This is a genomic window from Arthrobacter zhaoguopingii (assembly GCF_009828605.1).
Classification (GTDB): domain Bacteria; phylum Actinomycetota; class Actinomycetes; order Actinomycetales; family Micrococcaceae; genus Arthrobacter_D; species Arthrobacter_D zhaoguopingii.
In genome coordinates this window covers 1-56467 of sequence record NZ_WIAE01000007.1, presented here as the reverse complement: position 1 = coordinate 56467, position 56467 = coordinate 1, and the positions used below count along the sequence as shown (strand labels likewise).

General features: G+C 69.0%; 57 protein-coding genes and 1 riboswitch (1 of these 58 cut by a window edge). Of the genes, 34 read left to right on the top strand and 23 right to left on the bottom strand.

What is annotated here, in order from left to right; all coding sequences use genetic code 11:
- The 3 genes from GVV77_RS11060 to GVV77_RS11050 form a co-directional block, all read right to left on the bottom strand.
- Positions 1-705 carry the 5' portion of an HNH endonuclease gene (locus tag GVV77_RS11060; RefSeq protein ID WP_159618312.1) on the bottom strand. Its footprint begins 699 nt before the window's first position, so 705 of the gene's 1404 nt are visible here — the first part of the coding sequence; the start codon lies at positions 703-705; its stop codon lies off the left edge, out of view.
- Positions 706-771: 66 nt separating this feature from the next.
- Positions 772-1629, bottom strand: a complete 858-nt coding sequence (locus GVV77_RS11055) for an SMP-30/gluconolactonase/LRE family protein (RefSeq protein WP_159618310.1) — start codon at positions 1627-1629, stop codon at positions 772-774.
- Between the two features lie 15 nt (positions 1630-1644).
- On the bottom strand, positions 1645-2133 hold the full coding sequence (locus tag GVV77_RS11050; RefSeq protein WP_159618308.1) for a DUF3515 domain-containing protein: 489 nt from the start codon (positions 2131-2133) through the stop codon (positions 1645-1647).
- Positions 2134-2280: 147 nt separating this feature from the next.
- On the opposite strand from GVV77_RS11050, the gene GVV77_RS11045 reads away from it, so the two are divergent.
- The 6 genes from GVV77_RS11045 (at position 2281) to rsmD (ending at position 8938) form a co-directional block, all read left to right on the top strand.
- Positions 2281-2937, top strand: coding sequence for a hypothetical protein (locus GVV77_RS11045; protein WP_159618306.1), 657 nt, complete (start codon positions 2281-2283; stop codon positions 2935-2937).
- 105 nt (positions 2938-3042) lie between these two features.
- A complete protein-coding gene (locus GVV77_RS11040; RefSeq protein ID WP_159618304.1) occupies positions 3043-4080 on the top strand; it encodes an LCP family protein in 1038 nt (345 codons plus the stop codon).
- A 125-nt stretch (positions 4081-4205) separates the two neighbouring features.
- Positions 4206-5177 (top strand): thiamine-phosphate kinase, encoded by a 972-nt coding sequence (locus GVV77_RS11035; protein ID WP_343033051.1) that lies wholly within the window; start codon positions 4206-4208, stop codon positions 5175-5177.
- 22 nt (positions 5178-5199) lie between these two features.
- Positions 5200-6162 (top strand): DAK2 domain-containing protein, encoded by a 963-nt coding sequence (locus tag GVV77_RS11030; RefSeq protein WP_159618586.1) that lies wholly within the window; start codon positions 5200-5202, stop codon positions 6160-6162.
- Entirely contained in the window at positions 6152-8362 is a 2211-nt protein-coding gene (locus GVV77_RS11025) for an ATP-dependent DNA helicase RecG (RefSeq protein WP_246199766.1), read from the top strand. Before GVV77_RS11030 ends, GVV77_RS11025 begins: the two co-directional genes overlap by 11 nt.
- 9 nt (positions 8363-8371) lie before the next feature.
- Positions 8372-8938: a 16S rRNA (guanine(966)-N(2))-methyltransferase RsmD gene (gene rsmD / locus GVV77_RS11020; protein WP_159618302.1), complete on the top strand. Its 567-nt coding sequence runs from the start codon at positions 8372-8374 to the stop codon at positions 8936-8938.
- 69 nt (positions 8939-9007) lie between these two features.
- On the opposite strand, the gene GVV77_RS11015 is transcribed toward rsmD, so the two are convergent.
- The 5 genes from GVV77_RS11015 to GVV77_RS10995 form a co-directional block, all read right to left on the bottom strand.
- The gene (locus GVV77_RS11015) at positions 9008-9775 is read right to left on the bottom strand and encodes a YcnI family copper-binding membrane protein (RefSeq protein ID WP_159618300.1); all 768 of its coding nucleotides are present in this window, start codon (positions 9773-9775) and stop codon (positions 9008-9010) included.
- A 76-nt stretch (positions 9776-9851) separates the two neighbouring features.
- Positions 9852-10466 (bottom strand): hypothetical protein, encoded by a 615-nt coding sequence (locus GVV77_RS11010; RefSeq protein ID WP_159618299.1) that lies wholly within the window; start codon positions 10464-10466, stop codon positions 9852-9854.
- Positions 10467-11009: 543 nt separating this feature from the next.
- Positions 11010-11273, bottom strand: coding sequence for a hypothetical protein (locus GVV77_RS11005; RefSeq protein WP_159618297.1), 264 nt, complete (start codon positions 11271-11273; stop codon positions 11010-11012).
- 257 nt (positions 11274-11530) lie between these two features.
- Positions 11531-12325, bottom strand: a complete 795-nt coding sequence (locus GVV77_RS11000) for a spermidine synthase (protein ID WP_246199765.1) — start codon at positions 12323-12325, stop codon at positions 11531-11533.
- Positions 12322-13560 carry an aminotransferase class I/II-fold pyridoxal phosphate-dependent enzyme gene (locus tag GVV77_RS10995; protein ID WP_159618295.1) on the bottom strand — a complete coding sequence of 413 codons (1239 nt, stop codon included), beginning with the start codon at positions 13558-13560 and terminating at the stop codon, positions 12322-12324. The genes GVV77_RS11000 and GVV77_RS10995 overlap by 4 nt, the downstream gene beginning before the upstream one ends.
- 70 nt (positions 13561-13630) lie before the next feature.
- Here GVV77_RS10995 and coaD point away from each other — a divergent pair, with 70 nt between their 5' ends.
- Positions 13631-14110, top strand: coding sequence for a pantetheine-phosphate adenylyltransferase (gene coaD / locus GVV77_RS10990; RefSeq protein ID WP_159618293.1), 480 nt, complete (start codon positions 13631-13633; stop codon positions 14108-14110).
- Positions 14111-14167: 57 nt separating this feature from the next.
- Here coaD and GVV77_RS10985 read toward each other — a convergent pair whose 3' ends face one another.
- Genes GVV77_RS10985 through GVV77_RS10970 form a run of 4 tightly spaced genes read right to left on the bottom strand, consistent with a single transcriptional unit; the run spans position 14168 to position 17269 of the window.
- Entirely contained in the window at positions 14168-15205 is a 1038-nt protein-coding gene (locus GVV77_RS10985; RefSeq protein ID WP_159618291.1) for a sulfate/molybdate ABC transporter ATP-binding protein, read from the bottom strand.
- Complete coding sequence (locus GVV77_RS10980) at positions 15205-16002, bottom strand: ABC transporter permease (protein WP_159618578.1); 798 nt, start codon at positions 16000-16002, stop codon at positions 15205-15207. The genes GVV77_RS10985 and GVV77_RS10980 overlap by 1 nt, the downstream gene beginning before the upstream one ends.
- Before the next feature lie 41 nt (positions 16003-16043).
- Positions 16044-16865 carry a molybdate ABC transporter substrate-binding protein gene (modA, locus tag GVV77_RS10975; protein WP_246199764.1) on the bottom strand — a complete coding sequence of 274 codons (822 nt, stop codon included), beginning with the start codon at positions 16863-16865 and terminating at the stop codon, positions 16044-16046.
- Positions 16862-17269: a TOBE domain-containing protein gene (locus tag GVV77_RS10970; protein ID WP_159618287.1), complete on the bottom strand. Its 408-nt coding sequence runs from the start codon at positions 17267-17269 to the stop codon at positions 16862-16864. The genes modA and GVV77_RS10970 overlap by 4 nt, the downstream gene beginning before the upstream one ends.
- A gap of 202 nt (positions 17270-17471) precedes the next feature.
- Here GVV77_RS10970 and GVV77_RS10965 point away from each other — a divergent pair, with 202 nt between their 5' ends.
- From GVV77_RS10965 to GVV77_RS10945, 5 genes are all read left to right on the top strand, one after another.
- A complete protein-coding gene (locus tag GVV77_RS10965; RefSeq protein WP_159618285.1) occupies positions 17472-18038 on the top strand; it encodes a YceD family protein in 567 nt (188 codons plus the stop codon).
- A 2-nt stretch (positions 18039-18040) separates the two neighbouring features.
- Positions 18041-18244, top strand: a complete 204-nt coding sequence (rpmF, locus tag GVV77_RS10960) for a 50S ribosomal protein L32 (RefSeq protein WP_120165325.1) — start codon at positions 18041-18043, stop codon at positions 18242-18244.
- A gap of 6 nt (positions 18245-18250) precedes the next feature.
- Positions 18251-18946: a ribonuclease III gene (gene rnc, locus GVV77_RS10955; RefSeq protein WP_159618283.1), complete on the top strand. Its 696-nt coding sequence runs from the start codon at positions 18251-18253 to the stop codon at positions 18944-18946.
- 6 nt (positions 18947-18952) lie between these two features.
- Positions 18953-19924: a bifunctional DNA-formamidopyrimidine glycosylase/DNA-(apurinic or apyrimidinic site) lyase gene (gene mutM, locus GVV77_RS10950; RefSeq protein ID WP_159618281.1), complete on the top strand. Its 972-nt coding sequence runs from the start codon at positions 18953-18955 to the stop codon at positions 19922-19924.
- Positions 19925-20049: 125 nt separating this feature from the next.
- A riboswitch (cyclic di-AMP (ydaO/yuaA leader) is annotated at positions 20050-20223 on the top strand.
- Positions 20224-20226: 3 nt separating this feature from the next.
- Positions 20227-21099, top strand: coding sequence for a C40 family peptidase (locus GVV77_RS10945; RefSeq protein WP_159618279.1), 873 nt, complete (start codon positions 20227-20229; stop codon positions 21097-21099).
- Positions 21100-21239: 140 nt separating this feature from the next.
- Here the strand turns inward: GVV77_RS10945 and GVV77_RS10940 are convergent, their stop codons facing one another.
- From GVV77_RS10940 to GVV77_RS10930, 3 genes are read right to left on the bottom strand one after another with little or no spacing between them, the layout of a single operon-like run.
- Complete coding sequence (locus tag GVV77_RS10940) at positions 21240-22223, bottom strand: NAD-dependent epimerase/dehydratase family protein (protein WP_159618277.1); 984 nt, start codon at positions 22221-22223, stop codon at positions 21240-21242.
- On the bottom strand, positions 22220-24874 hold the full coding sequence (locus GVV77_RS10935; protein ID WP_159618275.1) for an alpha/beta fold hydrolase: 2655 nt from the start codon (positions 24872-24874) through the stop codon (positions 22220-22222). The genes GVV77_RS10940 and GVV77_RS10935 overlap by 4 nt, the downstream gene beginning before the upstream one ends.
- Positions 24868-25893 (bottom strand): 3-oxoacyl-ACP synthase III, encoded by a 1026-nt coding sequence (locus GVV77_RS10930; RefSeq protein WP_159618273.1) that lies wholly within the window; start codon positions 25891-25893, stop codon positions 24868-24870. Before GVV77_RS10930 ends, GVV77_RS10935 begins: the two co-directional genes overlap by 7 nt.
- A 225-nt stretch (positions 25894-26118) precedes the next feature.
- On the opposite strand from GVV77_RS10930, the gene GVV77_RS10925 reads away from it, so the two are divergent.
- Positions 26119-29778 carry an AAA family ATPase gene (locus GVV77_RS10925; protein ID WP_159618271.1) on the top strand — a complete coding sequence of 1220 codons (3660 nt, stop codon included), beginning with the start codon at positions 26119-26121 and terminating at the stop codon, positions 29776-29778.
- Positions 29779-29782: 4 nt separating this feature from the next.
- On the opposite strand, the gene GVV77_RS10920 is transcribed toward GVV77_RS10925, so the two are convergent.
- The gene (locus tag GVV77_RS10920) at positions 29783-31069 is read right to left on the bottom strand and encodes an MFS transporter (RefSeq protein WP_159618269.1); all 1287 of its coding nucleotides are present in this window, start codon (positions 31067-31069) and stop codon (positions 29783-29785) included.
- A 66-nt stretch (positions 31070-31135) separates the two neighbouring features.
- Here GVV77_RS10920 and ftsY point away from each other — a divergent pair, with 66 nt between their 5' ends.
- The 3 genes from ftsY (at position 31136) to GVV77_RS10905 (ending at position 34194) form a co-directional block, all read left to right on the top strand.
- Positions 31136-32332, top strand: coding sequence for a signal recognition particle-docking protein FtsY (ftsY, locus tag GVV77_RS10915; RefSeq protein WP_159618267.1), 1197 nt, complete (start codon positions 31136-31138; stop codon positions 32330-32332).
- A gap of 219 nt (positions 32333-32551) precedes the next feature.
- Positions 32552-33859, top strand: a complete 1308-nt coding sequence (locus GVV77_RS10910; RefSeq protein WP_159618265.1) for an ammonium transporter — start codon at positions 32552-32554, stop codon at positions 33857-33859.
- Entirely contained in the window at positions 33856-34194 is a 339-nt protein-coding gene (locus GVV77_RS10905) for a P-II family nitrogen regulator (RefSeq protein ID WP_159618263.1), read from the top strand. The genes GVV77_RS10910 and GVV77_RS10905 overlap by 4 nt, the downstream gene beginning before the upstream one ends.
- 139 nt (positions 34195-34333) lie before the next feature.
- Here the strand turns inward: GVV77_RS10905 and GVV77_RS10900 are convergent, their stop codons facing one another.
- Positions 34334-35839, bottom strand: coding sequence for a glucose-6-phosphate dehydrogenase (locus tag GVV77_RS10900; RefSeq protein ID WP_159618261.1), 1506 nt, complete (start codon positions 35837-35839; stop codon positions 34334-34336).
- Positions 35840-35937: 98 nt separating this feature from the next.
- On the opposite strand from GVV77_RS10900, the gene ffh reads away from it, so the two are divergent.
- From ffh to GVV77_RS10840, 12 genes are all read left to right on the top strand, one after another.
- Positions 35938-37518, top strand: coding sequence for a signal recognition particle protein (gene ffh, locus GVV77_RS10895; RefSeq protein WP_159618259.1), 1581 nt, complete (start codon positions 35938-35940; stop codon positions 37516-37518).
- 84 nt (positions 37519-37602) lie between these two features.
- Positions 37603-38298 (top strand): alpha/beta fold hydrolase, encoded by a 696-nt coding sequence (locus GVV77_RS10890; RefSeq protein ID WP_159618257.1) that lies wholly within the window; start codon positions 37603-37605, stop codon positions 38296-38298.
- A gap of 72 nt (positions 38299-38370) precedes the next feature.
- A complete protein-coding gene (locus GVV77_RS10885) occupies positions 38371-39300 on the top strand; it encodes a VOC family protein (RefSeq protein WP_159618255.1) in 930 nt (309 codons plus the stop codon).
- A 130-nt stretch (positions 39301-39430) separates the two neighbouring features.
- The gene (rpsP, locus tag GVV77_RS10880; RefSeq protein WP_159618253.1) at positions 39431-39832 is read left to right on the top strand and encodes a 30S ribosomal protein S16; all 402 of its coding nucleotides are present in this window, start codon (positions 39431-39433) and stop codon (positions 39830-39832) included.
- Position 39833: 1 nt separating this feature from the next.
- Complete coding sequence (locus GVV77_RS10875; RefSeq protein WP_120165341.1) at positions 39834-40079, top strand: RNA-binding protein; 246 nt, start codon at positions 39834-39836, stop codon at positions 40077-40079.
- 118 nt (positions 40080-40197) lie between these two features.
- Positions 40198-40806, top strand: a complete 609-nt coding sequence (gene rimM, locus GVV77_RS10870) for a ribosome maturation factor RimM (protein WP_159618251.1) — start codon at positions 40198-40200, stop codon at positions 40804-40806.
- Complete coding sequence (trmD, locus tag GVV77_RS10865; RefSeq protein ID WP_159618249.1) at positions 40806-41603, top strand: tRNA (guanosine(37)-N1)-methyltransferase TrmD; 798 nt, start codon at positions 40806-40808, stop codon at positions 41601-41603. The genes rimM and trmD overlap by 1 nt, the downstream gene beginning before the upstream one ends.
- A 206-nt stretch (positions 41604-41809) precedes the next feature.
- Positions 41810-42169 (top strand): 50S ribosomal protein L19, encoded by a 360-nt coding sequence (gene rplS / locus GVV77_RS10860; protein ID WP_120165344.1) that lies wholly within the window; start codon positions 41810-41812, stop codon positions 42167-42169.
- A 10-nt stretch (positions 42170-42179) separates the two neighbouring features.
- On the top strand, positions 42180-42851 hold the full coding sequence (gene lepB, locus GVV77_RS10855) for a signal peptidase I (protein ID WP_425483357.1): 672 nt from the start codon (positions 42180-42182) through the stop codon (positions 42849-42851).
- Between the two features lie 91 nt (positions 42852-42942).
- The gene (gene lepB, locus GVV77_RS10850; RefSeq protein ID WP_159618245.1) at positions 42943-43806 is read left to right on the top strand and encodes a signal peptidase I; all 864 of its coding nucleotides are present in this window, start codon (positions 42943-42945) and stop codon (positions 43804-43806) included.
- Entirely contained in the window at positions 43806-44531 is a 726-nt protein-coding gene (locus tag GVV77_RS10845) for a ribonuclease HII (protein ID WP_159618243.1), read from the top strand. Before lepB (GVV77_RS10850) ends, GVV77_RS10845 begins: the two co-directional genes overlap by 1 nt.
- A gap of 7 nt (positions 44532-44538) precedes the next feature.
- The gene (locus GVV77_RS10840; RefSeq protein ID WP_120165348.1) at positions 44539-44865 is read left to right on the top strand and encodes a DUF2469 domain-containing protein; all 327 of its coding nucleotides are present in this window, start codon (positions 44539-44541) and stop codon (positions 44863-44865) included.
- Between the two features lie 76 nt (positions 44866-44941).
- Here GVV77_RS10840 and GVV77_RS10835 read toward each other — a convergent pair whose 3' ends face one another.
- The gene (locus GVV77_RS10835) at positions 44942-45154 is read right to left on the bottom strand and encodes a hypothetical protein (RefSeq protein ID WP_159618241.1); all 213 of its coding nucleotides are present in this window, start codon (positions 45152-45154) and stop codon (positions 44942-44944) included.
- 221 nt (positions 45155-45375) lie between these two features.
- Here GVV77_RS10835 and GVV77_RS10830 point away from each other — a divergent pair, with 221 nt between their 5' ends.
- From GVV77_RS10830 to GVV77_RS10805, 6 genes are all read left to right on the top strand, one after another.
- Positions 45376-45732: a YraN family protein gene (locus GVV77_RS10830; RefSeq protein WP_159618576.1), complete on the top strand. Its 357-nt coding sequence runs from the start codon at positions 45376-45378 to the stop codon at positions 45730-45732.
- Positions 45733-47271 carry a YifB family Mg chelatase-like AAA ATPase gene (locus GVV77_RS10825; RefSeq protein WP_159618239.1) on the top strand — a complete coding sequence of 513 codons (1539 nt, stop codon included), beginning with the start codon at positions 45733-45735 and terminating at the stop codon, positions 47269-47271.
- Entirely contained in the window at positions 47268-48458 is a 1191-nt protein-coding gene (dprA, locus tag GVV77_RS10820) for a DNA-processing protein DprA (protein WP_159618237.1), read from the top strand. The genes GVV77_RS10825 and dprA overlap by 4 nt, the downstream gene beginning before the upstream one ends.
- Positions 48459-48768: 310 nt before the next feature.
- Positions 48769-49440, top strand: coding sequence for a methylated-DNA--[protein]-cysteine S-methyltransferase (locus tag GVV77_RS10815; protein WP_201293216.1), 672 nt, complete (start codon positions 48769-48771; stop codon positions 49438-49440).
- Between the two features lie 38 nt (positions 49441-49478).
- Positions 49479-50432: a tyrosine recombinase XerC gene (locus tag GVV77_RS10810; RefSeq protein ID WP_159618574.1), complete on the top strand. Its 954-nt coding sequence runs from the start codon at positions 49479-49481 to the stop codon at positions 50430-50432.
- 228 nt (positions 50433-50660) lie between these two features.
- Positions 50661-51164, top strand: coding sequence for a DUF3145 domain-containing protein (locus tag GVV77_RS10805; protein WP_159618233.1), 504 nt, complete (start codon positions 50661-50663; stop codon positions 51162-51164).
- 152 nt (positions 51165-51316) lie between these two features.
- Here GVV77_RS10805 and fabF read toward each other — a convergent pair whose 3' ends face one another.
- The 5 genes from fabF to GVV77_RS10780 all read right to left on the bottom strand — a co-directional run bounded on the left by fabF (position 51317) and on the right by GVV77_RS10780 (position 56371).
- On the bottom strand, positions 51317-52552 hold the full coding sequence (gene fabF / locus GVV77_RS10800; protein ID WP_159618231.1) for a beta-ketoacyl-ACP synthase II: 1236 nt from the start codon (positions 52550-52552) through the stop codon (positions 51317-51319).
- A gap of 120 nt (positions 52553-52672) precedes the next feature.
- Positions 52673-52918: an acyl carrier protein gene (locus GVV77_RS10795; protein WP_120165357.1), complete on the bottom strand. Its 246-nt coding sequence runs from the start codon at positions 52916-52918 to the stop codon at positions 52673-52675.
- A gap of 79 nt (positions 52919-52997) precedes the next feature.
- Complete coding sequence (locus GVV77_RS10790; protein WP_159618229.1) at positions 52998-54065, bottom strand: beta-ketoacyl-ACP synthase III; 1068 nt, start codon at positions 54063-54065, stop codon at positions 52998-53000.
- Entirely contained in the window at positions 54062-55024 is a 963-nt protein-coding gene (locus GVV77_RS10785; RefSeq protein WP_159618227.1) for an ACP S-malonyltransferase, read from the bottom strand. Before GVV77_RS10785 ends, GVV77_RS10790 begins: the two co-directional genes overlap by 4 nt.
- 93 nt (positions 55025-55117) lie before the next feature.
- Positions 55118-56371 carry a PucR family transcriptional regulator gene (locus tag GVV77_RS10780; protein ID WP_159618225.1) on the bottom strand — a complete coding sequence of 418 codons (1254 nt, stop codon included), beginning with the start codon at positions 56369-56371 and terminating at the stop codon, positions 55118-55120.
- Between the last annotated feature and the right edge of the window lie 96 nt (positions 56372-56467).

Below are 56467 nucleotides of genomic sequence, written 5' to 3'. Positions count from 1 at the left end.
GGAGAGCCGGGTCAGGCGCCCGTCGATGGCCACTGCCTTTTCCGCCGGTAGGTACACGTTCAGCCAGGCCATCCCGTCGTCGTCGGGGTGGAACTCCACCCGGCGGTGCGTCTGCGCCGACTGGGTCCGCTTGCTGATGGCCTCCGGATGAATTTCCGCACGCAGCCGGCGGGCCCGATACGCCAGCCGCGCGGCCGTCGTGTCCTGCGCGACCGGAACGAGCTTCTGCTCGAAGTAGGGCAGGGCGAAGTCCGGGATCCCGGCGCACTCATCGACCAAGGTGAGCGCGTGCCGCCAGGAGATGGCCCCGGTTTCCAGGGCCTCGAGGGTTGCAGGGAGATGTCCGGTGAGCACGAAGGCGTGCTGGATCAGGGACCCGGCGGTGCGCTCGGGGATCCGCAGGGCGCAGGCGACCTCCGAGGCGGCCAGGGTATCGGCCAGGGAGCCGACCTGCATGCCGCGTTCCTGGAGGTGTTCTTCGGTGAGGATCCGGACCCGTTCGGTGAACCTCACGGTCTGGGCATCGGCCCAGTTCTTCAGCCGCGCCATGGCCTGCAGCCCGCCGATCGCCTCATCGAGCCCGGCGGTGTCCGGGGCGCCGCCGGTGAGGAACCCGGCACCGAGGATCTCCGCGGCCGCCTCAAGCCACCCGGGGTCCTGCGCTGTGGGATCCACCCCCGACCCGGGGGAGCCTGCCCTTTCCATAACCCAAGAATGTCACCCCCCACCGACATTCTTCGGCCAAGAACGAGGAGGAGGACGAGCCGGAAACTAGCCGGAAAATAGAGGGAGCGGTGCGCCCTTCACACCGGGTTCCACCGCGAAAAGCGCACCCGCTGCCGGCTCGGCGCCAGGCTCGAGGTTCTGGCGCGACGTCGTGATGTAGAGGGTGCCGAGGTCGTCCCCGCCGAACGCGCACGACGTCACCTGGGAGGCGCCAACCTCGACCGTCCCGCGAAGGACGCCGTCGGAGTCGTAATGCGCCACGGCCGAGCCGCCGTAGAGGGCAACCCACAGCCCGCCGTCCTCGTCGATGGCCATGCCGTCGGGGGAGCCCAACTCCGGGTCTACTTCGGCGAAGGTGCGCCGGCCGTTGATCCGGCCCGAATCAAGGTCGTAATCCAGCGCGTCGATGCGTTGGGTTGGGGTGTCCGAATAGAACGCGGTGTCGCCCGCCGGATTCCAATGCAGTCCATTTGAGGTGGTGACCCCGCGCAGCACCGTCGAGATGGAGTGGTCCGAGTCAAGACTGAACAAGGTGCCGGCCCCAAAGTCGCCCTCCCACGCCATTGAGCCGCAGAGGAAGCGCCCGCGGGGGTCGCAACCGCCTTCGTTCATCCGGATTGCCGGGTCATCAAAGGCCACCGGGCCCGGGGTGACCTTTGTGAAGGCCCCATCAGCGAAGACAAACCCCTTTTCCACACCAATGACGTATCCGCCGGACGTCCGCCCACGGATTACCGCAGCCACCTTCGCGTCAACCGAGTGGCGTGCCAGGGAGCCGTCGGCGTTTCGGACGAGCACGTCACCCTCCAACATGTCGACAAACAACAGCGACCGGCTTCGGGCGTCCCAATAGGCCCCCTCACCGTGGTACGTGCAGGGATCAGTGAGCTGTTCGGCTTTCATCGCCACCCGTCATCCTCAGCCGTCAGCCGGCAGGTCGAGTTGGTCGGAGATACTGATGCATTTCCGCGTCTGGTCAATCTTGGACACCGGGTCACCGAGTTGTACCAGGACCGTGCTTGAAGCGACCTCCTCGGGGTCGAAAAGCACCTCGACGGCCGGTTCGCGCCCGTAGGTGGTGGCGGTCCAGGCCGTCTCGCCCTCACTGAGCACCCAGTCGATGTCGTTGACTGAGACGCAGGCATCGGTGGTGGGTCCGGGCACTTCGACGCCGCAGCGCAGCACCACCTTTGATGGGTTGCCCCAGGCGGAGGTTGCCTGGCTGTTCGTTTCCCGCTGCGAGTGCTCGGCCACGTCCGGCGGCAGGGCGACCATCACCTCGGCACACGCAGGGTTCTGGGCGTCCGCGGCGGGATCGACATCGACAACGGGTGCGCAGGCGGCCGTTCCCACGAGCACCGCCGCAAGCGGCACCGCACTGCGCAGGAACCGGGTAAGAGAAGGCATGCTTCAACCCTAATAGCTCCTTCACCGACACGCGGCACGGCGGCCCCGGCCCGCGCCTGCCGGGCAGTAGGCTTCGTTCAGGGACGGACGGCGCCACCGGTTCCGGCACGGCAACGGCGGGCCCGTCCAAGCGATCAGGGAAGTCAGATGGTCTCACAATCAGTTTTGCGTCGTTCGGCGACAGCAGCCCTCACACTCGGACTGCTGGCAATGGCGGGGGTCAACCCCGTCCTGGCAACCTCCCAGCAGCAGCCCCCGCCCAACGGCCAGTTTCACGAACCCGCTCCGCCGGTTCCCGCACCGGACCCGTCACCAAAGATCGACCCGGCCACCGGGTTCGCCATCGACAGCTATACGGGCTACCTGATCCATCCTCCGACCGGATACCTGATTGAGCCGACCACCGGATACCTGCTGCTTCCGGGATCACTGATCTACACGAACCTGCTGTATAACAAGACCACCGGCGAGGTGACCGAGGTCGATCATCAAGCCCCCGCCTCGCCGGAACCAACGCCGACGCCGAAGCCGTCAGCGACGCCGACGCCGACCGCGTCCGAAACACCCGCCCCGGCCACGCCTTCTGCTCCCGCCCCAACGGTTGAGGCGCCTGTGCCGTCGACCTCCCCGACACCGACCGAAACACCGACGAGCAGGCCGACCCCGTCGGCATCACCCGAAGCCGTGGAGGCGGAACTCGCCTCTTCGCGGGCGCCCCTGGTGTGGGCGGTCGGAGCGCTGGTGCTGCTCGCGGCGATCGCAACGATCGTCGTCGGAGTGCGACGGCGCCGGGCCGGGTCCTGAGGCCGGAGTTCGGGCGGGCGACCCCTCGACGCTGCCCCTTAAGTCACCCTGTTCGCATCCCTGCCGGTAGCATGAGGGCTGGCCTTGAGGGTGAGGGGATGTGCGGTGTCCGGGTACGATTTTGAGCACGAATCTGTCGTTTCGAGAGCGCGGCCAAAGAAGAAGCACCCGGTCCGCCTCACCCTGCTGCTTCTGGCGGGGCTGGTTGTAGTCGCTGCGGTTGTCGCCGGCGGCTACCTCTTCAACCTCGCGAACACGTTCAACTCGAAGAGCGACACCATTGACTCTGTGTTCCCCACAGGTGAGCGGCCCTCGCTTGAGCCGACGGCGGAGGGCTCCCTCAATATCCTTCTCCTCGGGAGCGATTCGCGTGCCGCAGGTGTGGCTCCGGACCAAACAGGCTCCGATGGACGCTCCGACACGATGATGCTGATGCACATTCCCGCCGATCGGAATGACATCTTCGTCATGTCGATCCTTCGCGATACCTGGACGGAGATTCCGGGGCACGGCGAAAATAAGATCAATTCGGCGATTGCACTTGGGGGAATGCCCCTGGTGGTTGAGACTGTGGAGACTCTTCTCGATGCTCCCATCGACCACGTCGCAATCATAGACTTCGAGGGATTCAAGGGCTTGACCGATGCGCTGGGCGGCGTTGAGGTCAACAACCCCGCAGCCTTCCAATCCAGCGGTGCCGACGGCGAGTTCTTCGCACAGGGGCCGGTCACGCTCCAGGGTGAGTCTGCCCTGAAATTCGTCCGCGAACGGTATGCCTTCTCCGATGGGGACTACCAACGCGTCAGGAATCAGCAGGCGTTTGTGAAGGCAGTGCTCGGTGAAGTCCTCAGCGCCGACACATTGACCGATCCCGGAAAAGTCGCGAACGTCGTATCCAAAATCTCCCCGTACGTCAGCGTTGACGAAGACCTCGATGCGGCGGCCATTGGTGGCCTAGCCGTGTCGCTCCGCAACGTCCGGTCAGGAGACGTGAAGTTCTCGACCCTCCCGACCCTGGGCACTGGGACCTCGGCCGACGGGCAGTCGATCGTGGTTAAGGATGAAGCCGGGATCGCCCAGGTGGCTGAAACGCTAAGCAACGATTCGCTGGGGTCGCTCCCGCTCTTCTCCGGATCGCCGTAGCGGAGCTCTCTGAACCGGCTTCCGGTATCAAGAACCTCCTCCGGCGCACCCGTCAGCTAGTACCCATTCACGGAATCGTCACCATCACCCCTTACGGTGGAACAGTGCCACTTACAGTCGGAGAGTTGAGCGAGTCCGCCCTGCTTGAACGCATCTTCCCGCGCCTCGCGCAGGCGGAAACAGCAGTGGTGGGCCCCGGCGACGACGCAGCCGTACTCGCCGCTCCCGACGGGCGCACCGTGATTTCCATCGACACCCTGGTCCAGGACAAGGATTTCCGCCTGCTGCGCGAGAACGGCTTCGCGACGACCGGGTATGACGTCGGCTGGAAGTGTGCCGCCCAGAATCTCAGCGACATCAACGCGATGGGCGCCCGGGCCACGTCCCTGATCGTCAGCCTCACCCTGCCCGCCGACATTGCAGTGGAGTGGGTCGAGGCCCTCGCCGACGGCCTGACCGACGCGATCGAGCAGCTGGGGGCCACCGGCTGCGGCGTCATCGGTGGCGATCTGGGCGGCGGCACCGAAATCGTGGTGACAGCCGCGGTGACTGGCACGCTTGAGGGGCGCGCCCCGGTCCTGCGCTCAGGCGCCCAACCCGGCGACGTCGTCGCGCTCGCGGGGACCGCAGGCCGGGCCGCCGCCGGCCTCGCCCTGCTCGAGTCGGGAACCGCCCTTAAAGACCTCGGCGAGGAGGAGCTGGGCCTCATCGCCACCCAGTGCCGCCCCGAGCCGCCCCTTGAGGCCGGGCCGGAAGCCGCGCGGGCCGGTGCCCGTGCCATGCTCGATATTTCCGACGGTCTCATCCGCGACGCCGGCCGGATCGCCAGGGCCAGTTCGGTCGCCATCGACTTCGACCCGGAGGTGCTGCGCGGGCTCGCTGAACCCCTCCGGACGGCGGGGCGCCTGCTCGGAAAAAATCCCCTGGAGTGGGTACTCGGCGGAGGCGAGGATCACGGGCTACTGGCGGTGTTCGGCCCGGAAATTACGCTTCCTTCCCGTTTTACTGCGGTAGGCTCGATATCGGCAGGGACGCCCCGTGTGACGGTTGGGTTGCAGGCTCCGGCTTCGATCGGATGGGATCACTTTGCACACTAAGATCACCGCGAACGCGACAGCGATGAAGCGATGGTTGAGCAACGCCGAAGAGTCCCTCGGCAATCACAGCGACCGCCTCAACGCCATCAACATTTTCCCGGTCGCAGACGGCGACACCGGCACCAACCTGTACCTCACCGTATGCGCTGCCGCCCGGGCGGTGCACGACGCCGAAACCACCGACCTCGGTGAGTTGCTGGCCATCGCAGGCCGGGCCGCCATGGAGGACGCCCGCGGCAACTCCGGCACCCTCATCGCCGTCTTCCTCAGTGCCGTCGCTGAGCCGCTGAAGGGAACCACCCGGCTCACCTCCCGCCTCCTCGCCGCCGCAATGCACCGGGCGCAGATCCGCAGCTGGTCCGCCCTGAGCGACCCCGTGCCCGGCACGATGCTTTCCGTGCTTGAGGCCGCAGCCCACGGAGCGGCCAAGACGGCAGGCGAGCATGAGACCGACGAGAGCAACCATGCGCTCGCCCTGACCCTGCAGGCCGCCGTCGAGTGCGCACTCGCAGCTGTGGTCGATACCGAAAGCCAGCTTGGGGCCCTCACCGAGGCGCGCGTGGTCGACGCCGGAGGCGTGGGCTTCCTGCTCATCCTCGACGCCCTGCGCGCCGCTTCCCTGGGCGAGGAACTGCAGGACGAACTGCTCGACGGACTCCACGGCTACGACATCCAGGCACCCCACATCCACGGCGGAGCCGACACCGATGGGGTGGAGATCATGTTCACGATGAACCTCAGCCCGCTCGACGCCGCCACGCTCCGGCTGCACCTTGACGAGCTGGGCGACTCCGTCATCATGAGCGCCGTCACCGAGGTCGAGGAGGGCTACCGCTGGCGCGTCCACGTGCATGTCGTCGATCCCGAGCCCGCCCTCAAGCTGATCCACGAGGCCGGAAACCCCGACAACATCTCGCTCACCCAGCTCTCCTCGTCGGACGACGACGCCGCCGGAGAGCCGGTCCTTGAGGGCCATGGACAGTAGGTTGCAGGCGGAATTCGATGTTCCGCTGGATCGTCGCCTTGGGTCGCTGGCCAAGCTGCTGGCGAAACACCTCAATCTCTTCACTGTGGGACAGCTGCTCAACCACTTCCCGCGCAACTACCTCAAGCGCGGCGAACTCACCCCCATCGCCGACGTGCCCGTCGACGAGGAGGTCACCCTCATCGCGCGGGTCCAGTCGGCAAACTCGCGGAGGATGCACACCCGCAAGGGGATGCTGCTCGAGGTCGTCATCACGGACGACGCCGACGGTCGCCTCGGCGGCATGAATCTCACCTACTTCAATGGGTACAAGGCCGAGAAGGACCTGCGTCCGGGCGTCCGCGCCATGTTCTCGGGCAAGGTGACGGTGTACCGCAGCAAGCTTTCCCTCACCAATCCCAGCTACGTCCTGCTTGAGGACGACGACGACCCGGACTACATCAACCAACCGATTCCCGTCTACCCCGCCGCCGAGAAGGTCAGCAGCGAACGGATCGCGCTTGCGGTGGGCACCATCCTTGACACCTTCGACAGGGAACAGCTCAACGATCCGGTGCCCGAGGCCGTCGCCCGCAGGGAAAAGCTGATGACCCTGCCCCAGGCGTACGAGCTGATCCACCGGCCCACAGTCATCGAGGAGGCCTACCGCGCCCAGCACCGCTTCCGCTACCAGGAGGCGTTCGTGCTCCAGTCGGCCCTCGTGCGCCGCCGGGCCCTCACCGCCCGAGAGGAGGCCACCAGCAGGCCGCCGCAGGCAGGCGGCCTGCTGGATCAGTTCGATGCCCGGCTTCCGTTCACCCTCACCCGGGGACAGCAGGAGGTGGGGGAGACCCTCTCCGCGGAACTGGCCCGGGACCATCCGATGAACCGGCTCCTCCAGGGCGAGGTCGGATCCGGGAAGACCCTCGTGGCGCTGCGGGCCATGCTCCAGGTCATCGACGCCGGGGGCCAGGCGGCGCTCCTGGCGCCCACCGAGGTCCTTGCCGCGCAGCACTACCAGTCGATCACCCGGACGCTTGGGCCCCTGGCCGAGGGCGGGATGCTCGGCGGCGCCGCGGACGGCACCCGGGTGGTGCTCCTGACCGGGTCCCTGCCCACCGCTCAGCGGCGTCGTGCGATGCTCGAGGCCGCCTCGGGGGAGGCGGGCATCATCATCGGGACCCACGCGCTCCTGTCAGAGAACGTGCAGTTCTTTGACCTTGGCCTGATCGTCGTCGATGAGCAGCACCGCTTCGGCGTCGAGCAGCGCGATTCCCTACGCTCCAAGGCCTCCGCCTCACCCCACGTCCTCGTCATGACAGCCACCCCGATTCCCCGCACCGTTGCCATGACCGTCTTCGGGGACCTTGAGGTGTCGACCCTCTCCGAGCTGCCCGCAGGCAGGTCTCCCATCACCACCCACGAGGTGGGCCTGGCAGAGCACCCTGCGTGGATCGACCGGATCTGGTCGCGAGCCCGTGAGGAGATCGACGCCGGGAGGCAGGTCTACGTCGTGTGCTCGAAGATCGGGGACTCCGCGGGCCAGGAGGACGACCCCACGGCGCTGGAGCTGTATCAGCCGGCAGGAGCGGCGGCTCCGGCGTCGGACCTCACCAGCGTCACCGAACTCTTCGAGTCCCTTCAGGAGGCACCCCAGCTGCGCGGGGTCTCGATCGGGATGCTCCACGGGCGCATGGACCCGGCCGACAAGGCCGACGTCATGGCGCGCTTCAACGACGGCGCCCTGCAGCTGCTGGTCGCCACCACTGTTATCGAGGTGGGCGTCGACGTGCCGAACGCGACGCTCATGGTCATCATGGACGCCGACCGCTTCGGCATCTCCCAGCTTCACCAGCTGCGCGGACGGGTGGGCCGAGGCGGCCACGCGGGAACCTGCCTGCTGGTCACCAGGCTCGAGCCGGACCACCCAAGCAGGGAGCGCCTGGCCGCCGTCGCGTCGACGACGGACGGGTTCGAGCTCTCGCAGAAGGACCTCGAGCTCAGGCGCGAGGGCAATATCCTCGGCGCCTCCCAGTCCGGCGGCCACTCGGCGCTGCGGTTCCTCAAGGTGATCCAGCATGCTGCCCTGATCGAAAAGGCACGCGCGGACGCGCAGGACGTCGTGCTGGCCGATCCGGACCTGACCGAGTACCCCGGGCTCGCCCTCGCCATCGAGCTGTACCTCAACCCCGAAAAGGAAGCCTTCCTGGAACGCGGTTAGAGTGAAAGCATGACGCGCATCATCGCCGGAGCCGCCGGCGGCTCAACCCTCACCAGCGTGCCGGGGACCGGGACCCGACCCACCACGGACCGGGTCAAGGAAGCCCTGTTTTCGCGGCTTGAGGCGTATAACGCCATCCACGGCGCCCACGTGCTCGACCTCTTCGCGGGTTCGGGGTCCCTCGGTGTCGAGAGCGCCAGCAGGGGAGCGGCCACCGTGGACCTTGTGGAGTCAGCGGAGAAGCCCGCCGCGGTGGCGCAGAGGAATGCGGATCTGGTCAACCGTGTGCTGGGGTGGACGGCCGCCCGGGTGCACCGGACGAAGGTGGAAACCTACCTCGACCGGGCCGCGGAGGACCTCAGCTGGGACCTGGTGTTCCTCGATCCGCCGTATCCGCTCCAGGACGCTCCGCTGGGGGCCATCCTCACCTCGCTCGTGCCGCACCTCTCGCAGGGCGCCGTCGTCGTGCTGGAACGCTCCGCGCGCTCCCCGGAACCGCACTGGCCTGAGGGCCTTGAGCGGTTCGCGGAGAAAAAGTACGGGGAGACGCGCCTGTGGTTCGCGGAACCCGCCTAAGTTAGAAGCGCTCCCGGCAGCACCGTCCGGTGCTGCAGGAAGCGCTTCCGTATTTCGACGCCGGCGCGCCTACGGCGTCCGGCGGTCCTCCGTCATCCGGCGGGTGCGAAGGAGCGCGGTTCCTCCGGCTGCCAGGCCGAGCAGGCCGGCGCCCAGGCCGACCCAGCCTGCGGCCGAGCCCGCCGAGGACCCTGCCGGTTCGGCCGCTGCCGCAGGTTCGAGCTCATCGTCCCCCGAGGCGCCGCCGGCTCCGGCCGAGTGCGCAGCCCCGTGCCCGGAGCCTTCCTCGGCGGCCGTCGTGGTGAAGGCGGGGGCGGGGCTTTCGGGCTCCTCCTCGCCTTCTGCGGCCGGCTCGTCCCAGGCCCGGGTTGAGCCGTCTGTGTAGTGCTGCGTCGCGGGAAGGTTCACCACTGTCCCCGCCTCCGGAAGCTGCCCCACGGAGATGGAGAAGGTCTGGTATTCGTTCTGGGAGATCTCCGCCCCCTCCTCCGCAGTCCAGACGACGGAGAGCGGTGCCTCGGTGAGGGTGACGCCGTCCTCGGCCGTGACCGGCTCGGGAAGCTCACCCCGCATCACCTCGGCCGTCCAGCCCTCGAGCGGCTTGACCCGGACCGCCGTGAACGGGGTCTCGGCGGGAAGGGCTACCTCGACCTTGTTGGTCCCGGCGGTTTCGGACTCGTTGGGAACGCTGAAGGTCAGCTGGGAGTATCCGCCTTCAGTGGTGTTGGTTGGCGCCACCGTCACGTGGGCCAGTGCCGCCCCTGCACCTAGGGCCATCAGGCCGACGGTGGCCGTACCGGTGCAGAGGGCGCGCGTGAGGAAGGTAGAAGTTGTCATGATGTGCCTTTCGGGAGCCGGATCTCTGTCCGGCGGGGATGGAGGACGCTCGGGGCGCCGCAGCTCCAACCGCTCTTCAGGCAGGCAGGAGGGGCAGCGCGGACTCCGCCGGCGGCCCTCGCAGCGGCGGCACCGACGCGTCGCGCCGGCGCAGGCGCGGCGCCGGCTGCGCGGCGACACTCCCGCGGGCGTGCGGGGGAACGACCGAGGCCGCCTCGAGCGTGCCGGTCAGCGGGCGCAGCCATGCGGCCAGTAGTTCGAGCGCCGCCTCGCCCTTTGAGATGAGGAGGGCGAGGAGCGCCGCCGCGCAGGCGTGTGCCACCAGCATCGCCGTGCCACCGGGCTCAACCGACTCCGCAAGCTGCCCGGTCAGCGGCTGGCAACCCACCGCTGCCGGTGCGTGGTGCTGCACCGGTGATGCGCCCGCGCAGGCCTGGCCGCCCGTCAGTGCGGTGAGAGCGGTGTGGAGTGCCAGTTCCCCGGTGAGCAGGACTGTGGCCAGCGCGGGGAAGGACAGGGCGCGTCCGGAGACGGCCGTGACTGCCGCCAGGACAAGGGCGGCGAGCAGGAGCAGGATTGCAGGGCCGGGAAGGGTGCCTCCGCCGATCAGGTGGGAGCAGGTGCTCAACAACAGGATCAGGGCAGCGACCACGGAGGAGCGGACGAAGCGGGACCCGGCCGGTGCGCTCACTCTGCCTCCTGGTCTGCTCGCCGCTTCTTATCCGCAGCTAACCCGTGTGTTCGTTCCTGACTGGGCAGGGCCGGGGCGGAGACGAACGGACATCCCGCCCTTTCATCGTAAGGGCGTGCTCCCGGTTACTTCGCCGGGTCGACCTGTATTCGCCGTCACTCGGCCAAAGGATGGGACTCGAGGGGAAACCGTGAGTGACTCAGCCGGAATGGCGGCAGGAGACGGGCTGGTGGGGCCGGGGAGAACGGGGATGGGCCGGCCGGAATGGCGGTGGGAGACGGGCCGGTGGGGCCAGGGAGAACGGGGGTGGGCCGGCCGGGCGGGGGCCCTCCGGATTACGGCGCGCGTCGGACCTGCGGCAACTCCGGCGTGGGAGACGGTCCGGGATGCGGCGGAATGCGGTGTGGAGACGGGGGAGCGCCTGTGAGAGGCGGCGTCGACGGCGGTGGGGAATGGCCGGGACGTTGGCGGGGGGGCGGGGGAGGGACATTCGGGCCGCTGCTTGACCCTGATGCCGATCACCTTGTGTGCCGGGAACTGCTGCTACGCGCCGGCTGCCTGGTCCTTCGCGGCTGACGCCGTTCGAGCACCTGTTTCGTCCCGGCGGTCGAGCTCTTCGGTCAGCTCGGCCAGGCGTGCCTGCGATTCAGGGTCGGGGAGGCCGAACTCGATGTACTCGGAGTCAATGGCCCGGTGGACTCTGCTGTTGAGGACTGCTACTTCACTGCCGTCAAGGACGGTGAGGTCTTCCGGGAAGTTTTCCTCGGGAGCCATCCGGCTTGACTCATTCGCGCTTGCTTCATTCATATAGGTAATTTCCTTCACTCGGGCTTTCGGGTGCGAGCCCGGGGCACCGATTGACGATCCATCACGACCGCATTCTCCCTTGGGACACCGGCCGTGGATGGCAGCGGATCGCCCGCTTGCTCCATCAAACCATCTTGGGACATTTCTCGCCATCGACAGGTGGTGCCCGGGTGGAGCACGCATTGAACCGATGGCGGCCCGGCGTTGCTACCCCCTTTGAGCGGATCCGCCGTGCCGCGGCCGGGCGGGACCGCGCTTCAGCCACCAGTCCCCGAAGTGAAGGCGTCGAGGTCCGGACCGGCCAGCACGGCGGCCGGGTGGGGGCCTGCGGCGAGCAGGCGGTCGGTCCAGTCCGCGGGCCACGGCTCTCGAAGCGCGGCGATGACGAGATTGCCCGGATAGCGGCCGGTGAACATGGCCGTTTCGCCCAGCGCGGCGATGCCCTGCGCCTCCTGTGCCAGGGTGCGGACCTGCCTCCGGGCGAAGGCGAGCGGCGGATCATCCCCCACATTGACCAGGACGACGCCACCGGGTGCCGCAAGCTCAAGGAGCCGCCGGTAGAACGGCGCCTCGGTGAGGTGGGCAGGGGCGTCCGCTCCGGCGAAGACATCAAGAACGATGGCATCGAAACCCGCCGCGGGCAGCCCGTCGAGCGCCGCCGCCGCGTCGTCGAGAACAAAACGGCACTTCGTCCCCGCGGGCAGGGGAAGGTGCTCAAGGACGAAGTCGAGGAGTTCACGCTCAAGCTCCACCGCGGTCTGCTCGGAGCCGGGCCGGGTCGCCTGAACATACCGCACGAGGGTCAGTGCGCCGGCCCCGAGGTGGAGCACCCGGAGGGGTTCCCCGGGCGGGCGGACGACATCGATCACATTGGCGATCCGGCGGAGGTATTCATAGAACACCTGGCCGGGCTCGGCGAGGTTGACGTGGGACTGCTGTGCTCCGCCGATGCTGAGGATGTAGGCGCCGTCGAGGAAGGCATCCTCGTCGATCTCCGCGTGGGCACCCACCCCGCGCAGCCAGCGGGTGGGCACCGAACCGTCAGAGCTCACAGCTTCCCCGGCAGAGAGGCCAGGCGCCCGGCGGCATCCTCGAGGATCTCCGACTTCTTGCAGAAGGCAAAGCGGAGCAGGGACCGCGTGCGCTCGGCTCCCTCCGGGTGGCAGAAGACCGGCACGGGAATCGCAGCGACACCCACCAGCGCCGGCAGCCGGCGGGCCAGATCGATCGCGTCCACCACCCCGAGCGGGGCGCAGTCGGCGAGGACGAAGTAGGTGCCCTGAGAGGCATGGACCCGGAACCCGGCTGCCGCCAGCCCGGAGGACAGCAGGTCCTTCTTCCGCCGCAGGGTCTCGGCGATCCCCGTGAAGTAGGCGTCGGGCAGGCCCAGTCCTCGGGCGACGGCGCCCTGGAACGGCATCCCGGAGCTGTAGGTCAGGAAGGATTTGACGGTGCGCACGCGGGCCACGAGGTCCGCAGGGCCGGTCAGCCAGCCGACCTTCCAGCCGGTGACGGAAAACGTTTTGCCTGCCGAGGAAATGGTCAGGGTCCGCTCGGCGGCCCCGGGCAGGGACGTCACCGGGATATGCGCGCCGCCGAAGGTCAGGTGTTCATACACCTCGTCTGTCACCAGCAGGACGTCGTGGCGCACGGCCAGTTCGACGATCCGGGTGAGCGCCTCCCGGGTGAACACCGAACCGGTGGGGTTGTGGGGGTTGTTGAGCAGCAGCATTCGAGTCCGGCTGCTCATTGCCGCCTCGAGGGCCTCCAGATCGGGCTGGAAGTCCGGGGCCCGCAGCGGCGCGGTGGTGTGGCGTGCTCCGGAGAGGCCGATGACGGCTCCGTAGGAGTCATAGAACGGTTCAAAGGTCAGGACCTCATCGCCCGGCCCGGCGAAAGCGAGGACGGCGGCCGCGATCGCCTCGGTGGCGCCGGTGGTGACAAGGACGCCCGTCTCGGGATCGGGGGTCAGCCCATAGAACCGCTCCTGGTGGGACGCGACCGCTGCGCGCAGTTCGGGCACGCCGCGCCCCGGAGCGTACTGATTGGCCCCGGCGGCGATCGCCGCGCGGGCCACCTCAAGGATTTCGGGCGGGCCGTCCTCATCGGGGAAACCCTGACCGAGGTTGATCGCCCCGTGAGCGGCGGCCAGGGCTGTGATCTCCTCGAAGATCGTGACGCCCAGCGCGCCGTCCGGGCCCAGCAGGTTGGCGCCGAGGGCCGTCCGCTGCCAGGGTTCTGCCGCCTGTTGCGCGGAGCGGCCGGGGGAGGAAAAGGAGGACGTCATAGGGACAAGTATTACCGCTCCAGCGTGGCGGGAGCCTCTGGCCGGCGGACCGGGTGGGTAGTTTAGGAGTATGCGCCGAGTCGTCTGCCCCGGATCCTTCGACCCCATCCACAACGGTCATGTGGAGGTGATCACGCGTGCCGCCGGTCTTTTTGACGAGGTGGTGGTGGCCGTGTCCACGAACTACTCCAAGAAGTACCGCTTCACGCTCGAGGAGCGGCTGGAGATCACGAGCGAGGCGCTCGCCCACCTGCCGGGGGTCACCGTGGAGTTCATGGGTCACGGCCTGCTGGCGGAGTTCTGCCGCGACCGCGGTGCCGTTGCGATCGTCAAGGGCCTGCGCTCAAGCCACGATCTCGACTACGAGCTGCCCATGGCAACGATGAACCGGAAGCTGACCGGTGTGGAAACCGTCTACCTGCCCGGAGAAAGCAGCTTCCTCCACGTTTCATCAACGCTGCTGAAGGAAGTCGCCTCCCTGGGAGGGGACATTTCCGCGTATGTGCCCGGCACCGTTCTGGACCGCATGGCTCGACCCACCGCCTCCTAGCGGGCAGGCAGAACGGCGCACAGAGGAGCACCCGCTTCGGCACCGGCCGCAGGGTGCCTAGAGCGGGTACAGCGTCACCGCCGTCGCCTTGACGGTGAACCACACCTCGGAGCCGGGAACCAGGTCCAGTTCGGCCGCGGCGGAGGTGCTGATCTCCGCGCTGAGGTGCCCCGCCCGCACCGTGACGAACTCCCCGTGCGGCTCCAGGTCCGTCACCGACACCCGAAGGACGTTGCGGGGGCTTCCGGCGGGTGCCGCGGGAAACACCGAGACCGCCCGCGGGCTGAACACCGCGGCGGCGGGAACCCCGGCGGGCAGTGGCGTCTCGGAGACCGCCTCAAGGCGGCGTCCGGCGGCATCGACCAGCCCCGACGGCACGGAGGTGCCCGGAACGAAATTGAGGCCGGCCAGGCCGGCGGCGAAGGAACTCCGGGGCCGCTCCAATACCGACTGGGTGCTGCCGGTCTCGGCGATTCTGCCCTCCTCCAGCACCGTGACGTTGTCCGCGAGGATCAGCGCATCGAGAAGATCGTGGGTGACGATCACCGCGTTCCGCCCTGCCAGAACCCGCCGCAGCATCCGCCGCAGGCCGGGAGCGGCGGCGGCGTCGATGGAGGCGAGCGGCTCGTCAAGCAGCAGCAGGGACGGGCGGGCCGCCAGGGCCCGGGCCACGGCTACCCGCTGCGCCTGGCCTCCCGAGAGCTGTCCCGGGCGCTTGTCGGCTAGCTCGGAGGCCTCGACTTCGGCCAGCCACCCCCGTGCCGACGCGCGGGAAGCAACCCTCGATTCCCCGGCGCTCCGCGGCGCGAACGCGACATTGTCGAGCACGCTCAGGTGGGGGAAGAGGAGGGGGTCCTGCGGCAGCAGGCAGACCCCGCGGCGGTGGGGCGGGAGGAAGGAGCGCGGGCCGAACAGGCTCCGCCCGTCGAGCTCCGCACTCCCGGTGTCGGCCCGCAGGAGCCCGGCGGCGAGGGCGAGCAGCGTGGACTTTCCTGCCCCGTTCGGGCCCAGCACGGCGAGCGTTTCGCCGTCGCCCATCGACAGTGCGACGTCGAACCCGCGGGCATGAACCGCGGCCTGCAGGGCGAATCCCATCAGCGCACCGCCGGGGCCGAGGACCGGTGCGCCAGGCCGACGACGAGGACGGCGACGGCCACCAGCACGAGCGAGAGCGCGACGGCGGCGTCGGGGTCGGTCTCCCGCTGGAGGTAGATCTCCAGCGGCAGGGTCCGCGTGACGCCCTGCAGGGAGCCCGCGAAGGTCAGAGTCGCTCCGAATTCCCCAAGTGCCCGGGCAAAGGACAGGACGGCTCCTGAGAGGAGCCCGGGGAGGACGAGGGGAAGAGTGATTCGGCGCAGCACCGTGGTGGGGGAGGCGCCGAGGGTCGCGGCGACCGCCTCATACCGGCCGCCGGCGCTGCGCAGCGCCCCCTCGAGGCTGAGGACGAGGAAGGGCAGCGCGACGAAGGTCTGGGCGAGGACGACGGCGGTGGTCGAGAAGGCGATCTCCACCCCGAGGGCACTGAGCGTGCCGCCCAGCAGGCCCTGCCGTCCGAAGGTGTAAAGCAGGGCGATGCCGCCGACCACCGGAGGCAGGACCAGGGGCAGCAGCACGAGCGCGCGCAGCACCCGCTGGCCGGGAAAGGCGCTGCGGGCCAGGACCAGCGCCATCGGGGTGCCGGCCACGATGCAGAGCGCGGTGGCAGCGGCCGAGGTGGTCAGGCTGAGCTTCAGGGCGGCGACCGAGGACTCGGAGGTGACCAGTTCGGGGAAGCGGGACCAGTCCACCCGTGCGACGACGGCGGCCAGGGGCAGCAGGATGAACAGCGCGCCGAGCGCGGCCACGAGGAAAAGCCAGGGAGGCAGTCCGGAAAAGCCCGCGCGGGGTTTCAGGGTCCGCGCCCGTTCCGGGCCGGTCAGGGGCCGCGTGCCGGTCACGGCCGGTCCGCGGGCGGCTGGAAGCCCGCCTCCTGCAGGAGGGCCTGCCCGGCATAGCCGGTGGCCGAGTTGATGAACTCCTGGGCGGCCTCCGGCGCATCGGGGGCCACGGCCCCGATCAGGTAGCTGTTGGGCACTTCTGCGGCCTCCGGGATGGGCACCGCCTCGATCTCACCTCCCGCGGCGAGGGCGTCCGTGACGTAGACGAGTCCGGCGTCCGCCTCGCCGGAGATCACCTTGCCGAGCACTTCGGTGACCGAGGATTCCTCGCTCACGGGGGACAGGCGCACGCCGGTGACCTCCTGGATCCGCGCGGCCGCCGCACCGCACGGAACCTGGGGTGCGCAGGCGACCAGCCGGACGCCGGCGAGGTCGGCGAAACCCTTCACACCGGCGGGATTCCCCTGCGGGACGGCGATGGTCAGCCGGTTCCGTGCGAATTCTCCGGGCTCGCCGTCGATCAGCCCGGCCTGGGCGAGCCGCTCCATGGTCGATGCGTCGGCGGAGGCAAAGACATCGACCGGTGCGCCGGCCTCGATCTGGGTGGCAAGGTCGGAGGAGCCGGCAAAGTTCAGCACAACCTCCGATCCCGGATTCCGGGTCTCGTAGTCCTCGGCCAGCGATTCGAAGACCTCCCGCAGCGAGGCCGCCGCGAAGACCGTGAGGGTGTCCCCGCCCCCGCTCGCCGGGTCCGCGCCGCCCCCGCAGCCGGTCAGGGCCAGGGCACAGGCGAGAACGGCGGCGCCTCCGCGCCTGTGCCGCGGCCGCCTCCGGCCGGCGCGCGTGCCGGCGGCGGGGGAGGGCACGGCCGGGCTCAATGCTGCCGCCCCTGCGGGGTTTCGATGATCACCGTTGTCGCCTTCACCACCGCGACGGCGACGGCGCCGGGTTCGATGCCGAGGTCCCGGGCGGCTTCGGCGCTCATCAGAGACACCACCCGGTGGGGCCCGCACTGCAGCTCGACCTGGGCCATGACCGTATCGGCGGTAACCTTGGTGACCAGACCGACGAACCGGTTCCGGGCCGAGCTCGAGTTCCCGGCGGGATCCTCCGGGGTGACGGCACGCGACTGGGCAAGCCGGGCGAGGTCGACGCCGTCGACCTCAAGGACCCCGCCCGGTGAGCGGCGGCTCGACAGCGTTCCCTCGTCGATCCACCGCCGGACCGTGTCGTCACTAACGGCCAGGTACTGGGCGGCCTCCCGAATCCGTATATGCGGCATGGATACGAGGCTAGACCCTCAGATGCGGAAAAGGAAAGGGTCCTCACCTTGCTCCGCTCCGGGGCCGGCGTTCCGCGTCAGAGGGGGCCCGGCTCGGGAGGGGCTGTGAGGCGTTTTGGGCTGGAGGAAGATCTCAGGCTAAGATGATACGTCGGTCATATGTTCTACAGGAGTCACCATTAAAAGCGATCTCAGTTCGCCTTTGATCTTCAGTGTCAAAGACCTCGGGCGCAGCCCGGGAAGCATGCGGACAATCGAAGAACATGTACCCGCACCCAAGGATTTCGGGGTGGCGCTCATCGGCGTGCAGGAGGGTTCCGACATGGAACTCGATCTGCGCCTGGAAGCGGTTCATGAAGGAATCCTTGTGTCGGGAACCGCGGACGTCGAGGTATCGGGCGAATGCGGCCGGTGCCTGATTCCCCTTGAATACACCAGCGGTGTGGAGATTCAGGAACTCTTCTACTACGGTGACTCCGGGTCGCTGCCGGCTGAAGATGAAGAAGACCTGCACCGGGTTGAGAACGATTCAATCGATCTCGAGCCGGTGCTGAGGGACGCGGTGGTTACCTCACTGCCGTTCCAGCCGGTGTGCCGGGAGGACTGCAAGGGTCTGTGTTCCGAATGCGGAGCGCGCCTGAACGATGAGCCCGACCACCATCACGAAATTTTGGATCCTCGCTGGTCGGCCCTCGCCGGGCTGACCGGCACTGCCGCTGAGAATGATGCGGCACCACGTACAGAGTCAGACGAGAGAGAAGAGAGTTAGTCGTGGCTGTTCCCAAGCGGAAAATGTCCCGCGCGAATACACGCGCACGCCGGTCCCAGTGGAAGGCAACCGCCCCCAAACTGGTCAAGACCGTGGAGAACGGCCGCGTCACCTACAGCCTGGCCCACCAGGCCAAGGTTGTGACCGACTCCGCCGGCACCCCGCTGTTCCTTGAGTACAAGGGCCGCAAGGTAGCCGACGTCTAACCTGGCGTGTCTAAGGAAGATCTGACCAAGCGTCTCGGTGTCGATATCGATGCCGGGACGCTTCGTCTTGCCCTGACGCACCGGTCGTACGCGTACGAGCAGGGCGGTATCCCCACCAATGAGCGCCTTGAGTTCCTCGGCGACTCGGTGCTCGGCCTGTCGGTGACGGACGCGCTCTACCGCGACAACCCGGGCCTCTCCGAAGGCGATCTCGCCAAGCGCAGGTCCGCCGTCGTCAGCACCCGCGCCCTCGCCGGAGTGGCCCGCAGCCTCGACCTCGGCCAGCACATCCTGCTCGGGCAGGGGGAGAAGCTGACCAACGGGCGCGACAAGTCCTCCATCCTGGCCGACACCATGGAGGCCGTCATCGGCGCCGCCTACCTCAGCCACGGGATCGAGACGGCCCAGGCGATGGTGATGCGGCTCATCGGGCCGCTGCTCCGCGACTCGGAGGTCCTCGGCGAGGGCACCGACTGGAAGACGCGCATCCAGGAGACCGCCGCCGCCCGCCGCCTCGGCGCCATCGACTACCAGGTGACAGGCACCGGCCCCGACCATGCGCGCTCGTTCGAGGCGCTCCTCGTCATCGGCGGAACGCCCTACGGCACCGGCGCCGGACACTCGAAGAAGGAAGCGGAACAGGCCGCCGCGGCCGCGTCGTGGAAAATCCTGCGCGGCGCCATACCTGCCGACGGCAGCTAGGCCGCAGTGCCCGAACTTCCCGAAGTCGAGGTGGTGCGCCGCGGGCTGGCGCGCTGGGCCGGCGGCCGCACCATCGAAGCGGCCGATGTCCTCGACCCGCGCTCCGCACGCCGCCACCCCCCGGGCCCCGATGACCTTCAGCGGCGGCTTGCGGGTATGACCATCGCCGACGTCGTCCGGCGCGGAAAGTTCCTGTGGATGCCGCTGAATGCCCCGAGTGAGAATTCTCACCCCGCCGGGCCGCCCCGCACGGCGCTCATGGCCCATCTGGGCATGAGCGGACAGCTCCTGGTGAAGGATCCGGGACTTCCCGACGAAAAACACCTTCGGATCCGCCTTGTGCTGTCGCCGGCGCGCGACGAAACCGGGGTCGAACTGCCCTCCGAGCTGAGGTTCGTCGACCAGCGGATCTTTGGGGGGATGTTCCTTGCGGACCTCGAACCGACCCCGGACGGACTCCCGGGCGGCAGGGGAGAGGGTGATCTGCCGCTGATTCCGCGCCAGGCCGCCCACATCTCCCGTGACCCCCTCGACCCCGCCTTCTCCTTCGACGTCTTCCACGCCCGGCTGCGGGCCCGCCGCACAGGCATCAAGCGCGCTCTGCTTGATCAGTCACTCATTTCCGGCATCGGCAATATCTACGCCGACGAGGCACTGTGGGCCGCGCGCCTCCACTTCGCCCGCCCCACCGATACCCTCCGGCGGTCCGAGTCCCTCCGACTCGTCGAGGAGGCGCGGTCGGTAATGGAGCGGGCGCTTGAGGCCGGTGGAACGAGCTTCGATTCGCTCTACGTGAACATCAACGGCACCTCGGGATACTTCGAACGATCTCTCAACGCTTACGGCCGCACAGGCGAGCACTGCAGGCGGTGTGCCGCGGAAGGGCGGGAAACCCGGATGCGCAGGGATGTCTTCATGAACCGCTCCTCCTACAGCTGCCCTCGATGCCAGCCGGTACCGCGCAATGCCCGCTGGTAGTTACAGCGTTTACCCGTCCGTGATCTGAATGTGACAATTCCGAGATGCGCAGGTAGCGTTAGACCCGCGCCGGGACATCATGGACCGGCGCCCTTCGTCAGACTGCCTAACCCTGTCGGTGACAGAAGGACCGTTCGCATAACATTTCCGACAGGGGCGGGGGAACCGAGAGCGGGCTCTTTGTGAAGAGTCCTAGGGGTTAAGGCGCGGCACGGACATCATCTGGGGAGATGGTCCGGCGCGCCCGGGTGTCCCATCCGAACCCGACAGCTAACTCCGCAGGCATCGGGAGAGGCAACTTTATGTCCAAGAATCGTACAATCGCGCGCCACCGGGCGACCCCGGTCCGCACCAGTCCCCTCAAGACCGCAACCCGCGCCGTCGCCGCAACTGCCGGCGTAGCTGGCCGCCCGGCAGCCGTCGTCGTCGCAGCTTCGGGCATCCTGCTCGGTGCAACGCTTCCGGCGAACGCTGCCGGCGAGGTTGAGGTAAGCACGTCCGCATCGCAGGTCAGCGCCCCCGCTGTCCAGGCAGCCCCTGCCTCCGCAACCTCGCACACCGTGGTTGCAGGCGACACGCTCGGAAGCATCGCCGGCAAGTATGGGGTCAGCCTTGACGCCATCTTCGCCGCCAATGGAATGGGCTGGGACTCGGTCATCTACCCGGGCCAGACCATCGTCCTCTCCGGCGAAGCCGTAGCTGCTGCTCCGCAGCCCGCCGCCGCTGTCCAGGCCTTCGCTCCTGCTCCGCAGGCAGCACCGGCCCAGACCGCTGCGACCGCCAGCAACCCGATGGGCATCAGCAGCCAGAGCAACGGGATGCGCGTCATCGGCGCCGCCTCGACCAATGGCATCACCGGCACGGCACTGCAGGGCGTTGGCTCCGGCTACGTCTTCGGTGGCACCGGTTTCGGTGGCTGGGACTGCTCCGGCTTTGTCCAGTGGGTCTACGCCCAGAACGGCATCGACCTGCCCCGCACCACCTGGTCGCAGTTCGCCGCCCTGACCCCGACCGCCAACCCGCAGCCGGGCGACCTGGTCAGCCAGAACGGTGGAAGCCACGTCGGCATCTACCTCGGCAACGGCAAGATGGTCAGCGCGCTGAACCCCTCGCAGGGCACCCTCGTCCACGACGTGAGCGCCATGTCGGTCGACGGTTACTACACCGCCGGCTAATACCCCGCTGTTTCAGCACGCAAAAGGCCGGTGCCCCGAAAGGGGTACCGGCCTTTTGGCTATCCACCGACGCGCCCGGACTCGGGCCGCGCATCCCGCGGATGGGGGCGTGCCCGGTAGCTGCGGTCAGGGCCGCAGCGTCAGAAGCGGGGCCCCGGTGCCCGGTAGTGGGCGGCCAGACGCGCGAGGCCCTCGTCGATCGACACCTCGGGGACCCAGGCGAGCAGCTCCCGGGTCTGCCGCTGGTCGAACCAGTGCGCCGTCGAGAGCTGTTCAGCGAGGAAGCGGGTCATGGGCGGCTCGTGGGTCGACCCGGAGCGCCGCCACGCCCTTTCGACAACCGAGCCCGCCGTCCGGGCCACGGCCCCGGGCACGCTCCACCGTGGCGGCCGTACGCCGCCCGCTCTGCAGATTCCGGCGATCATCTCACCGATCGGCCGCGGCTCGCCGTTGGTCACGACCAGCGCCCTGCCCTGCACGTGCCCGATCCGGCGCAGCGCCGTAACGATGGCCGCCGCGGCGTTGTCCACGTAGGTTGTGTCCACCAGCGCCGTGCCCTGGTCGAGGACGGGAAGGCGTCCGGCCTTGGCCCGGGCCAGCACGCGCTCGACGAGCTGGGTGTCTCCGGGCCCCCAGACGATGTGGGGGCGGACGGCAGCGACCCGGAAGCCCGGCTCCGACATGCCCAGCGCAAGCAGTTCCGCAAGGCCCTTCGTCCGCGCATAGTCGCCCCGCGCGCGCTCCGGATCGGCCGGGGCGGCGCCTGCCCCGGGAGACGAGGTGCCGTCCGCCGCCACCGAGGGTGAGGAGACAAAGACCACATCGGGTACTCCCGCGTCCCGCGCAGCCGTCAGGAGCGCCCGCGTCCCTTCGACATTGACCGCCTCGAAGTCGGCCGGGTGCCCGGTGAAGGAGACCTTGGCGGCAAGGTGGATGACCGCGTCGACGCCGGCGGCGGCCCGGGCGAGGGCCGCAGGGTCGGTCAGGGATCCCAGTTCGTCCTGGGCTCCGGGCACGCCCGAAGGCCGGCGCTGGAAGGTGCGCACCGGAGTTCCCTGTGCTCGAAGCAGGGCGGCCACCGCGCCGCCGAGGAGGCCGCTGGCCCCGGTGACCAGGACGGTCATGGCGTGCGGACGCGGCCGCCGGACAGGGTCTGCTCCGCCCAGGCGGCGATCCGGGCCCGGTCGAGCTTCGAGTTGTGCCGGATGTCCACGGGCAGGGCCGGGACGGTGAGGACCGCGGCGAGCTCGGTCCCCGCGGCGGAGGCCGCGGCCCGGACGCCGGCCGCGAGACCGGCCTCGGCCAGCCCCGGACGGTTCCGCCGGAGCGGCGGGTCGGTCTCAAGCACTCCGACAACGGCCTGGGTTCCTGCCGGACCGACGCCGACGACGGCGGCGAGGCGCACCCCGTCGACCTCCTCGATCGCGTGTTCGACGCCGACGGGGGTGAGGACCCCGCCGGGGGCCGTGATGATGTGGCCGAGGCGGCCCTCAACCCACAGTCGCCCGGCCGCGTCGAAGTGGCCGACGTCGCCGGTGCGGTGCCAGGGCGCCGTGCGGGCCGATTCGGCCTCGGTGCGCCACAACCGGTGGTAGCGGTCCTTGACGTGAGGGGCGTCGACGAGGATTTCCCCGCTCACGCCGGCCTCCGTCGTCGGCTCTCCGTCAGCGGAGCCATCGGAGCCGAGCGGGCTGACGGCCACCCGTGCCCCGTGCACGGCGGTGCCCACACAGACCCCGTTCCCGGCGCCGGGCAGGCCTGCGGCGGCGTCCCCGGCCGCCTCGCGGATCGAGGGCAGGTCGACGTCGGTGACCGGCAGCGCCTCCGTCATGCCGTAAGGGGTGTGGAGTGCGGCGTCGGGCAGCAGCGCCTGGACCCGCTCGAGCAGGGGAGCAGGGATCGGCGCGCCCGCGGACAGCAGCAGGCCCACCCGCTGCAGCGCGGCCCGGCCGTCGGCGGAAAGGTCCGTTTCGGTCGCCAGCACATTGCGCAGGGCGGCGGGTGAGGCGAAGACCGCTGTGGCGTCGACGGCGGCCACCGCGTCGGCAAGCGCCGCCGCGGTGAGGGTGCGCGGCGCTGTCACGTCCATGTCGGGGGTCACGGATGCCACCCCGAGGGCCGGCCCGAGCAGGGCGAACGGCGCGAACCCCGCGACGAGGGCACCACCGGGGTGGATGCCGAAGGTCTCGGCCACCGCGTCCCGCATGGCGGAGAGCTGCCGGTGCGTGTACACCACGCCCTTGGCGGGCCCGGTGGAACCGGAGGTGAAGAGGATGGCTGCGTCGGCGTCGGGGTGCGGCGGCGGGCGGAGGCCGGCTGGGGCACCGGCGGGGGTGCGCAGCTCGGCCAGCGAGGTGTCAACGGCCAGCAGCCGGCGCCGGGCCGGGTCGAGCTCTTCCACGCTGATCCGGCGTCCAGGCCAGCCGAAGATCCGGGCCGCCGTGAGGGCGCGCTCGATGCCGATGACGGCGTCCGGCGCGCTCCCGCGCACGGCGCGGGAGAGCCCGCGGGCCCCGAGCCCCGCATCGGCAACCACGATCACGGCGCCGATCCGCAGGCAGGCGTAGATCAGGACGGTCAGGTCAACCCCCGGCGGAACCATCAGGCTGATCCTGCTTCCGGCGCCCAGACCGGAGCGCCCGAGCCCTGCGGCGACGGCGGCGATGTCGGCCTCCAGCCCGGCCCAGCTCAGCGAACGGCGCACACGGCCGGAGTCCATCTCGGCCACGGCCAGCGACGAACCGTTGGCGGCCGCCGCTTCGGTGAGGCGCGTCTCAAGGGGAGTGAAGACGCGGTCATCGGCGTCGGCGGTGCCGGCGTCGGGAGCGGCGCCTGTGCCTTCGGCGCTGTCCGCCGCCACGCCCCGGCGCCGGAGCCAGGAAAAGAGAGTCCCGGCGACGTCGGCGTCCTCCTGGACCAGGTGGCCGGCGTCCTCGAAGCGGTGGACGTCGGCGTGCGGCAGCTTGCGGGTGAGGTCTTCGAGGTAGGTCTCCGTGAAGACCGGATCGTGCGGACCCCAAAGGAGCAGCGAGGGCACGTCGAGGGTGCGGATCCCGTCGGCGATCTCCGTCAGGGCCGGGAAGCTCGGGTGGGACCGATCGCGGGGAATGTCGGCGACGAAATCGGCGATGCCCTTCCGGGATTCGACGGTGCGGTAGGGCGCGCGGAAGGCATCCCGGACCTCGCTGGTGAGCTTCGGCCGGGCCAGGGCGTGGGTGATGTCGAGGAACGCCGGAGTCGTCTGGGTTCCGGTCCGGCGCACCGGGGGAAGCAGGGCCAGGCGCAGGGGAGCGGGCAGGGGCCGGGACGGGTTCTGGTGCACCGCGGTGTTGGTCAGGACCACCCCGGCCAGGCGGGACCGGTTGCGGTGGGCGAAGCCGAGGCTGACGACGCCGCCCCAGTCGTGCCCGACGGTGACCAGGGGGCCGCGCAGATCGGCGGCGGCAATAAAATCCTCGAGGTCGGTAACGCGGTCGGCGAGGCGCCGGAAGACCCCGGTCCGCTGGGAGAAGCCCATATTGAGCTGGTCAACGGCGACGACGCGCCAGCCCGCCACCGTTCCGGCGGGCAGCAGCGTACGCCACAGGTAGGACCAGGTGGGATTGCCGTGGACGCACAGCAGGGTTCCGCGGACCTCGGTGCCGGACTCCCGGAGAGCGGCGGCGTTGTCGAGGTAGTGCCAGGTGCGGACGGTCCCGGGGTTGTCGGCGGGGGCCGACGAGGGCACGTCGAGATACGCCGACCACGAGGGGTCAACGCCGGGGAGAGCTACCACGCAATCTCCATCATCGAGGTATTGAGCCCTGAGCCCACACCGAGGCACAGCACCCGGTCCCCGGCGTTGAGGGACTGGCTTTCCTGCGCCAGGGTCATCGGCAGGGATGCGGGCCCCACGTTGCCCCAGCGGGGGAAGGTGATGGGCACCCGCTCGCGCACCAGGTTCACGGCCTTGATGATGGCGTTTGTGTAGGAGTTGGAGACCTGGTGGGTGACGTAGCGGTCCATCGAGTCCCACTTCCACCCGTCGGTCTGCGCTTCGTGCCAGGCGTCCACCACCAGTTCGAGCCCGCCGTCGAGCAGGCCCTTCGTGTCGGTGTACATGCCGTCCACTCCGCCCACGCACAGTTCGTGGTGCTGGGTCCCGGCCCGGGAGACACCGCCCAGGATGCGGTGGGAGCCCGGGTGCAGGTCGGCCGGGCCGATCACGGCCGCGGCCGCGCCGGAGCCGAGGGTCAGGGTGGCGAACTCGCTGAGGAAGTCCTCCCGCGTGGAGGTGGGCCGGTTCAGCCGGTTGAACGTCGCCTCCTGGGTGCCCTGGGCGTCCTCGCCCGCCACGATCAGGGCGTACTTGATCTGGCCCGAGTCGATCATGTTGGCGGCCAGGGTCATGCCGTTGACGAAGCCGAGGCAGGCGTTGGCGAGGTCGAAGTTCATCGCCGAGGAGGGAAGCCCGAGGGAATGATGGATCTTCACGGCGACCGAGGGCTCAAGGTTGCGCCGGGTGACCGAGGTGTTGATGAGCAGCCCCACCTCGCCGGGTTCGATGCCCGCCTCCGCCATGGCCTTCGCGCCCGCCTCGATGGCGGCGTCGTCGAAGGCGGTGCCCGGGGACCACCAGCGGCGTTCGGTGACGCCGGCTACCCGCTCAAGCAGCCTCTTGGAGAGCCGAAGGCGCTTCAGGCTCGGGGCCAGCCGCTCGTCGAATTCCGCGGAACTGACGACTACCGGCGCCTCCACGCTCGTGACGGCGAGCAGAGCCGTATTTTCATGTCGAAACGTCGCGTTACCGGTCAAATTTCCTGCCTCGTCAACTGATGAACGCCCCGCTCCAAGGGGAAAATACCACCTTGGAGGTCGTGCCGGGGCGCCTGGGGATGCTTCCGAACCTTTGGAAAGCCTACTTGGTATTCCTCCAAGTGGTTTCTTTTTTGTCCGCACACGGTCGCGGCAGATGCGCGTCGAACCGTGCTACACGCAGTAGATTGGGAAGACCCGCCCCCTTTGGAGAACCTGACCACTGTGCATTTGAAGAGTCTAACCGTGCGAGGCTTCAAGTCGTTCGCATCCGCGACGACGTTCGACTTCGAGCCGGGCGTCACGGCGGTCGTCGGACCTAACGGATCCGGCAAGTCGAACGTCGTGGACGCGCTGGCGTGGGTGATGGGCGAACAGGGCGCCAAAACCCTGCGCGGCGGCAAGATGGAGGACGTCATCTTCGCCGGGACGGCCGGCCGGCCGCCGCTGGGCCGGGCCCAGGTCACCCTCACCATCGACAACGCCGACGGTGCCCTGCCCATCGAATATTCCGAGGTGACCATTTCCCGTACGCTTTTCCGCTCGGGGGGATCGGAATACGCGATCAATGGCAGGAATTGCCGGTTACTTGACATTCAGGAACTTTTGTCGGATTCGGGCCTGGGCCGGGAAATGCACGTCATTGTCGGCCAGGGCCAGCTCGATAAGGTGCTCCACGCGACCCCCGAGGAACGCCGGGGCTTCATCGAGGAGGCAGCCGGCATCCTCAAGCACCGCCGCCGCCGCGAAAAGACTGTGCGGAAGCTCGAGTCGATGGAAGCGAACCTCGCGCGCCTGACCGACCTGACGGCGGAGCTGCGCCGGCAGCTGACGCCGCTGGGCAAGCAGGCCGAGGTGGCCCGCCGCGCCCAGCAGGTGCAGTTCGAGGTCCGCGACGCGCGGGCTCGGCTGCTCGCCGATGAACTGGTCGGGCTGCAGGAGGCACTCGCCAAGGAGACGGCGGACGAAACGGCGGCACGCCGGCGGCACGCGGAGGTCGAAGCGCTCCTCGAAGCGCAGCGGGAACGCCAGGGCGGGCTCGAGCGGATCGCCGCCGAGGCCGCACCGGCGCTGACCCGGGCCCGGGACGACTGGTACCGGCTCACGGCCGTCGCCGAGAGGTACCGGTCGCTGCAGGTCCTCGCCGCCGAACGCTCCAAGCTGCTCGGCGTGCCGGCCGCCGCCCCCGACCGGGGCAGGGAACCCGACGAGCTCGACCGGCAGGCCCACCGGCTCCGGGCCGAGGAGGAAGAGCTCAAGGACCAGATCCGGGAGAACGCCCAGGAACTCGAATCGGCCCTCGTCGGCCGGGCCGAAGCCGAGGAGGCCGCCGCGGCCGAGGAAAAGCGCCTGACGGCGCTGTTGCGCGCCGCAGCCGACCGCCGCGAAGGGGTGGCCCGCCTCGCGGGCCAGGTGGGAGCGGCCCGGTCGCGGGTCGAGTCGGTCGAGGCCGAACTGGGCCGCCTCGGCGGCTCGATCGCCGAGGCGCTGGCGCGGCAGGAAGCTGCCGGACGTGAGTTCGCCGCCCTCGAAGGGCAGGTGGCCGGCGCCGTGGACGGCGAGGAGGGCCTCGACGCAGCCTACGAAGAGGCCCAGGCCGAGCTCGAACGGCTCGCCGCGGTCACAGCGGCCCTCGACGAAAGCAGCCGCGCCGCCGAGCGCGAGCGGGACGCCCTCGCTGCACGCCGCGGCGCGCAGCTGGAGGGCCTGCGGCAGCGGGACGGCTCGCAGGCGCTCCTGGCCTCCGGGATTCCCGGGGTCCGCGAGCCGCTCGCCGGACTGATCCGGGTCGAACCGGGATATGAGACGGCCGTCGCTGCGGCCCTCGCGGGCCTCACCGACGCCGTCGCCGTCGCCGATGCGGGCACCGCCGTGGCGGCCCTGCGCCGGATGAAGGAGGACGACGCCGGGCAGGTGGCCGTCGTCGTCGCCGGCTCGGCAGACTCCGGCGGGAATGCGGCAGACTCCGGCGGGAATGCGGCACCTTCCGACGGATCCGAAACGACAGGCCCCGGCCCGGATGCCGGTTCGACGGCCGGACCGGCCGCCGCGGCGCCGGCCGGTACGCGGTACGCCCTGGACCTGCTCTCCGCCGGCCCGGCCCTGCGGCACTCGCTCGCCGCGGTGCTGGACGGGGTCGTGGTGGTCGAGGACCTCGATGCGGCGCACGCGGCCGTTCAGCGCCACCCGGGCCTGACCGCTGTCACCCGCGACGGCGACACCGTGTCGGCCTCCACGGCCCGGGGCGGATCCCCCGGGGCCCCGAGCCTGCTGGAGATCCAGGCGGCCGTCGAGGAGACGACCCGGCGGTTGGAGCATGCCTCCGCCCAGGTGGCGGACATCACGCGCCGGCTCGCCGACGCGGCCGCGCAGAAACAGCTCGCTGCGGAACGCGCCGCGGCGGCGCTGGAGAAACTCCACGAATCCGACGCGCGCCTCTCGGCCGTCGAGGAGAAACTCGGCCAGCTCGGTTCCGCGGTGCGCTCCGCCGGTGGGGAAGCCGACCGTCTTCGGAAGCTCGCCCAAACCGCTGAGGGAACGCTCGGGCTCGAACGGGCGAAGCTCAAGGACGCCGAAGAGCGGCTCGCGGCGGTCCGGGAGCTGCCGGACGACCCGGACCCCTCGACCGAGGTGAGGGACCGGCTCTCGGCTGCCGCGGGAGCCGCACGCCAGGCCGAGATGGACGCCCGGCTCACGCTGAGGAGCGCCGAGGAGCAGCTCCACGCGCTCGCCAACCGGGCCGCCTCCCTCGAGCGCGCAGCGGCCAGCGAGCGGCAGGCGCGCCTGCAGGCGGCCGAGCGGGCCCGCATCCGGCAGGCGCAGGCAGCCCGGGCCCGGGCCGTCGCTGCCGCGGCGGGCACGGTGCTCGAGTTCATTACCGCTTCGATCGCCGCCGCGGAGCGGCTCCGGGCGGCCGCCGAGCGGCGCGCGGCCGACGCCGAAGCCCAGCTGGGCCAGGCCCGGGCAGCCCATGAGGCGCTGGTGGCCGAACTGGCGCGCCTGACCGACGCCCTGCACCGCGACGAACTGGTCCGGGCCGGCCAGCGCCTGCGCATCGAGGCGCTGGAGAACCGTTCGGTCGAAGAGCTCGGGCTCACCCCTGAACACCTGACGGCCGAATACGGGCCGCACCTGCCCGTCCCCACGGCCACCGCGTCGGAGGACAAGTGGGCCGAACTGCGGCTCCCGGTGGACGACGGCGGCCGCGTTGTCGCCGAGGGAGTGCCCTTCGTGCGCGCCGAGCAGGAGAAGCGGCTTCGGCGCGCCGAGCGCGACCTGGCCGCGCTCGGGAAGGTCAACCCGCTCGCGCTCGAGGAGTTCGCAGCCCTCGAGGAACGTCATACCTTCCTCAGCACGCAGCTCGGGGACCTCAAGGCCACCCGCAAGGACCTTCTCGACATCATCCGCGAGGTCGACGAGCGCGTGGAGCAGGTCTTCACCGCCGCCTACCGCGACACCGCCGTGCAGTTTGAGCATGTCTTCGGACGGCTCTTCCCCGGCGGCGAGGGAAGGCTCGTGCTGACCGACCCCGAGGACATGCTCGCCACCGGGATCGAGGTGGAGGCCCGGCCCGCCGGCAAGCGCATCAAGCGGCTGTCGCTGCTCTCCGGCGGTGAGCGCTCGCTGACCGCCGTCGCCCTGCTCGTGGCGATCTTCAAGGCCCGGCCCTCCCCGTTCTACGTGATGGACGAGGTGGAGGCCGCCCTTGACGACACGAACCTGGGCCGGCTGCTCTCCATCTTCGAGGAGCTCCGGGAGTCGAGCCAGCTCATCATCATCACCCACCAGAAGCGCACGATGGAGGTCGCCGACGCCCTCTACGGGGTGTCGATGCGCGGAGACGGTGTCTCGGCGGTGATCAGCCAGCGGCTGGTGGGCGCCTGAGCCGTCAGGCCGCCGTCGGCGGTGCGGCCTGGCCTCGGGTGGGGAGCGTCTCCCGGGAGCCGAGCCACAGCACGAAGGCCGCAGCGGTCAGCGCTCCGGTCACCGCGAACGCCAGCGCGAACGACCCGTAGGGGAGCTGGTCGATGATGATCCCCGCGAGGATGGGGCCGAAGATGGCACCGGTGTCGCTGGCCATCTGGAAGACCGCAAGCACCTTGCCGCCGCTGCGCTCGCTGCCGACGACATCGGCCACCACGGCCTGCTGGGCCGGGTTGAGGATGCCGGCCCCCACGCCGCCGACGACGCAGATGGCCAGGAAGACCGGGACGCTCCCGGCGAACCCGAGGGCGGCCATGGCAAGGCCGTTGACCGCCAGTCCGATGAGGAGCATCGGACGGCGCCCCCAAGTGTCGGCGAGGCGGCCGGACACCGTCAGGGCCAGAGCCGTCCCGCCGGCGAAGAACGCCAGCGAGATGCCCGCAATCCCAGGGCCGGCGCCCAGCACGACCGTCGCGAACAGCGGAACCAGGGCCAGGCGCACGCCGAAGGAGGACCAGCCGTTGGCGAAGCTCGACAGCAGGGACGCCCGGTAGGCCGAGTCCTTGAGGGCTTCCCGCACCGTGAGCACCGACTGGGCGGCTCCGGTCCGCCGGTCCCCGAGGCGGGTGTCCTTGAGCTGGAAGAATACGACGGCGGAGGCGATCAGCAACGCCCCCGCGTAGACAAGGAAGGGAACCCGCAGCCCGAAGCCGGCCAGCAGCCCGCCGAGGATCGGGCCGCCGATGCTGCCGAGCAGGAAGGCCGATGCATAGGCGCTCGAGATCCGGCCCCGGATTCCGGCCGGCGCCAGGCGGACAATCAGGCCCAGCGCGGAGACGGTGAACATGGTCGAGCCGATGCCGCCGAGCCCGCGGAAGATCAGCAGCTGCCAGTAGTTTTCCGCGAAGGCGCACGCCGCCGTCGACAGCGCCACGATCAGCAGACCCACCACATAGACCGGCCGCTCGCCCAGGCGCTCGATCAGCCGTCCACCGGCCGGGGCGAAGATGAGCCGGGTGAAGGCGAAGGCGCTGACGATCACCGAGGAGGCGGTGACTCCCACGTCGAAGCTCTGCGCGAACTGGGGGAGCACCGGGGCGACGAGCCCGAAGCCGATGGCGATGACGAACGCCGAGGCGATCAGCACCTTGATCTCACGCGGGATCCGCTCCTGCTCCTTGCGGATGGGCCGTGCGGCCGGAGGGAAGGGAAGCAGCCTGCGGAGGGCGGAGCGCTGGGGATTTCGAACCATAGTAAGAAGAAGTCTTCCACTGCAGGCCGCCGGATGCTCAATCGCCTCGTGTGAGAAGCTGGAACAGTGAATGAGACTTTCCAGATCGTAATCTTTTTCGTGATCGCCATCGCGGTCGTCGGCTCCGCCGCCGTCCTGCTGCTCAAGGGGCGCCGCACGCCTCCGGGCGCCTACCCGACGCTTCGCGATGCCGATGACAGGGGCGGTCTCGACGTTCACGGGGCGACCTCCGTTGACCTTGTCGACGGCGAGGTGGCGACCACCCCGGGCGTCGTCGTCCCCGACGATCTCAGCGGACTCGACGAGGCCGTCACCGAACTCCCGACCACCGAACGGCCGGAACCGGTGCAGGGAAGGCTCGCCCGGCTGCGCGCCCGGCTGGTGCGCTCCAACACCGCCCTGGGCAAGGGCCTGCTGGCGCTGCTCTCCAGGGACAAGATCGACGAGGACGTCTGGGATGAGGTGGAGGAGACCCTCCTGCTGGCCGACCTCGGCACCGAGCCCACCACCGAGCTGGTCGACGCACTGCGCGCCCGCGTCAAAGTCTCCGGCAGCCGAACCCCCGAAGAGGTCAAGGCGATGCTCCGCGAGGAGCTCATTCGACTCGTCGACCCCACCATGGACCGGTCGCTGGCGACCGAACGCCACCTCGACCGCCCCGCCATCGTCCTCGTCGTGGGCGTGAACGGTGTGGGCAAGACCACCACCGTGGGCAAGCTCGCCCGGGTGCTCGTCGCCGAGGACAAGGACGTACTCCTTGGCGCGGCCGACACCTTCCGCGCCGCCGCCGCCGAACAGCTCGCCACCTGGGGCCAGCGCGTCGGGGTGCCCACCGTGAAGTCCGACATCGACGGCGCGGACCCCGCGTCGGTCGCCTTCGAGGCGGTCAAGGCCGGGATCGACCAGGAGGTCGATGTCGTGATGATCGACACCGCCGGACGCCTGCAGAACAAGGTCGGCCTGATGGACGAACTCGGGAAGGTCAAGCGGGTCATCGAGAAGCAGGGCACCGTCGACGAGGTGCTCCTCGTCCTCGATGCCACCACCGGGCAGAACGGGCTCAACCAGGCGAAGGTGTTCTCCGAGGTCGTCAATGTCACCGGCATCGTCCTCACCAAGCTCGACGGCACCGCCAAGGGCGGCATCGTCGTCGCCATCCAGCGCAGCCTCGGCGTGCCCGTGAAGCTGGTGGGCCTCGGCGAGGGCGCCGACGACCTGGCGCCCTTCGAGGCCGAGAGCTTCGTGGACGCCCTCCTCAACTAACGCCGGGCGGCGCTCCCCGATCCAGGGAGCGCGGCCGGACACAGGGGCGGGACGGCCCGTGGTGCGGTGGGAAACACCGCCGAAACACGGCCGTCACCGCCCTTTTACCTGAGCGCGGAACCAGTAACCTGCGCGAAACCTAAACCCTCATGCCCGGAAACACCGGCACGTCACTCTTGAGGAGCGGGAAGTGCCCGCCACCTCTGAGAGGACGTGAATATGGATCTGACAGCAGGTCACGTCTGGGTCATGGTTTCGGCCGCCCTGGTACTGCTTATGACGCCGGGTCTAGCCTTCTTCTACGGCGGCATGACCCGTGCGAAGGCCGCCCTGAACATGATGATGATGAGCTTCATCGCGGTGGGCCTCGTGGGGATCGTCTGGGTGTTGTGGGGCTACTCAATGACCGGCGGGGACGGAGTGGCCCAGCTGTTCGGCAATCCCTTCGCCTCCTTCGGGCTTCAGGAACTGATCGGCACCGAGGACCTCATCGGCGCAGGCTACGGGGTGACCTTCGCGATCATCACCGTCGCCCTGATCAGCGGCGCGATCGCCGACCGCGCGAAGTTCGGCGCGTGGTCGCTGTTCGTCCCCATCTGGGTCACCCTTGTCTACTGCCCGCTGGCCTTCATGGTGTGGGGCGGCGGGCTCCTGAGCGCCGACGGCCTCATCGGCGGCGCCGTGGGCGAAGCGATCGACTTCGCCGGCGGAACCGTGGTGCACATCAGCGCAGGCGTCGCGGCTCTGGTGCTCGCGGTGATCCTGGGCAAGCGCCAGGGCTTCGGCAAGGACCCGGCGCAGCGCCCGCACAACATCCCCCTGGTGATGCTCGGCGCCGCCCTCCTGTGGTTCGGCTGGTTCGGTTTCAACGGCGGCGCCGCGTCGACGGCTGAGGAGGCCGGGCTGATCTGGATCAACACCATGGCCGCACCCGCTGCCGCGATGGTCGGCTGGCTCGTCACCGAACGCTTCCGCGACGGACGGCCCACCTCCCTTGGCGCAGCGTCGGGCATCGTGGCGGGCCTTGTCGCCATCACCCCCGCCTGCGCCAACGTGAGCCCGATCGGCGCAGTCGGCCTGGGCCTCGTCGCAGGGGTCCTGTGCGCACTCGCCGTGGGGATCAAGTACCGCCTCGGCTTCGACGACTCCCTGGACGTGGTCGCGGTGCACCTGGTGGCCGGCGTCGCCGGCACCCTGGCCCTCGGCTTCATCGCCCTTCCGGTGGACGGCGCCGGCGGCGGCCTGTTCTACGGAGGCGGGGCGGCGCAGCTCGTCGCCCAGTTCGTCTCGGTCCTCGTCGCCGTCACGCTGTCGGCCGTCATGACCGCACTGATCGGTCTGGCCATCCACAGGACCATCGGGTTCCGCATCACCTCGGACAACGAGGTGGCCGGTGTCGACCTGTCGGAGCACGCGGAGACGGCCTACGAGTTCGGCGGCCTCGGCGTCGGCGGGTCCTTCCACCCGTTTGCCGACCAGTTCCGTGACAAGAAGACCATCGATCAGACGGAGAGCGTGAACTCATGAAACTGGTGACAGCGATTGTCCGCCCGGACAAACTCGACAATGTGCGCGGCGCCCTTGAGACGTACGGCGTGCAGGGCCTGACGGTCAGCCCGGCCAGCGGCTACGGCAGGCAGCGCGGGCACACCGAGGTCTACCGGGGTGCGGAGTACACGGTGGACCTGCTGCCCAAGGCGCGGGTCGAGGTGCTTGTCTCCGACGAATGGGTCCGCGACATCGTCGACGTCCTCGTCTCGACCGCCAACACCGGAAGCGCCGGCGACGGCAAGGTCTGGGTCATCCCCGTCGAGGACGCCGTCCGCGTCCGCACGGGGGAGCGCGGCGAGGCCGCCCTGTAGCTGAGAAGCTACGCCACGAAACATGCGTCCGAGGAGAAAAGCCACCCCGCGCCGGGGTGGCTTTTCCCTTAAATCGAACCCGCCGGCCGGTCCGCGGTCGGACCGGCCGGCGGGTCCGCGCGTCGGGCCGCGCCCGCCTTCAGTCGGGCAGTACGGGGGTTTCGAGCGTGGTGTCGACCTTCGAGGTCTCCCACGCCTCCGGGCCCTGGGAACCTGCAGGGTATTCCTCGAGCGGCACTTCGTTGGCGGCCCAGGCCGCCAGGACAGGCTCGACGATGCGCCAGCAGTCCTCTGCGATGTCGCTGCGCACCGAAAGCGTCGGGTCCCCGGAGAGTACCCCGTCAAGGACCTCCCCGTAGGGCAGCAGATCGGTTGCGTTGAGCTCCGCCGTCAGGGTCGCGCGGTCCAGCGAGAACATGTCGCCGGGCCCGTTGACGTCCAGTTCAAGCTGCAGCGTGTCGGGCCCGAAGCCGATCCGCAGACGCGTCGGGGTGTCCATTCCCTTGAACCCGTCCGGGATATGGTTGACGGGCCTGAACGTGATGAGGGCTTCCTTGCGCTTCATCCCCAGCGCCTTGCCCGACCGGAGGATGAACGGCACACCGGCCCACCGGTCATTGTTGATCGAAACCACAACCTCCGCGAGCGTCTCCGTCCCCAGGGAGCCGTCGACTCCGGGCTCCGCCGTGTAGTCGGGCACCTCACGGCCCTTGATGCTGCCGGCGGTGTAGCGGGCGCGCCGGCTGCTGCCCGGATGGCTCAGATCGATCGAACTGGCACGCAGCACCGACCCGATATGGTCGCGGAGGTCGCGCTCATGGAGGGTCGAGGGGGCGTTGAGCGCCAGCAGGGCCATGACGTGGAGCAGGTGGCTCTGGATCATGTCGCGCAGGGCGCCGGCGCGGTCGTAGTAGCGGGCGCGGTTCTCCAGCGCCAGATCCTCGTCGAAGATCACCTCGACCTTTTCGATGTGGAGGTTGTTCCACACCGGCTCGAGGATGCGGTTCGCGAAGCGCATGCCCAGGATGTTGAACACCGTGGCTTTGCCGAGGAAGTGGTCGACCCGGTGGATGTTGTGCTCGGGCACAAGTCCCGCGAGGTTGACGTTCAGTCGGTGGGCCGACTCCTTATCGGTGCCGAACGGTTTTTCCATGACGAGCCGCGTCTCCGCGGGCAGTCCATTGGGAGCGGCGGCGGCGGCCGCGCAGGCGAGCTGGCTCACCGTCGGGGGAAGGGCGAAGTAGATCGCGACGGGACCTTCGAGGGAGGCGACGAGCTCGGTGAGCACACCTCCGGCCGTGACGTCGGCGTGGTGGTAGGTGCTCGTGTCCCGCACCTCCTGCAGGGCCCGCCTGCCCTGCTCACCGCTTGCCTCCATCGCCGCCGCGAACGATTCGTCGATCCGGGCACGCCACTTTTCGTCGTCCCAGGGATCCGACCCGGCCCCGACGAGGGAGAGCCCCTTCGCCCGGCCGGTACGGATCAGCCGGGCGAGTCCGGGCAGCAGGAGCCTGCCGGTGAGGTCACCGGAGGCACCGAGGATCAGGAGCGTCCGGACGCGCTTATCGGTTGTTGAGGCAACCGTTCCAGGTTCTGTAAGGGAAGAAGTATTCACCCCTACACCCTGCCACTTTCGGGCGCTCATGTCTCGCGTGCGGGGGCCCGGCGGACCCGCTTCCGCAGCCTCCTTGATACCCTTGAGGTTGAGTCTTTCCAACCTCCGATGAAAGTAGTTCACGGCCTGTGTTCAATTCACTCTCCGACCGGTTGACCGCGACGTTCAAAAACCTCCGCGGCAAGGGGCGCCTGACCGAAGCTGACATCGACGCGACGGTCCGGGAAATCCGCCGTGCCCTGCTTGACGCCGACGTCGCCGTTCCCGTGGTGCGTGCCTTCACCGCCAGCGTTAAGGAACGCGCACTCGGGCTCGAGGTGTCCCAGGCCCTGAACCCGGGCCAGCAGGTCGTGAAGATCGTCAATGAGGAACTTGTGGGGATCCTCGGAGGGGAGACCCGCCGGATCCGGCTGGCCAAGACGCCGCCGACGGTGATCATGCTCGCCGGCCTGCAGGGCGCAGGTAAGACCACCCTGGCCGGAAAGCTCTCCAAGTGGCTCAAGGGCCAGGGCCACAGCCCCCTGCTGGTGGCCGCCGACCTGCAGCGCCCGAATGCTGTGCGCCAGCTTCAGGTCAACGGAGAGCGCGCCGGCGTCCCGGTGTACGCACCGCACCCGGGGGTCAGCTCCGAATTCGAGGCCGCCACCGGGGACCCCGTCGCCGTCGCCCGCCAGGGCGTGGCCGAGGCCCGCACCAAGCTCCACGACGTCGTCATCGTTGACACCGCCGGACGGCTCGGTGTCGACGCCGAACTGATGCAGCAGGCCGCGGACATCCGCGCCGCCATCAGCCCTGACGAGGTGCTCTTCGTCATCGACGCCATGATCGGCCAGGACGCGGTGAACACCGCGCTCGCGTTCAACGAAGGCGTCGACTTCACCGGCGTCGTGCTGACCAAGCTCGACGGCGACGCACGCGGCGGTGCCGCTCTCTCGGTCGCCTCGGTCACGGGCAAGCCCGTCATGTTCGCCTCCACCGGCGAGGGCCTCGGGGACTTCGAGCTGTTCCACCCCGACCGCATGGCCTCACGCATTCTCGACATGGGCGACATTCTGACCCTGATCGAGCAGGCCGAGCAGTCCTGGGACAAGGACGAAGCGGCGCGGATGGCGAAGAAGTTCGCCGATCAGGAGGACTTCACCCTCGACGACTTCCTGGCCCAGATGCAGCAGATCCGCAACATGGGCTCGATGAAGAAGATGCTCATGATGATGCCCGGCGCCGCCGGCATGCGCGAGCAGCTCGAAAACTTCGACGAGCGCGAGATCGACCGGGTCGAAGCGATCGTCCGGTCGATGACCCCGCACGAGCGCCTCGCGCCGAAGATCATCAACGGTTCCCGCCGTGCGCGCATCGCCCGCGGTTCGGGCGTGCACGTCTCCGAGGTCAACGGTCTGCTTGAGCGGTTCGGCCAGGCCCAGAAGATGATGCGCAAGATGGCCTCGGGCGGCGGTATCCCGGGCATGCCGGGAATGGCCGGCCCCGGAGGGTTCGGCGGCCAGCGCAAGAAGGCCGCCGCGGCCAAGGGCAAGAAGAAGGCCCGCTCGGGAAACCCCGCGAAGGCCGCCCAGGAACTCGCGGCAGCCGAGGCGAAGCGCAGTGCGGCCCGCAGCGCCGCACCGACCGGTGCAGCGTTCGGAAACGCCGGTGACTTCGACCCGGCGTCGCTGAACCTGCCCAAGGGCTTCGAGAAGTTCCTCGGCAAGTAGGAACCGGACCCGGGCCGCGGCGGTCCGGCCCTGCCGGCACCGCCGGCGGGCCGGGGCGCGGGCGGACGGCAACAGATTGGCAGCATGACGCAGGAACGCATTGTCTTCGTCCATGGCAGCAGCTCATTCGGGGCGGCCGCCTGGCCGCGGCAGCACGGATTGGCCCTTAACTACGACTGCCTCTTCCTGCGCCGGCACGGCTTCGACGCCGAGGCTGAGCCACTGCCGACCAACCACGGTGAGGATCAGCGCATCATCACTGAGGCGCTCGGGGACGGCGGCCACCTGGTGGCCCATTCCCAGGGCGCGATCTCGGCAATGATCACCGCGGTCGAGCGGCCCGACCTGATCCTTTCGCTCACCCTGATTGAACCGGCCTGCCTGTCGCTCACCGCCGACCTGCCTGTCACGGCCGCCCATATCGAACTCGTCACCCCCCTGTTCGAGCAGCGCGGCGAGCTCTCCGACGAGCAGTTCCTCCAGCAGTTCGTCCGGCTGCTCTATGCGGCCGAGGCCGAGCAGCCCACCACCGAGGACGAGCGCCGCAGCGCACGGCGCCTGCGGCTGCAGGCCCCGCCGTGGACCGCGCCGCTGCACATCGTCCCGGGTGTACCCACCCTGGTGCTGACCGGAGGCTGGGAGCCGCTGTACGAGGAGGTCGCGGGCTACCTTGCGGGCACCGGGGCCGTCCACCGCGTCACTCCCGGAGCCCACCGCCCCCACGACACCGACGAAGGGGACCGGGTGGTCCGGGACTTTCTGCGCTCGTCCGCTGCCTGACCTTCCGGCCGGGGAATAAGTTGAAGCTTCAAGTGTTATACCACCAGAGGCTTTCAACCCGAGGAGGAGACCATGCCCATCGATCTGCTGCCGCAGAACACCGGAATGGCAACCGTCACGCTCAAGGTCGGCAACCTGGATGCCATGGCCCGCTACTACACCGACGCCCTTGGCCTCGAGCAGCTTGCCGGACCCGACGGCCGTGACCCGGCCGGGCTGTACCTGGGGCGCGGGTCCACCCCGCTGATCCACCTCGCCCCGGCCGCCGGGCTCCGCCTTCCGGCGCCGACGGAGGCGGGCCTGTTCCATACCGCCCTGCTGTTCGGCAGCCGGACGGATCTCGCGGCCACGGTGGCCAGCGCCGCACGCCATCCGGACAGCCGGTATGTCGGAAGCGCCGACCACCTCGTCAGCGAGGCGTTCTACTTCACCGACCCCGAAGGCAACGGGGTCGAACTGTACTTCGACAAACCGCGGACGACGTGGCAGTGGACCGGCACCGGCCCGTCCCGGAGCATCATCATGGACAACCGGGCCCTGCCTCCGGCTCAGTACCTCACCGACCACCTGACCGAAGCGGCCGCCGGCGGGCTGCGGAAGGCCGGCGCCGGCGTCGGGCACGTCCACCTCCAGGTCGGGGACATCGACACCGCGCAGGCCTTCTATGTCGATACGCTCGGCTTCGAGCGCACGGCGGGCTGGCACGGGCAGGCACTCTTCGTATCCGCCGGCGGCTACCACCACCACATGGCGATGAATGTCTGGAACAGCCGCGGGGCCGGGCCGCGGCAGGACACCCTGGGGCTCGGCGAGGTCCTCATCACCGTGCCGGCCGCCGACGACGTCGACGCACTTGCGGACCGGCTGCGGTTCGCGGGCATCGAGCGGCACTCGACGGGGGTGGAACTGCGCTTCCGCGACCCGTGGAACAACAGCATTAGGGTCGTTGGAGGCGCGCCCGCCGCAGGAATCGCCCAAACACCCCACCGTCTGGCACAATAGATTCGTACTCGATCCGTGCAGCCCCTCTCTCTGTGCGTGAATTGTGTCCTTTGAACCCCTCCGAATGGCCCGCCCCACGGGAGCAGGATGACGGGTTCGCCCCTTTCATTATCAAGGAGTGACCACACAAGTGGCCGTAAAGATTCGCCTCAAGCGCATGGGCAAGATCCGCGCACCCTTCTACCGTGTCGTCGTCATGGATGCGCGCGCCAAGCGTGATGGCCGTGCCCTCGAGGAAATCGGTAAGTACAACCCCACCGAGGAGCCCTCGTTCATCGAGATCAACTCCGACCGTGCGCAGTACTGGCTCGGCGTCGGCGCCCAGCCGACCGAGCAGGTCTCGGCACTGCTGAAGATCACCGGTGACTGGCAGAAGTTCAAGGGCCTCGAGGGCCAGGAAGGCACTCTGCGGACCAAGGCACCCAAGGAAGCATTCGTTGCTCCCGAAAAGGGTTCAGTGATCGTCCCCGAGGCCATCACCCCCAAGGCCAAGAAGGCCGACGAGGCTGCGGAAGCACCCGAGGCCGAGTAAGTTGCTTGCTGAAGCGCTGGAGCACCTCGTCCGCGGCATCGTGGATCACCCGGACGACGTCCAGGTGTCCGCAAAGAGCAACCGCCGCGGCGAGACCCTCGAAGTGAGGGTCCACCAGGAGGACCTGGGCCGTGTCATCGGCCGCCAGGGCCGCACGGCACGCGCCCTGCGCACCGTCGTTTCAGCACTTGCGGACGGCGAGCCGGTCCGGGTCGACGTCGTCGACACCGACCGCCGGCACGCCTGAGCCCGCACCCCTGCTTTACCGTTCGGCCCCTCACCAACAGATGGTGATGGGGCCGAACCCATTTGGCCAAGAATTTTTCCACCCCCGATGTCCCTCACGGGAGCGCAGGAGCAGCACCATGGAAGTACTCGTCGCAAGGATCGGCAAGCCCCACGGAATCCGGGGTGAGGTCACCGTCCAGCTGTTCACCGACGCGCCTGAGGACCGCTTCGAGCCCGGGGCGGTCTTCAGGGCCGAGGGCATCGCGCTGCCGGAACTGACGGTGGCCAAGGCCCGCTGGAACAAGGACACGCTCATCGTTGCCTTCGAGCAGGTGCCCGACCGCAATACGGCCGAGACCCTCCGCGGCGGAACCCTCTTCATCGACAGCGACACCACCGACGATGAGGACGACGACGCCTGGTACGAACACGAACTCGTGGGACTCGACGTGCGCCATGAGGGGAACGTCGTCGGGAAGGTGACGGCACTTCGCACCATGACCGTCCAGGACCTGCTCGTCGTCGAGCTCGCCGACGGCCACGAGGTCCTCGTTCCGTTCGTCGGAGAGATCGTCCCCGAGGTGAACCCCGAGGAAGGGTTCGTCACGGTGAACCCGCCCGCCGGCCTGTTCGAGCTGAACCTGCCCGGCTCCAACTCGGCGCCGGATGACGGCGAGGACGAGCTGGACGGCGGGGTCAACGGATTGCCCGACGAAGCGACCCGGGCGGCCGGGGAAGGCCGATAGTGCGCGTCGACGTCGTCACGATCTTCCCGGAGTATCTGGCGGCCCTCGATGTCTCCCTGATCGGCCGTGCCCGGAAGGACGGCCTGCTCGATGTACACGTCCACGACCTGCGGGACTTCACCGTCGACAAGCACCGCACCGTTGACGACACCCCATACGGGGGCGGCGCAGGAATGGTCATGAAGCCCGAACCGTGGGCGCTTTCGCTTCTCTCGATCTCCGAGCAGAGTCCGGCGGGCGCGCGTCCCCTCCTGGTGGTGCCCTCACCCGCCGGGACGGTGTTCAACCAGGCTCTGGCCCACGAGTTCGCTGCGCGCGAGCACCTCGTCTTCGCCTGCGGCCGCTACGAAGGCATCGACGAGCGCGTGCTGGACTGGGCGTCGGAGTCCTTCGACGTGCTGCCGGTCAGCCTCGGCGACTACGTCCTCAACGGGGGAGAGGTGGCGGTGCTCGCCATGGTCGAGGCCGTCGGCCGCCTCATCCCCGGCGTCGTCGGCAACCCCGCATCCCTCGTCGAGGAGTCCCATGCCGACGGGCTGCTCGAATACCCCGTCTACACCAAGCCCTCCTTCTGGCGCGGCCGCGGCATCCCACCCGTGCTGCTCAGCGGCAACCACGCGAAGATCGCCGAGTTCCGCCGCACCGAGCAGTTCCTCCGCACTGCCGCCCGGCGCCCGGACCTGCTGGACGCCATCGACGTCCCCTCGCTCACCGCGGCCGACCGTAGCGCCCTGGCCAAGGCGGGCATCGACATCGTGGACGGGCGGCTCGTACCCCGCCCGGACGCCGCAGATTAGCCCCTGCCTGTTCTCTATGGAATAATTGGGGCTTGTGCCTGCTGGGCCCGCCCCTGCCACAGGGGGAGCGCAGCCAACAGCTCGGCACGCCGGCCCCGGGTAGCGGTGCAGCCGGCTAACTCTCTTCGGCGGTAATTGCCTGCTTCACCGGCCTTGACCGCTGCGACCAACGTGAATGACCTGTGGCGTTCACCAGGAGTATAAAGATGCATATTCTCGACTCGGTCGACGCCGGTTCACTCCGGAACGACATCCCGGACTTCCGCGCCGGCGACACCATCAACGTCCACGTGAACATCATTGAAGGCAAGAACACCCGTGTTCAGATCTTCAAGGGCTTCGTTCTCGGACGCCAGGGTGACGGCATCCGCGAAACCTTCACCGTCCGCAAGGTCAGCTTCGGTGTGGGTGTGGAGCGTACCTTCCCGGTTCACTCCCCGGTCCTCGACAAGATCGAGGTCGTCTCCAAGGGTGACGTGCGCCGCGCCAAGCTGTACTACATGCGTGATCTGCGCGGCAAGGCAGCCAAGATCAAGGAAAAGCGCGATCCCAAGACGGTCAAGTAACCCGTTTTTGGTGCGGAAAGACAAAGCTCCCGGGCCCGCGGCCCGGGAGCACACAAAACGCCGGTCTCCTGTGTGGGGCTGGCGTTTTGTGCTACCGGTCCTGATTCTCGCCATCGTGCTCACCTCCGTCCTGCGGGCGCTGGTCATCGACGTGTTCTTCATTCCGTCGGCCTCGATGGAACCCCTGCTGCGCCAGGGCGACCGCATCCTCGTCAGCAAAAGCGCCTTCGGCGACCGGCCGATCCAGCGGGGCGACGTGATCGTCTTTGACGGACGCGGGTCCTTCGATCCGATCAGCGATCCGCGCAGTACGGCCCAGAAGGCCGCAGGGATGGTGGGGCAGTGGCTTGGGCTGCGCGGGTCGGATACCGTCTACGTCAAGCGGGTCATCGGCGTCGGCGGCGACCAGGTGAAATGCTGCGGGGAGGATGGCCGGGTGAGCGTCAATGGAAGGGCCCTCGACGAGCCGTACATCTCCGCTGGCGACGCGCCCAGCGAGACTCCCTTCGACGTCACCGTTCCGGAGGGTAGGTTGTGGGTGATGGGTGATCACCGCTCCGAATCGGCCGATTCGCGCGCACTGCTCGGCGCTCCGGGCGGCGGATTCGTGTCGGAGGAGCGCGTCCTGGGGCGGGCGGAGCACCTGGTGTGGCCGCTGGACCGGGCCGGCGCCATCGAATGACCGGGGGAGGGCGTTGAGCGGAACGCACCAGAGATTCACCAGGAACAGAACGGCAGCTCCACCGCCGGCCAAGATGCAGAGGAATTCCTAAATGCCACGACGCTTCCACTGGAAGTCGGCCGCCCGAGCCGGCGGCCCGCAGCCGGCCGGTGCCACCCCCGCCGGACCCGACGCCGTACCCGCCGACGGCGCAGCGACGGGCCCGGAGGCTGCCGGTGCTGGATCTTCTGCCGGTGCAGGGTCCAGGGCCGCAGCGAAGGATTCCGGCGGAAAGGGCGGCGGCTTCCTCGGCTGGCTCAAGGAGATCGCGACGATCGTCGTCATCGCCCTCGTCCTGTCCTTCCTGATCAAGACCTTCCTCTTCCGGGCCTTCTTCATCCCCTCGGGGTCGATGGAGAACACGCTGCAGATCGACGACCGGATCTTCGTCAACCAACTCGTGCCCGAGCCCTTTGCCCTCGAGCGCGGGGACGTCGTCGTGTTTCGGGACACCGAAGGCTGGCTCCCCGAAGCGGCGGCCGACTCCGACACCAGCTGGCTCAGCGAAGCGCTCGTGTTCGTGGGGCTCGCCCCGGACGAGTCGCAGCAGCACCTCGTGAAGCGCGTTATCGGGCTCGAGGGCGACCGGATCGTATGCTGCGACGCCGACGGGCGCATCACCGTCAACGGGGAACCGCTCGACGAGCCGTACCTCTTCCCGGGGGCCGCGCCGTCCGACACCCCCTTCGACGTCACCGTCCCCGAGGGCGAGATCTGGGTGATGGGGGATCACCGCAACGCCTCGGCAGACTCGCGGGCCAACCAGGACAAGGACGGCGGGTTCATCGACGTCGACGCCATCGAAGGCAAGGCCTCCGTCATCGCCTGGCCCCTCGGCAACGCCTCCGTCCTCGACAGCTACCCCGAGGTGTTCGAGAACATCCCCGCGCCGGCCGAAGGCGCATCGGGGAACTGATGGCCTCGGTCCGCACCGCCCGTTCCAAGGCACCGACGCTGTCCTTCGAGCGCACCTTCACACAGGCCGGCCACCGGTATGTTGCAGGGTGCGACGAGGTGGGCCGCGGGGCCCTCGCCGGTCCCGTCTCGGTGGGCCTGGTGGTGATCGACCTCGATGCGGCTCGGGGACTGCGCGGGGTGCGGGACAGCAAACTCCTTTCGGCCGGCGAGCGGACCGCCCTGGTGCCGCGGATCCGTCGCTGGGCCGCCGCCTACGGCGTCGGGCATGCGAGTGCGGCGGAGATCGACGCCGACGGGCTGATGGCCGCCCTCCGGGCGGCGGGCAACCGGGCGTGGGAGCAGGTCTCGGCGACCGTCCGGCCCGACGCCGTCATTCTCGACGGCAACCATGACTGGCTCTCGGCGGGCGGCCAGGGCAGCCTCTTCGACACCGGACCCGAGCCCACCGGCTGCGACTCGCCGGTCACCACCCGCATCAAGGCCGACCTCGACTGCCTCAGCGTGGCGGCCGCGAGCGTTCTGGCCAAGGTCGAGCGGGATGCCCTGATGACATCGCTGGCCCGGGAGCACCCGGAGTACGGCTGGGAGGTCAACAAGGGCTACGCGACGGCCGCCCACCGGGCCGCCATCGACGGCCGCGGACCAACCAACTACCACCGCCGGTCCTGGCGGCTGGGAAGCACCGAACGGCCGGGAGTCCCCGGCCTCGAAATTGGGGGATGATGGATTCATGAGCGCCGAAGATCTTGAAAACTACGAAACCGACATGGAGCTCCAGCTGTACCGGGAGTACCGCGATGTCGTGGGTCTCTTCAGCTATGTCGTCGAGACCGAGCGGCGGTTCTACCTTGCGAACCACGTCGACCTGCAGGCACGCTCCGCGGACGGTGAGGTCTACTTCGACCTCACCCTGCAGGACGCCTGGGTGTGGGACGTGTACCGGTCGGCGCGCTTCGTGAAGAACGTCCGGGTCATCACGTTCAAGGACGTCAATGTCGAGGAGCTCTCGAAGTCGGACGACCTCGCTCTGCCCAAGGACGGGCCGCTGGGGGGCTAGTCTTTCAATTCTGGCGGCCGCGCCCGTCCTTGGGCGGCGCGCCCGTCCGCAGCGCCGGGCCGACCCTCAGCCGCGGCTATTCCTCGTCGCTGTCCCGCGGGTACTCCGAATCGGAATCCTCGGGCAGGTCGACCGACTGTTCAAGGACGTCGGCTTCCGAGCCACCGTTTCCTACGGCGAAAACTCCGGCGCCGGCATCATCCTCGCCGCTGTCCGCAGCGACCGGGGCCCGCTGCTCAAGCTGGTCCGCCTCCGACCCTTCGGCCGTCCTGTCTTCGATGGGTGTCATTGCTGGTCCCTCCTCGTGCGCGGTTGATGAGCCGGTTTTATAGCATGCGAGCTTACTCGCCTTCGAGCTTCATGGCGCCGGTCAACTGCATTCTTCCTTGGCGTAGCTCTGGCTTGCCCGCTGGGCCGCAGCCGACCCGGACCGACGGGTTATCCACATAGCGGCTACAGCGGGTCGGATTCACTCGGGAACCTCCCATGCTGGTGGTGGAGGTGGCGTCGATGGCGGCGAAGGATGACCTGGGACGGCGCGGCGAGGCGGCCGCTGCGGAGTTCCTTGAAGCGCGGGGGCTGCAGGTGGTGGACCGGAACTGGCGCTGTCCCACCGGGGAGATCGATCTGGTGGCGGTGGATGGAGCGACCCTGGTCATCGTCGAGGTCAAGACGCGCAGCTCCCAGGATTTCGGGCACCCGTTGGAGGCGATCAGCACGGCGAAGCTGGAGCGGCTCTATGTGCTGGCCTCCAAGTGGGCCCGGGCGCACCGGCAGCGCTTCGCCGGCTTCCGCGTTGATGCCGTGGCCATCCTCGATGACGGTGCGGGCACTCCCCAGATCGAACACATCCGGGCGGTGATCTAGGTGGCGCTGGGCCGCACGTACTCGGTCGCGTTGGTAGGGCTCAACGGCTACATCGTGGAGGTCGAAGCCGACATCGGCCAGACCCTGCCGGCGTTCGTCCTCCTTGGCCTGCCTGACGCGTCCCTGAATGAGGCGAAGGACCGGATCCGGGCGGCCGCACGGAACGCCGGGGTTCCCCTCACCCGCCGCAAGATCACCGTGAACCTCGTCCCGGCGTCGCTTCCCAAGCGTGGTTCCGGTTTCGACCTTGCTATCGTGATGGCGGCGCTGGCTGCCGCGGGAGACGTTCGGGGCTGCGGACGCACGGTGTTCCTCTCCGAACTCGGCCTGGACGGGCGCCTCCGCCCCATCCGAGGCGTCCTTCCGGCGGTCATGGCGGCCGTATCCGCAGGATACAGCGACGTCGTCGTGGCCGTCGGCAACCGCGCGGAGGCCGCACTCGTGCCGGGCGCCGCGGTATGGGGTTACCGTTCCCTTGCCGAGGTGCTTCTGGCATACGGTGCCGATCCTGCTGCCGTGCAGTCGCTCAGTGGAAGTGAGCCCGAGCAGCAGGAGGCGGACCCTGCCCAGCCGGAAACCGGAGCGCAACGCGATCTTGCGGATGTTGCAGGTCAGGCTGAGGCACGGTTCGCCCTGGAGGTCGCTGCCGCCGGCGCCCATCACCTGATGATGGTTGGTCCACCCGGTGCTGGAAAGACGATGCTCGCCGAACGGATGCCCGGCATCCTGCCCGACCTTGATGACCAGCACGCCATGGAGGTCACGGCCATTCACTCACTCAGCGGTACGCCGTGCAATACCCTTCGGCGGCGGCCGCCCTTTGAGAGCCCCCATCACACGGCGACGGCGGCAGCCATCATCGGAGGTGGGAGTGGCATACCGCGACCCGGGGCGGCCTCCCGCGCGCACCGGGGCGTGCTGTTCCTCGATGAGGCGCCCGAGTATGAGCGGAGGGTGCTTGAGGCCCTGCGTGAGCCGCTCGAGAGTGGCTCCCTGGTGCTCCACCGGTCTGCTGGAACGGCGGCCTACCCCGCCCGGTTCCAGCTCGTGCTCGCCCTCAACCCGTGCCCGTGCGGCCTGGCCTCGGGGAAGGGTACTGAATGCCAGTGCACGGCACAGCAGCGCCGGCGCTACTTCAACCGGCTGTCCGGTCCCTTGCTCGACCGCGTCGACCTGCAGCTTGCCGTTAACAGGGTTGCATTGAACGACTATGTCAGTGGGACGGCAGGGGAGAGCAGCTCCGCCGTTGCCGCTCGGGTACACGCGGCAAGGAGCGCCCAGGCTCAGCGGCTTTCCCGCTGGGGATGTTCAACCAATTCCGAGATTCGAGGCCGGATCCTACGGGATGAACTCCGTCTGCCGCGCGGGGTAACCGCAGCGTTGGACAAGGCCCTGGAGCGCGGCCTGGTCAGCGCCCGAGGCTGGGATCGGGTGCTGAAGGTCGCCTGGACCGTTTCGGATCTCGCCGGACACGTTCGCCCCGACCCTGACGACGTGTCGGTGGCGCTGGGCTTTCGTCTGCAGGAGCGTGCCGCATGAACGCCGCCCAGGAGAGCAGTACCGCGATCGCGCGCGCAGCGTTGTCACGGCTGTTCGAACCTTCGGATGCCGTCGGGCTCGCCCTGGTGGCCGCGGCCGGTCCTCTTGATGCACTCCGCATTGCCACCGGAGGTTTGAGAGCGTCCGGCGACCTGAGGCAGGAGATCCAGGAGCTGCTCGCGCCGGGCGACAGCCGGGGCCACCTGCTTGACCGCGCGCTCGAACGCTGGGCACCCCGCCGGAACGATCTGGCCCCCGAGCGTGACCTCGCGACCCTGGCTCGATTCGGCGGGCGCCTGCTGACCCCTGAAGCGGAGGACTGGCCGGCCGCCCTTGAGGACCTCCAGCTTGCAGCACCGGTGTGCCTGTGGGTCCGCGGACCGGCTGAGGTACCCCCGCTCCAGCGGATGGTGGCGCTCGTGGGATCCCGCGACAGCACCAACTACGGTGTCTCGGTCACGGCCGAAATAGCATCCGGCCTGGCCATGAAGGGCCTCACCGTTCTCTCCGGCGGCGCCTACGGCATCGATGCCCAGGCCCACCGCGCGGCGCTGGGGACCTCAGGGACGGCCCAGCCTCCGACGGTCGCCGTCATGGCCTGCGGCGTGGACCGCTACTACCCGGCAGGCAACGAGGAACTGCTGCGCACCGTCGCGCGGGATGGACTCGTCATCTCGGAGGTTCCGCCGGGTTCTTCCCCTACCCGATGGCGCTTCCTGGCGCGGAACCGGCTCATCGCAGCCTTGGGTGCCGCGACTGTTGTCGTGGAGGCCCGGTGGAGGTCTGGTGCCCTCAACACTGCCCACCACGCCGCCGGGCTCGGGCGCCCAGTGGGAGCCGTCCCGGGCTCGGTCTACTCAGCAAATTCCGCTGGCTGCCACCGGCTCCTCCGGGACGGCAGCGCCATCTGCGTGACGGATGCGTCCGAGGTGGCTGAGCTCGCTGGTCCACTCGGGACCCACCCTGAGACCGAGGTGTCCGTTCCGTCCAGCGACCACGATGGACTGGCCGTCCAGGACATCCTCCTGCTCGATGCCCTCCCGCTGAGGATCTACTCCTCCATCGACAAGCTCGCCTCAGTGGCCGGGCTCGGATCACGGGACGTCCTAGCCGGGCTGGCGCGCCTCGAGCTCGCAGGCCTTGCCCTCCGCGGCCCGGACGGGTGGAGGCGGGCACTGAAATCCTGACTGAAGAAACCGCAAAAAACCTGCACCTCAAGAAGAACGAGGAGAATCTGCTATGAGACAGCATTACCGCATTGAAAGTCCTATCGGCGGCTTGATTCTTGTGGCGGCACAAGGCGGCCTCGTCGGCGCCTACCACGAACGGCACGACCCGCAGCCCGGAGTGGTGCTGCTGGGGGAGCCCTGGCAGGGACACCGGCCGGCTCACCAGGGTGCCGGACACCCGAAGGCAGGGGCCCCACCAGGCAGCGAGCCGAGCGCTGCCGCCGGCACGGAATCGAGCGGAATCGTACCAAGGGAGCACGGAGGCTCTATGGGAAGGGATGCGGGCGTAGTCCTGCTCGACGCAGCCCGACAGCTCGAAGAGTACTTCGCAGGAGCCCGGCGCTCCTTCCAACTGCTGCTTCTCCCAGCAGGCACGGGATTCCAGCATCGGGTATGGGCCGCCGTCGCTCGAATTCCCTACGGTCAGACACGCACCTACCGAAGCATCGCCGCGGCACTGGGTAACCCCGCCATGGGCCGGGCCGTCGGTGCCGCGGTACGGGCGAATCCCCTGTCGATCCTCATCCCCGGCCACCGGGTCGTTGCGGGAAACGGGGCGCTCGCGGGCTATGCGGCTGGGATCGACGCCAAACGGTTCCTGCTTGACCTCGAAGGAGCGGCCGTTTCGGAGGGGGTCAAAGCAGCATGGAGCGCTGCCGGGGAAGTAGGTAATCCAGGGATCGCGGCCGGGCCGGTCATCGCAGGGGAAAGTGCGACTGTCATTGGCGGAGAGAGCACGGCGACAAGCCCAGCAGAAAGCAAGGCGCCCGTGGCCGGGGAAACTGCGGGGGGCGCTGCGGCGCAGGGTTCGGCCCTGAGAGCTATGGCGGGAGCGGGCCCCTCGGGGGGCGCCGCCGGGCGAGGGAGATCCACCAGAAAACAAAGGGACCTCGTGGCCGGAGCGCCTGTTGGACGCGGTCACCAGGAAGGAGCAGAGTAGAGGTCCGAGAACTGTACAAAGCCGGAAGGGAGCTGGACATCGCTGTCTCGAAGACTCCCTCAGGCAAGCCCCCGGCCGACCTCGCACCGTCGTTCGCCGACGCGGTCGACAGGTACAGGCGGTACCTTGAGGCCGAACGGAACCGCTCGGAGCACACGGTCCGGGCCTACCTGACCGACCTCGAACTGCTGCTGGGCTTCGTCCAGGGCCGGGGCACCGAACGACTTGAGGACGTCGAGCTCAGCGACTTCCGGGCGTGGCTGGGGTCGCTCGACAGTTCGGGGCTGGCCCGCTCAACCATCGCCCGCCGCGCGGCGACGGCCCGCAGCTTCATGGCCTGGGCCGAGCGCGAAGAACTGATTTCGGTCAACCGCGCCCTCCGGCTGCGGGCGCCGAAACGGGAAAAGTCGCTGCCCCACGTCGTCACCCGAGCCCAGCTTGACTCTATCTTCGCCTCCCTGGAGGAGGCGGCTGCGGCGGGGGAGGGAGGCGCCCTTCAGGCCCGGGCCATGGTCGAACTCCTCTACGGCACCGGCATCCGCGTCGGAGAGCTGACCGGACTGGACATCGACGACCTCAACACCGAGCGGCGCACCCTCACGGTGCTCGGCAAGGGCAACAAGGAGCGGACGGTTCCCTTCGGAGTGCCTGCGGCCCACGCGCTGGATGACTGGCTGCGGCGCGGCCGCCCCCAGTTCTCCACAGCAGCCAGCGGACCGGCCGTCTTCCTCGGCCGCCGCGGCGGCCGGATCGACCAGCGCGCGGTGCGCAGCATCGTCCAAAAACTGTTCGCCGCGCTCGGCGGAACTTCGGCCTCGGGGCCGCACGCCATCCGCCACAGCACGGCCACACACCTCCTCGACGGCGGCGCTGATCTTCGGGCAGTGCAGGAAATTCTCGGCCACAACAGCCTTGCCACCACCCAGATCTATACGCACGTCTCGGTGGACCGGTTGCGCCGGAGTTACGAGCAGTCACATCCCCGCGCATGATACGTCCGGTGGAACGGAATTAAGGGGCTCGCCGGAAAGCAAGTAGTTTTTACAATTCCCTGAGTAGTTACAGTGGCGCTCCGGTGAGTTGTACGGCACAATGATTCCTAGTTAGTCATCCGGCACACTGCACATAGGGCAGTGTCGTCAAAGCACACGCAAAGCTGCACCGTTTCATCTGCCATGCAGGTCGTTGGGGAAGACGTACCTAAAGCTATGGAGGATGGAATGTCTGTTGTGATGGCCCGCGGTGTTTTGTACGTGCACTCAGCCCCTTCCGCGTTGTGCCCTCATGTCGAGTGGGCCATTGGGTCGGTGCTCGACAAGCGGGCCGACCTGGACTGGAGGCCTCAGCCGGCCGCGCCCGGAATGCACCGCGCCGAGCTCGCCTGGTCCGGCCCCCAGGGGTCGGGAGCGCAGCTTGCCTCGGCACTGCGCGGCTGGGCGCACCTCCGCTACGAGGTCACCGAGGAGCAGAGCGCCGGAGTTGACGGCGGACGCTGGTCCCACACCCCCGAGCTCGGCATCTTCCACGCCACCACCGACGTCCACGGGAACATCATGGTTTCCGAGGACCGCATCCGCTACGCCTACGAGGCAGGCGCGGGCGATCCTTCGGCCGTCTACAACGAGCTGTCCCTAGCGCTCGGCGAATCCTGGGACGAAGAACTCGAGCCGTTCCGCCATGCAGCCGAAGGCGCTCCCGTCCGCTGGCTCCACCAGGTCGGCTAACAGGCACGCTGCAGCGGCCAGCCAGGCATCCGCCGGGCATCGGGCATCGGGCACTCAAGCCGAAGCCCGGCCGCAATTCCACAACACAAAAGTCCATAGCACAAAAGAAGGGCACCCCCGGATGGGGGTGCCCTTCTCTCGTGCTAGCGGGGCTAGACGTTCCGAATGACGACGACGGCGTTGTGGCCGCCGAAGCCGAACGAGTTGCTCAGCGCGACAATGTCTCCGTCGGGAAGCTTGCGCTCGGAGGTGACGACGTCGAGGGGGATCTCCGGGTCCTGGTTCTCCAGGTTGATCGTCACCGGAGCGCTCCGGTCGTACACGGACATGACGGTCATGACAGCCTCGACGGCACCCGAGGCGCCGAGGAGGTGGCCGGTCTGCGACTTGGTGGCCGAAACCGCCACGTTGCCGACGTGCGAGCCGAGCGCTTCCTTCAGCGCAATGTACTCGGGCTTGTCACCGACCGGCGTGGAGGTGGCGTGGGCGTTGACGTGGACGACGTCCGAGGGCAGGGCCCGCGCGTCGAACAATGCGGCCTTGAGGGCGCGGGTGGCGCCCAGTCCGCCCGGGTCCGGCGCGGTGATGTGGTACGCATCGGCGGTGACGGAGGTGCCGGCCAGTTCGCCGTAGATGCGGGCGCCGCGGGCGAGGGCGTGCTCCTCGGCCTCGAGCACCAGGGCGCCGGCGCCCTCACCCATGACGAAACCGTCCCGGTTGAGGTCGTAGGGCCGGGAGGCGTGCTCGGGGTCGTCATTGCGCCGCGAGAGGGCCTGCATTGAGGCAAAGGCGGCCATCGGCATGGGGTGGATCGCCGCCTCGGCGCCGCCGCACATCACGACGTCGGCCTTGCCGGAGCGGATCAGTTCGAGGCCTTGGTGGAGGGCTTCGGTGCCCGAGGCGCAGGCCGAGACGGGGGTGTGCGCGCCTGCGCGCGCTCCGATGTCGAGGCTGACGGCGGCGGCCGGGCCGTTGGGCATCAGCATGGGCACGGTCATCGGCAGGACGCGGCGGGGGCCCTTGTCGCGCAGTGTGTCCCAGGCATCGAGCAGGGTCCACACTCCGCCGATGCCGGTGGCGAAGGCAACGGCCAGGCGGTCCGGGTCGACCTCTTCAATGCCGGAGTCGCGCCAGGCTTCCCGGGAGGCGACAACGGCGAACTGGGTTGAGGGATCCATCCGCTTGGCCTCGACGCGCGTGAGGACGTCGGTGGCCGGTGTGGAGATCTGGGCCGCGAACGTGACGGGCAGTTCGTACTTCTGGACCCAGTCGGCCTCGATGGTGTGAGCACCGGAGACACCCTTGAGGGCGTTCGCCCACATGGTGGGCACGTCACCGCCGATGGGCGTTGTCGCACCGAGGCCGGTGATGACTACTTTGCGGGGCATGGGGTCACTCTTTCAAAGCGTTGGGTCGGTTCACGCCTTCCGGCGGGAACCCAGGGTGTGGGCGGCTGCCTCCGGCGCTCGGGCCGGAGGCTGCCGCCGTCGCTCCTCGCGGAGCAGGTGCTACGCCTGCGCGCCGGCGATGAAGGTGACAGCGTCGCCTACGGTCTTGAGGTTCTTGACTTCCTCGTCGGGGATGCGGACGCCGAACTTCTCCTCGGCGTTGACGACGATGGTCATCATGGAGATCGAGTCGATGTCGAGGTCGTCCGTGAAGGACTTATCCATCTGGACGGACTCGGGAGCGAGGCCCGTTTCCTCGTTGACGATCTCGGCCAGACCGGCCAGGATTTCTTCGTTGTTAGCCATAGTGGCTCCTTTTCTGTTACTGCCGGGCTGTCCCGGCGTGGTTGGGTCAAACCGCCGTTGGCAGTTTGGGCGTGGAAAGTCAGGGAAGGACGACGACCTGGGCGCCGAAGACAAGCCCGGCTCCGAAACCGATCTGCAGGGCGAGCCCGCCGCTCAGTTCCGGCTGTTCCTTCAGCAGCCGGTGCATGGCCAGCGGAATCGACGCAGCGGAGGTGTTCCCCGCATCGACTATGTCACGGGCCACGCTCACGTGTTCGGGAAGCTTCAGCTGCTTGACCATCTCATCGATAATACGGATGTTCGCCTGGTGTGGCAGGAAGGCCGCGAGGTCGTCGGCAGTGATGCCCGCCGCGTCGAGTGCCTGCTGGGCGACCTTGGCCATCTCCCACACCGCCCAGCGGAAGACCGTGGGGCCGTCCTGGCGCATGGTGGGCCACAGGGAGGCCTGCTCCGCGGCGGGGTCGGCGGCTTCGTCGTCGCCGTCCGAAGCGGCGAGGGCGCCGAGGGAGTAGTCGCGGATGTCAATGAGGGACCGGGTCATGCGGATCGACTCGTGCTTGCTGCCGTCAGAGCCCCACACCGACGGGCCGATGCCCGCAGTGGTCGACGGGCCGACGACGACGGCGCCCGCGCCGTCACCCAGCAGGAAGGAGATGGTGCGGTCGGAGTTGTCGATGAAGTCCGAGAGCTTTTCAACGCCGACGACCAGGACGTACTCCGCCGTACCGGCGTGCACGAGGGCGTCGGCCTGCGCGATCCCGTAGCAGTAGCCTGCGCAGGCCGCGGAGATGTCGTACGCCGGGGCGGGGGTCGCACCGAGACGGTCCGCGAGCTGCGCGGACGCCGAGGGAGTGGCGTAGGGGTGGGTCACTGTGGAGACGAGCACCCCGCCGAGCTGCTTCGCGTCGATGCCGGCGTTGGCCAGGGCCTCGCGCGCGGCCGCCTCGGCCATGTCGATGACGCTCACGTCGCGTGGAGCGCGGTGCCGGGTGACGATGCCCGTGCGCTGGCGGATCCATTCGTCGGAGGAATCGATCCACTGGACGACGTCGTCATTGGTGACGATTACCTCGGGCCGGTACGCCCCGACGCCGTGAATGCGGGTGTAGTCGCGCAGGGGGGCCTGCTGAAGAGCCGGAGTGCTCACTGATGTCCTTCTGCCAGGGATGAGTCGGTATCCAGGAGACGCGAATGCTCGTCGATGAAGGCGCGGGCCGCGTCGAGGTCCTCCGGAGATTTTACGGGCAATGCGGCCGTACCGCGCATTCCGCGTTTCGCCAGCCCCGTCAGGGTCCCCGCCGGGGCGAGCTCCAGCATGCCGGTCACCCCCATTTCCTGCATTGACGCCATGCACAGATCCCACCTGACCGGGCGTGACACCTGGGCGATGAGGCTGTCAAGGTTCGCCTCGCCTGTGCTCACCGGCTGCCCGTCGTAGTTGGAGAGCAGAGTCGGCAGGGGTTCGGCAGGGGTGAGCGAGGGGCGCAGGGCCTCAAGCGCGGTCACGGCCGGGGCCATGTGCGAGGTGTGGAACGCGCCGGCGACCTTCAGCGGGATCACCCGGGCCTTGGCAGGGGGATCGGCGGCGAGGGCGGCGAGCTGCTCAAACGTCCCGGCGGCCACCACCTGGCCGCCGCCGTTGGCGTTCGCCGCGGTGAGGCCGAGCCGGTCCAGGACCTGCGCGACGTCGTCGGGATTGCCGCCCAGGACGGCGCTCATGCCGGAGGGCACGGCCGCGGCGGCCTCGGCCATGGCGGTGGCACGGACGCGGACGAAGGCGATCGCATCGGCCTCGGTGAGTGCGCCCGAGATGGCGGTGGCGGTCAGCTCACCCACCGAGTGGCCCGCCACGACGGTCCCGGCGGTCATTGGGCGGTTCTCGAGGAGCACCCGGGCCGCGACCAGCCCAGCGGCAACAATCAGGGGCTGGGCGACGGCGGTGTCCTTGATGGTGTCCTCGTCGGAAACCGTGCCGTGCTTGACCAGGTCCACGCCGGCCTGGTCGCTGAGGAGGGCGAGGTGACCGGCGACGCCGGGCAGTTCAAGCCACGGGCTGAGGAATCCTGGCGTTTGGGACCCCTGGCCGGGGCAGGCGATTGCGAGCACGTTTCCAGCTTTCCAAATCGGCGGTGCTTTCTCGGGTGTTTTGTCTAACCAAGCTGCGGCGGACGCTTTGTAGGAACTCTACAAGGTCCAGCCCTAACCGGACCGGGTCGGCGACCGCTCCGGGGAGGTCTTGGGGGGCTGATAGAGCCGCCCGACGACCAGGGCCGTCTGCAGGACAAACGCCTCCCGGGGGAGCAGCGGGTCCCATCCGGTGACGTCACAGACCCGGCGCAGCCGGTACCGAACGGTGTTGGCGTGGACGAACAGCGCACGTGAGGTGGCCTCGAGGGAGTGCCCCAGCGTCAGGTAGGCGGAAAGGGTCTGTTCAAGGCCGTTTGAGGCGTTGATCAGCGGCAGGTAGATGTTGTGGACCAGGGCCTTCCGCGCCGAGTCGTCACCGGAGACGACGCGCTCGGGCCAGAGGTCCTCCGCTGACACCGGCCGGGGCGCGGTCGGCCATGCCTTTGCGGCGGTGAGGCCGGCGAAGGCGGCCTGCGCGGAGCTGCTCGCCGCGACGAGGGACTCCGCTTCCGGGCCGTACACCACCGGCCCCGGCCCGAACAGTTCGCTGAGGCGGGCGTAGGAGGCATCGCGCTCGTGCACACCGCCGAGGACCAGGATGAGCCGGTCGCCCTGGATACCGACGAGGGTGTCCTCCGCCAGCCTCCCGGTGACGCGCCGCAGTTCGTTGAGGAAGCCGGCGTTGGGTTCGGGTGGGGCGCTGCCCACCATCACGGTGATGCGGCCGGTGGCGTTCCACCCGACCGCGGCGATGCGGGAGCGCAGGGCATCGGAGCTTTCACCGCGCAGGATTGCATCGACCACAAGGGCCTCGAGCCGGGTGTCCCAGGATCCGCGCGTCTCGGCGGCTCGGGCATAGACGTCGGCGGCGGCGAAGGCGACCTCGCGGGAGTAGCGGAGCACCGCCTCGCGCAGCGGTGCCTGATCGGCCGGCGGCGCCAGGAAGGGCACCTGGTCCTCGACCACCTGGACCACGACGCGGATCAGCTGGAGCGCCTTCTGCAGGCTGATCGAGCGTGTCAGCTCCGTCGGGGCGGTGCCGAAGACATCGCTGAGCACCCAGGCCGGGGAGACGGGCCGCTGGTACCAGTTGACGAAGGAAGCGATGCCCTTCTGGGCGACCATGCCCAACGCCGAGCGTTCGTCGGGGCGCAGCCCGCGGTACCAGGGGAGGTCGGAGTCGAGCTGCTTCAGGGTGGCCGTGGAGAGGGCCCCGATCTTCGAGCGCAGCCGCTCCACGGTGTCGGGATCCGGCGGTGCCGCCGATGACCCTCTGGCGGCCCCGGCGGTCCGGGGCGGGGAAGCAGGGCTGTCGGGGAGCGGCATGAACCGAGCATACGGTTTTCCCCCAAGAAGCTCCATTTTGTGGGACAGCTACAAAGAAAGTGCTTAAACGCAACGGCGGGCGGTGGACTTGCGTCC

Coding starts and splice junctions, on each gene's coding strand:
- GVV77_RS11055 (WP_159618310.1), bottom strand. CDS start 1,629: ATGAAAGCCGAACAGCTCACTGATCCCTGCACGTACCACGGTGAGGGG.
- GVV77_RS11050 (WP_159618308.1), bottom strand. CDS start 2,133: ATGCCTTCTCTTACCCGGTTCCTGCGCAGTGCGGTGCCGCTTGCGGCG.
- GVV77_RS11045 (WP_159618306.1), top strand. CDS start 2,281: ATGGTCTCACAATCAGTTTTGCGTCGTTCGGCGACAGCAGCCCTCACA.
- GVV77_RS11030 (WP_159618586.1), top strand. CDS start 5,200: ATGAAGCGATGGTTGAGCAACGCCGAAGAGTCCCTCGGCAATCACAGC.
- GVV77_RS11025 (WP_246199766.1), top strand. CDS start 6,152: ATGGACAGTAGGTTGCAGGCGGAATTCGATGTTCCGCTGGATCGTCGC.
- rsmD (WP_159618302.1), top strand. CDS start 8,372: ATGACGCGCATCATCGCCGGAGCCGCCGGCGGCTCAACCCTCACCAGC.
- GVV77_RS11015 (WP_159618300.1), bottom strand. CDS start 9,775: ATGACAACTTCTACCTTCCTCACGCGCGCCCTCTGCACCGGTACGGCC.
- GVV77_RS11005 (WP_159618297.1), bottom strand. CDS start 11,273: ATGAATGAAGCAAGCGCGAATGAGTCAAGCCGGATGGCTCCCGAGGAA.
- GVV77_RS10995 (WP_159618295.1), bottom strand. CDS start 13,560: ATGACGTCCTCCTTTTCCTCCCCCGGCCGCTCCGCGCAACAGGCGGCA.
- coaD (WP_159618293.1), top strand. CDS start 13,631: ATGCGCCGAGTCGTCTGCCCCGGATCCTTCGACCCCATCCACAACGGT.
- GVV77_RS10985 (WP_159618291.1), bottom strand. CDS start 15,205: ATGGGATTCGCCCTGCAGGCCGCGGTTCATGCCCGCGGGTTCGACGTC.
- GVV77_RS10970 (WP_159618287.1), bottom strand. CDS start 17,269: ATGCCGCATATACGGATTCGGGAGGCCGCCCAGTACCTGGCCGTTAGT.
- GVV77_RS10945 (WP_159618279.1), top strand. CDS start 20,227: ATGTCCAAGAATCGTACAATCGCGCGCCACCGGGCGACCCCGGTCCGC.
- GVV77_RS10940 (WP_159618277.1), bottom strand. CDS start 22,223: ATGACCGTCCTGGTCACCGGGGCCAGCGGCCTCCTCGGCGGCGCGGTG.
- GVV77_RS10920 (WP_159618269.1), bottom strand. CDS start 31,069: ATGGTTCGAAATCCCCAGCGCTCCGCCCTCCGCAGGCTGCTTCCCTTC.
- GVV77_RS10910 (WP_159618265.1), top strand. CDS start 32,552: ATGGATCTGACAGCAGGTCACGTCTGGGTCATGGTTTCGGCCGCCCTG.
- GVV77_RS10905 (WP_159618263.1), top strand. CDS start 33,856: ATGAAACTGGTGACAGCGATTGTCCGCCCGGACAAACTCGACAATGTG.
- GVV77_RS10900 (WP_159618261.1), bottom strand. CDS start 35,839: ATGAGCGCCCGAAAGTGGCAGGGTGTAGGGGTGAATACTTCTTCCCTT.
- GVV77_RS10890 (WP_159618257.1), top strand. CDS start 37,603: ATGACGCAGGAACGCATTGTCTTCGTCCATGGCAGCAGCTCATTCGGG.
- GVV77_RS10885 (WP_159618255.1), top strand. CDS start 38,371: ATGCCCATCGATCTGCTGCCGCAGAACACCGGAATGGCAACCGTCACG.
- rimM (WP_159618251.1), top strand. CDS start 40,198: ATGGAAGTACTCGTCGCAAGGATCGGCAAGCCCCACGGAATCCGGGGT.
- rplS (WP_120165344.1), top strand. CDS start 41,810: ATGCATATTCTCGACTCGGTCGACGCCGGTTCACTCCGGAACGACATC.
- lepB (WP_159618245.1), top strand. CDS start 42,943: ATGCCACGACGCTTCCACTGGAAGTCGGCCGCCCGAGCCGGCGGCCCG.
- GVV77_RS10845 (WP_159618243.1), top strand. CDS start 43,806: ATGGCCTCGGTCCGCACCGCCCGTTCCAAGGCACCGACGCTGTCCTTC.
- GVV77_RS10840 (WP_120165348.1), top strand. CDS start 44,539: ATGAGCGCCGAAGATCTTGAAAACTACGAAACCGACATGGAGCTCCAG.
- GVV77_RS10835 (WP_159618241.1), bottom strand. CDS start 45,154: ATGACACCCATCGAAGACAGGACGGCCGAAGGGTCGGAGGCGGACCAG.
- GVV77_RS10830 (WP_159618576.1), top strand. CDS start 45,376: ATGGCGGCGAAGGATGACCTGGGACGGCGCGGCGAGGCGGCCGCTGCG.
- dprA (WP_159618237.1), top strand. CDS start 47,268: ATGAACGCCGCCCAGGAGAGCAGTACCGCGATCGCGCGCGCAGCGTTG.
- GVV77_RS10815 (WP_201293216.1), top strand. CDS start 48,769: ATGGGAAGGGATGCGGGCGTAGTCCTGCTCGACGCAGCCCGACAGCTC.
- GVV77_RS10805 (WP_159618233.1), top strand. CDS start 50,661: ATGTCTGTTGTGATGGCCCGCGGTGTTTTGTACGTGCACTCAGCCCCT.
- fabF (WP_159618231.1), bottom strand. CDS start 52,552: ATGCCCCGCAAAGTAGTCATCACCGGCCTCGGTGCGACAACGCCCATC.
- GVV77_RS10795 (WP_120165357.1), bottom strand. CDS start 52,918: ATGGCTAACAACGAAGAAATCCTGGCCGGTCTGGCCGAGATCGTCAAC.
- GVV77_RS10780 (WP_159618225.1), bottom strand. CDS start 56,371: ATGCCGCTCCCCGACAGCCCTGCTTCCCCGCCCCGGACCGCCGGGGCC.